We start from the raw sequence: 57,671 nt of genomic DNA, 5'->3' as shown, positions 1-57,671 counted from the left end.
AGGCAGACTCGCACGGGGGCGAAGTGAGCGAAAAGGAAAATATTCTTTTCGAGGAAGACGAGTACGTGGTGAACATCGGACCGCAGCATCCCGCCACACACGGGGTTCTCCGTTTCCGCGTATCGCTGGAAGGCGAGATCGTGAAAAAAGTGGACGTGAACTGCGGTTATATCCACCGGGGCATCGAGAAGTTGTGCGAGAGCCTGACTTACCCGCAAACGCTGGCGTTGACCGACCGGCTGGATTACCTCGCGGCACACCAGAACCGCCACGCGCTATGCATGTGTATCGAGGAAGCCATGGGACTGGAGATACCCGAGCGGGTGAAATATATCCGCACGATCATGGACGAGTTGAACCGTCTTTCTTCCCACTTGTTGTTCTGGTCTACCCTCTGTATGGACATGGGTGCGTTGACCGCTTTCTTCTACGGTTTCCGTGACCGCGAAAAGGTTCTCGACATCATGGAGGAAACCACCGGGGGACGCTTGATACAGAATTACAACGTGATCGGCGGAGTGATGGCGGATATTCACCCGAACTTGATACGTCGCGTGAAAGAATTTATCAAGTACCTTCCCCCGATGATCAAGGAATACCACGAGGTATTCACGGGCAACGTGATCGCCCAACAACGTCTGAAAGGCGTGGGTATCCTTACCCGGGAAAACGCCATCGCTTACGGGGCTACCGGACCGACCGGACGTGCCGCCGGGTGGTCATGCGATGTCCGCAAGCACACGCCTTACGGGGTATACGACAAGGTAGATTTCAAGGAGATCATCCACCACGAGGGAGATTCATTCTCCCGTTATATCGTGCGCATCGAGGAAATCATGGAATCCCTGCATATCCTTGAGCAACTCGTGGATAACATCCCGGAGGGCGACTACGCCGTGAAGACCAAACCGCTGATCAAACTGCCGGAAGGTCGCTATTTCAAGAGCGTCGAAGCAAGCCGGGGCGAATTCGGAGTATACATCGAGAGTCGGGGTGACAAATATCCCTACCGGATGAAATTCCGCTCCCCCTGTCTGCCCCTCGTGTCCATCGTCGATCAATTGACAAAAGGCAACAAGATTGCCGACTTGATCGCCATCGGCGGAACTCTGGACTACGTGGTACCGGACTTGGACAGATAGCAAACAATTGAAAATTGAGAATTGAAAATTGAAAATGAAAAAAGATTTTAGGATTAGAAAGAACGTGGGCTGTGCGGTGGGAATCTAAAATCTAAAATCATTAAATCTAAAATTAGTACATGTTTGACTTTGCAACAATAACACACTGGGTAGATGAACTTCTGAGAAGTTACCTTCCTCAAGCGGCGGCGACACTGGTAGAGTGTATACTCATCGGGTTGTGCCTGTTGCTGGGGTATGCCCTTATCGCATTGGTACTGATTTACGTGGAACGTAAAGTTTGTGCCTTTTTTCAATGCCGTATCGGACCGAACCGCGTAGGACCTTACGGGACGATACAGAGTGTCGCCGATATGATCAAGATGCTGACCAAGGAATTGATAGAAATCAACCATATCGACCGCTTCCTTTTCAACCTCGCTCCTTTCGTGGTGATCGTCGCGTCGGTACTTGCTTTCGGGTGTATCCCGTTTGCCAAGGGACTGCACGTGATAGACTTCAACGTGGGAATATTCTTCCTGATCGCCGTTTCATCCATCGGTATCGTGGGAATCCTGCTTGCCGGATGGGCCAGTAACAACAAATACTCGTTGATCGGAGCCATGCGAAGCGGCGCGCAGATGATCAGCTACGAATTGTCAATCGGGTTGTCGATCCTCACGGTAGTTGTCTTTACCGGAAGTATGCAACTCTCCACCATAGTGGAAGGACAGGCTGACGGCTGGCTGCTCTTCAAGGGACATATCCCGGCATGTATCGCGTTTATCGTTTACCTGATTGCCGGAACAGCCGAAACGAACCGGGGTCCCTTCGACTTACCGGAAGCTGATTCCGAATTGACGGCAGGGTATCATACCGAATATTCGGGTATGCACTTCGGCTTCTTTTACCTTGCCGAGTACTTGAATATGTTCGTGGTAGCTTCCGTGGCAACCACGTTGTTTCTGGGTGGTTGGATGCCGTTGCACGTGCCCGGTTGGGAAAGTTTCAACCGAATCATGGACTACATTCCGTCCATCGTTTGGTTCTTCGGTAAAACAGGTGTAATTATATTCATTATCATGTGGTTCAAATGGACATTCCCGCGATTGCGCATCGACCAGTTGCTCCGGTTGGAATGGCGCTATCTGCTGCCGCTCAACCTGCTCAACCTGTTCCTTATGGTCATCGTGGTGGTATTCAAACTACATTTTTAAAGAAAAGACATGAATAGTATAGCAAGATATTTTAGCACGTTCTTCAAGGGTTTGTTCTCGTTACTGACGGGAATGAAAGCAACGCTCCGAGAGTTTTTCACCAAGAAGACGACCGAACAGTACCCGGAGAACCGGGCGACATTGAAGATGTTCGACCGTTTCCGCGGTGAACTGGTGATGCCACATGACGAACACGGTAACCACAAGTGCATCGCTTGCGGTATTTGCGAGATGAATTGCCCGAACGGCACGATCAAGATTACTTCCGAATCCGTCACGGACGAGGCTGGGAAAAAGAAAAAAGTATTGGTAAAATATCGCTACGATCTGGGTAGCTGTATGTTCTGCCAACTCTGTGTGAAAATGTGCCCGCAAGGCGCCATTCACTTCGTACCCACGTTCGAACACGCGGTATTCACAAGAGATAAGCTGGTAAAAATGCTTCACGACAATTCAATTGAAAATGGAGAATTGAAAATTGAAAATGAAAAAAGTGATAGCAAGCGGGAGGAAATCATAAATCTAAAATCATAAATCTAAAATTAATACATGAGTACAGCAGAATTACAAGAAACGGTCTTTTTCATCTTGGCATCGATTATCGTTGTCTTTTCAATCTTGACCGTGACGACCAACCGGATCCTGAGATCGGCGACATACCTGCTTTTTGTGCTTTTCGCCACTGCCGGTATATATTTCCAGCTGGAATACTCCTTTCTCGGTGCGGTCCAACTAACGATCTACGCCGGGGGTATCATTATTTTGTACGTCTTCTCGATATTGCTGACAACAGTCGATAAGACGAAGGTCACTAAACTGAAAAACAGCAAGATGTTTGCCGGGCTGCTCACGGCTCTGGCAGGTGCTGTTATATGCGTCTACATCACGTTGACCCACTCGTTCGGTCCGTCCCGTTTCACGGGAGGCGAGATCAACATGAAGGTCATAGGAAACGCCCTCATGGGTACGGAGAAATACCAATACCTCCTCCCCTTCGAGGCCATCAGTATCCTTTTGCTGACATGTATCATCGGTGGAATCATGATAGCACGAAAACGATAAACAAATTTATGATTTACGATATACGATTTACGAATTATAATCAAGAATCTAAAATCATAAATCAAGAAATCTAAAATTAGAATATGGAACTACACATGGAATATTACTTGGTGATCAGCACGATCATGCTTTTCGCGGGAATCTACGGTTTTATCACCCGGAGAAACCTACTGGCAGTATTGATCTCCATCGAGCTGATACTAAACTCGGTAGATATTAACTTCGCCGTGTTCAACCGCTATCTCTTTCCCGATCAGATGGAAGGCTTTTTCTTCACGCTGTTCGCCATCGGGGTATCCGCCTGCGAAACGGCAGTGGCAATAGCTATCATTATCAATATATACCGGAACATCCGGAATATACAGGTAAAGAATTTGAGTGAGATGAAACACTAATATTAATTTATGAATTACGATTTACGAATAACAATCTAAAATCATAAATCAAGAAATCTAAAATTAAAACATGGAATATACAGCACTCATATTAATACTACCGTTACTAACGTTTCTAGCGTTAGGGCTACTGGGGACGAGGTTAAAGTCCGCGGTTGCCGGATACATCGGGACGTTATCGATAGCCGTGGCTGCCCTGCTGGCTTATACCACGGCGTGGCAATACTTCACGATGCCGCGGGTAGACGGGATACATGCTCCCGTCATTCCGTTTAATTTCGAATGGCTGCGTTTCACGCAATACCTGCACATAGACCTCGGTATTCTGCTCGATCCGATCTCGGTCATGATGCTTGTTGTCATCACCACCGTGTCGCTCATGGTACATATATACAGCTTGGGCTACATGCACGGGGAAAGAGGTTTCCAACGTTACTACGCGTTCCTCTCTCTTTTCAGTTTCTCCATGCTGGGATTGGTCGTTGCCACGAATATTTTCCAGATGTATATCTTCTGGGAACTGGTGGGAGTATCTTCCTACCTGCTGATCGGGTTCTACTACACGAAACCCGAGGCAGTGGCGGCTTCCAAAAAAGCCTTTATCGTCACCCGGTTCGCCGACCTCGGCTTTCTTATCGGGATACTGTTATTATCCTTCTACACGAAAACATTCTCGTTCGAGATACTCACCTCCGGCGATACCTCCATCTTCGCCGGGGCTGCCGGAACCACCTTCATGGGTTGCTCCGTCATGAGTTGGGCGATGGTACTGATATTCATGGGTGGTGCCGGAAAATCCGCCATGTTCCCGTTACATATCTGGCTGCCGGACGCCATGGAAGGTCCGACGCCCGTGTCCGCGTTGATACACGCCGCCACCATGGTGGTTGCCGGGGTATTCCTCGTGGCGCGTCTATTCCCGGTCTATTTCTTTGAAGCACCGGATGTACTCGTGCTCATAGCCGTGGTCGGGGCTGTCACCTCGCTCTATGCCGCCGTCGTTGCCTGCGTGCAGACAGACATCAAGCGGGTACTCGCCTTCTCCACGATATCACAAATCGGTTTCATGATGGTTGCCCTCGGGGTTTCCGGCATGGACGGCCACGCCGGGTTGGGATACATGGCTTCCATGTTCCACCTGTTCACGCACGCCATGTTCAAGGCGCTCCTGTTCCTCGGCGCGGGTGCTATCATCCATGCCGTGCACAGCAACGAGATGAGCCACATGGGCGGTCTGCGCAAGTACTTGCCCGTGACGCACATCACGTTCCTCGTGGCATGTCTTGCCATATCGGGTATTCCGCCGTTCTCGGGCTTTTTCAGTAAAGACGAGATACTCGCTGCCGCGTTCATGTTCAGTCCGGTCATGGGAGTCGTGATGAGCTTCATCGCCGCCCTCACCGCTTTCTACATGTTCCGGTTGTATTACAATATATTCTGGGGCAAAGAAAGCACGCACGAACATACCCCGCACGAGGCTCCGAAGTCCATGACACTACCGCTCGTGTTCCTTGCCGCGGTTACCCTTTTTGTCGGATTTATACCTTTCGGTAAGTTCATCAGCAGCAACGGTCAGGAATACATCATCCACCTCGACTGGACGGTAGCAATCACCAGTATCGTCGTGGCATGCCTCTCCATCGCACTGGCAACGTTCTTCTACCGGAAACCCAACCCGATACCCGCTCGTCTGGCGACGACGTTTGGCGGACTGCACCGCGCGGCATACCGACGGTTCTACATGGATGAATTGTACCTCTTCATCACGAAGCGCGTCATCTTCAACTGTATTTCCCGTCCCCTCGCTTGGTTCGACCGCCATGTCATAGACGGCGCCCTCAACGGGCTCGCCGCCATGTCACAATGGGTATCTTACAATATCCGCGGCTTACAATCCGGTCAGGTACAGCAATACGCTTACGTGATCCTGCTCGGTACGGTATTCATATTAATACTGGTATTGATTTAATTGAAAATGGAGAATTGAAAATTGAAAATGAAAGAAGCGTTAGCAAGTGGGGAGAAATCTAAAATCTAAAATCAAGAAATCTAAAATTAATAAATATGAACTTCTTATCCTTATTCGTTCTAATACCAATCCTCACGATGTGCGGGCTTTTCTTCTCGAAGAACCTGCAACAGATTCGTGTAGCGGTTGCCACGGGAGCCTCGCTGTTGTTGGTTCTCGCCGTGGGATTGGTGTTCGCTTATCTGGGAGAACGAGGAGCCGGCAACACGGCCGAGATGTTATTCACCGCCGACACGGTGTGGTATGCCCCGTTAAATATTCATTATTCTGTCGGGGTGGACGGCATATCGGTAGCCATGTTGCTACTCTCTGCCATTATCGTGTTCACCGGAACATTCGCCTCGTGGAAAATGGAATTTCTGCAAAAGGAATACTTCCTCTGGTTTTATCTCCTGTCCGTCGGGGTATTCGGGTTCTTTATCTCGATAGACCTCTTTACCATGTTCATGTTCTACGAGGTAGCGTTGATTCCCATGTACCTGTTGATCGGGGTATGGGGCAGCGGTAAAAAAGAATACGCCGCGATGAAATTAACCCTCATGCTTATGGGTGGTTCCGCCCTGTTGCTCGTGGGAATACTGGGAATATACTTCCACTCCGCCGCATCGGGCATGCCGTCCATGAACCTGCTCGAGATAGCACAAAACCACGCCATGCCGGTAGCGTTGCAACGCTGGTTCTTCCCGCTTGTATTCGTGGGATTCGGCGTACTGGGAGCCTTGTTCCCGTTCCACACGTGGTCACCCGACGGTCACGCCTCCGCTCCCACTGCCGTTTCCATGCTCCACGCCGGAGTATTGATGAAACTCGGTGGATACGGGTGTTTCCGGGTTGCTATCTACTTGATGCCGGAAGCCGCCAAAGAACTCTCGTGGATATTTATCATCCTCACGGGTATCAGCGTGGTCTACGGGGCTTATTCCGCCATCGTGCAAACCGACTTGAAATATATCAACGCCTACTCCTCGGTGAGCCACTGCGGACTGGTGTTGTTCGCCATACTGATGCTGAACCGGACTGCCATGACGGGAGCCGTCCTGCAAATGCTCTCTCACGGTTTGATGACAGCCCTCTTCTTCGCGCTTATCGGTATGATCTACGGACGTACCCATACGCGTGACATCCGGGAGATGGGCGGATTGATGCGTATCATGCCGTTCCTCGGTGTCTGTTACGTGATCGCCGGTCTGGCTTCCCTCGGGTTACCGGGATTAAGCGGATTCGTGGCGGAAATGACCGTATTCGTCGGCGCGTTCCAGAACACGGACACGTTCCACCGGGTATTCACGATCATCGCCTGCACGTCCATCGTCATCACGGCGGTGTACATCCTGCGGGTTGTCGGCAAACTGCTTTACGGGAAAGTAGTCAACGACCACCACCTCGCCCTCACCGATGCCGTCTGGTACGAGCGCTTTTCCACCATCGTGCTCATCATCGCCATCGCGGGTATCGGTCTGGCTCCCCTGTGGTTGTCCGACATGATCAGCGAATCATTACAATCGGTAATCACGATGTTATATTAAAATTTAATATGGTTTATAAGGTTCATAAAGTTACCGAAAATATAATACTTCATGAACCTCACGAACTTTATAAACCTTATGAACCTTATGAACTTTATAAACTCAATTCAACATGGTTTACGCTAATTTCTTACTAATGAAAGAGGAAGTATCACTCATCGCGGTAATCGTTATACTCCTCGTTTACGATATATTCGGTTCCCCGAAAAGCCTGAAATACTTTCAGCCTATCGCTTGCATACTCGTGGGAATCCATACCCTGCTGAACCTCTCGCCCAACGTCGAAATCAGTGCTTTCGGGGGGATGTATCACAACCTGCCCATGGGTAGCGTCATGAAGACCATCCTCAACATCGGAACGTTGATTGTCTTCATGCAGGCGAACAACTGGCTCGCCAACGAACGCACCATCATCCGCCGGGGTGAATTTTACATGATTACCCTCGCGACCTTACTGGGTATGTATTTCATGATCTCCGCCGGCAACTTCCTGATGTTCTTCATCGGACTGGAAACGGCATCCATCCCCATGGCTTGCCTCGCCGCGTTCGACAAGTACAAGCAAAAATCCGCCGAGGCAGGCGCAAAATACATTCTTACCGCCGTGTTCGCTTCCGGACTGTCGCTCTACGGTATATCCCTGATATACGGAACCACGGGAACCCTCTATTTCGAGGACATCCCCGCCGGACTCAACGGTAGCCTCATCCAGCTCATGGCGTTCGTGTTCTTCTTCGTGGGACTCGGTTTCAAACTCTCGCTTGTACCCTTCCACCAGTGGACGCCCGACGTTTACGAGGGAGCCCCGACGAGCGTCACCGCCTATCTCTCCGTGATATCCAAAGGTTCGTCAGCCTTCGTGCTTATGGCAATCCTGTACAAGGTATTCGCCCCGCTCGTGCATGAATGGCAAAGCATCCTCTACTGGATTATCATCGCTTCCATCACGTTGGCAAACTTCTTCGCGCTACGGCAGCAGAATCTGAAACGTTTCTTCGCCTACTCCTCCATATCGCAAGCCGGATACATCATGCTGGGCATCATCAGCGGCACGGCAATGGGTATGACGGGATTGGTGTACTACGTGCTGGTATACATGCTTTCCAACCTCGCCGCGTTCGGCGTAATCGCTATCGTGGAACATCGCTCCGGCAAACTCACCATAGACGACTACAACGGGCTTTATTCCACCAATCCCCGCCTCAGTTTCGTGATGATGCTTGCCCTCTTCTCGCTGGCAGGTATCCCCCCGTTCGCCGGGTTCTTCAGCAAATTCTTCATCTTCGCTGCCGCCGCCGAACAGGGATATTACGTGTTGGTATTTGTCGCGTTGATAAACACGGTCATCTCGCTTTATTACTATCTCCGCGTGATAAAAGCCATGTTCATCAACAAAAGCGAGATGCCCATCGAATCATTCCGCTCCGACGGATACACCCGCGTCAGCCTACTCGCTTGTAGCGCCGGTATCCTTTGCATGGGTATCCTCAGCATCGTGTACGAAAGCATCGGGACATTCAGCTTCGGGAGTTACTAATTTATGATTCATGATTTACGATTTATGATTAATTGACTTTATAAACTGGAGGTGTGTTAAAACACACCTCCACTTGTGATAAGAATATTCCCCACCCCGTGGCAAAATTCCACGATATCCCCATTTACGTTTTCGGGGCATGATAAGGGAAAAAAGAAAAATACTTATTGTCTATCAGCAAAATAACCTATTTTCACATTTTAACGTACAAACTAGCACACAATTTTCAATAGAAAAAGCTAAAATGAAAAACATAAGGAACATGAAGGTAAGACATGCAGTAACAATTCTCGCGATAACAGTCGCGTTCGGGGCGTGCAAAGACAAGCAGGAACCCGTGCGGCAAATAGTGACGGTAGAGAAAGCGGGAACAGACAATGTAGAAATTTACGGTGAATACGTGGGGCAAATCCGCGCCAAAAGCGCGGTGGAAATCCGGGCGCGCGTGGAAGGTTACCTCGAAGCGATGCTTTTCGAGGAAGGGAAACGCGTGAAGCGGGGACAACCCCTGTTCAAGATAAACAGCGACTTGTACCGGGCACGCGTCGACAAGGCAAAGGCGCAACTGGCAAAAGACCGGGCGCAGGCGGCAAAGTCGGAACGTGACGAGGAACGGTTACGCCCGTTGTACGAACAGAAAGCCGCCAGCCAGTTGGATTTGGACAACGCCGTCGCCGCCCTCGAGAGTGCCAAGGCAAACGTCGCCATGAGCGAGGCCGACCTCAAACAGGCGGAATTGGAACTGGACTACACCACCGTCCGCTCCCCCATCGACGGGTATATCAGCGAGCGTTACGCCGACATCGGTTCACTTGTCGGTCCCGGGGGAAAATCCCAACTGGCAACTGTCGTGGAGAGCGACGAGGTGCTCGTGGACTTCAGCCTTCCGGCTCTCGACTACCTGAAAGGGCAAAAACGCAACGTCACCCTCGGGGAGAAAGACGTCAACCGATCATGGCAACCCAGCGTGACCATCACCCTTGCCGACAACTCGGTCTACCCGCTGACGGGTATCGTCGACTTCGCCGACCCGCAGGTAAACCCGAAAACGGGAACTTTCGGCGTGCGTGCCGCATTACCCAACCCCGAACGCAGGCTATTGCCGGGGCAATTCACGAAAGTGAAACTATTGCTCGACGTGCGGGAGAACGCCATCGTCGTACCCACCAAAGCGGTCATCATAGAGAAAGGCGGCGCCTACATCTACGTCGTGCGCAAGGATAGCACGGCAGAAAAGCGCTTTATCGAGATAGGTCCCGAGGTGAACAACACCACCGTCGTGGAACGCGGACTGGGACCCGACGAACTGGTCGTGGTGGAAGGATACCACAAGCTCACCCCGGGAGCACTCGTGAACCCGGTCAACGCCGCTATTAAAGAAGAAGAGGAGGTACAACCATGAAACCGGGCTTCTTTATCGACCGCCCCATCTTCTCGGCGGTACTTTCCATACTGATTGTCATCGTCGGCGTTATCGGCTTGTTTCAGCTGCCCGTCGACCAATACCCGCAAATCACCCCGCCCGTGGTTAAAATCTCGGCATCTTACCCCGGGGCAAGCGCCGTCACCGTGTCACAAGCCGTGGCGACACCCATCGAGCAGGAATTAAACGGCACGCCGGGCATGCTATACATGGAATCGAGCAGTTCCAACTCGGGAGGCTTGTCCATCACCATCACTTTCGACATCTCCACCGACGCCGAACTGGCGGCAGTGGACGTGCAAAACCGGGTAAAACTGGCAGAATCGCGCCTCCCCGCCGAAGTCGTGCAGAACGGCATCAAGGTGGAAAAACAATCCGCCAGCCAGTTAATGACACTTGCGCTCACCTCCGAAGACCCCCGCTTCGACGAGATATACCTCAGTAACTTCGCCACCATGAACGTGCTCGACGTGCTGAAACGTATCCCCGGTGTGGGAAGGGTATCCAACATCGGCAGCCGTTACTACGCCATGCAGATATGGATACTCCCCGACCGCATGGCGAACTTCGGGCTCACCATCAAAGACCTGCAAAACGTGCTCAAAGACCAGAACCGCGAGTCGGCTGCGGGCGTGCTGGGACAACAACCCATGACGGGCGTCGATATCACCATCCCGATTACCGCCCCGGGGCGTCTGTCCTCCGTCGAAGAATTCGAAGACATCGTCGTGCGGGCAAACCCCGACGGCTCCATCATCCGCCTGCGGGACATCGCCCGGGTATCGCTGGAAGCGAGTTCCTACAACACGGAGAGCGGGCTCAACGGCGAGAACGCCGCCATCCTCGGCATCTTCATGCTCCCCGGAGCCAACGCCATGGAAGTCGCCGACAACGTCAAAAAAGCCATGGAAGAAATCAGCCGCGACTTCCCCGAGGGCTTGGAATACAACATACCGTTCGACGTCACCACCTACATCGCCGAATCCATCCACGAGGTGTACAAAACCCTGTTCGAGGCACTATTCCTCGTCATCCTCGTCGTCTTCCTCTCGCTGCAAAGCTGGCGGGCATCCCTTATCCCGCTCGTGGCGGTTCCCGTGTCGCTGGTCGGCACCTTCGGGTTCATGCTCGCGTTCGGGTTCTCCATCAACATGCTCACGCTACTCGGGCTGGTACTCGCCATCGGTATCGTCGTCGATGACGCCATCGTCGTCGTCGAGGGAGTCGAGCGTATCATGGAAGAAGAAGGACTCTCCCCCCGCGAGGCAACGGGCAAAGCCATGAAAGAACTGACGGGAGCGCTCGTTGCCACCTCGCTCGTGCTGGGTGCCGTGTTCGTGCCCGTGAGCTTCCTGCCCGGCATCACGGGGATGCTCTACCGCCAGTTTGCCATCACCATTGTCGTGTCCGTGCTCATATCACTGGTCGTGGCATTGACGCTCAGCCCCGCCATGTGCGCCCTGCTGTTGCGCCCCTCCACGGGCAAAAAAGGCTACGTGTTCCGCAAAATCAACGATTGGCTGGCACGCGGTAACCACAAATACATCCATATCCTGCAACGGGCACTCGCCCACCCCCGCCGCATCGTCGCCGGGTTCGGCATCGCCATCGTCTTCATCTTCGTCCTCAACCGGGTCATTCCCGGCAGCTTCCTGCCCGAGGAAGACCAAGGGTACTTCAAAGTGGAACTGGCACTACCGGAAGGCGCCACGCTCGAACGCACGCGTAAGGTGACCGACCGGGCCATAGAATATATCAAGCAGCATCCCGCCGTCGCCCACGTGCAGAACGTGACGGGAAGTAGCCCCCGCGTCGGTACGGCACAATCGCGCACAGAACTGACCGTCATCCTCAAGCCGTGGGAAGAACGCAAGAAAGGCGATATGTCCCTCAAAGAGGTCATGGACGACATCCGCGCCGAATTCTTCAAATACCCGGAAGCACAGGTATTCCTTTCCACGCCGCCCATCATTCCCGGCTTGGGAGCGTCCGGCGGATTCGAGTTGCAAGTGGAAGCCCGCAACGGCGCCACCTTCGAGAACCTCGTTGACGCCGTCGATACCTTGCTCAAATACGCCGCACAGGACAAGGCTCTCGCCGGGGTATCCTCCTCCCTGCAAGCGGAAATCCCGCAATTATACTTCGACGTCGACCGCGACAAAGCCCAACTGCTAGGCATCCCGCTGGCGGATATATTCTCGACCATGAAAGCGTACACGGGTTCGGTATACGTCAACGACTTCAACATGTTCAACCGGGTATACAAAGTGTACCTACAAGCCGAGGCGCCCTACCGGATGCACAAGGAAAACCTGAACATGTTCTTCGTCAAGACCTCCGCGGGCGACATGGTTCCCCTCACCGCGCTCGGCGCCCCGCAATACACCACGGGTCCCGGCTCCATCCGCCGTTTCAACATGTTCACGAACGCCATCGTGAACGGCGAGGCAGCCCCCGGGTACAGCTCCGGTGACGCCATGCGGGCGATAGAACGGATTGCCCGCCGGCACCTCCCCGACAACATCGGGCTCGAATGGAGCGGTCTCTCCTTCCAAGAGAAAAAAGCAGAAGGACAAACCGGAATGGTCATGGCACTCGTGTTCATCTTCGTGTTCCTCTTCCTTGCCGCCCTCTACGAGAGTTGGCTGGTGCCTGTCGCCGTGCTGCTCTCCCTGCCGATAGCCGCCTTGGGCGCATACCTCGGCGTGTGGGTATTCGGGTTGGAAAACGACGTCTACTTCCAAATCGGGTTGGTTACCCTAATCGGTCTTGCCGCCAAAAACGCCATCCTAATCGTCGAATTTGCCAAAGTAGAGGTAGACAAAGGAGTCGGTGCCGTCACCGCCGCGCTCACCGCCGCGCGTGCCCGCTTCCGTCCCATATTGATGACATCCCTCGCGTTCGTGCTGGGCATGCTCCCCATGGTGCTCGCCAGCGGCCCCGGCTCAGCCAGCCGCCACTCCATCGGTACCGGAATCTTCTTCGGTATGCTCGTCGCCATTACCGTGGGTATCGTCCTCGTGCCGTTCTTCTTCGTGCAAATAGAAAAAGTTGTTCATAAAATGAAAAAACGATGAGAGTTTATAAAGTTCATAAAGTTCATAAGGTTCATAAAGTTCTATGGACCCCTGCGGGGCGCTTTGTCCACGGCAGCAAAAGCTGCCGTTAAACACTGTCCGAAGGACACCCGTCACTTTATAAACTTTATGAACTTTATAAACCTTATAAACTAAAAAAACACCACCATGAAACGAAATACAACCATAACCCTCTTCTTCCTTGCCGGAGCCACCTTTTTCTCCTCCTGCAAGCTGGGCAAAGAATACACCCGACCGGAACTCAACCTGCCGGAACAGATTGCCGACACGCCCGCCACCGGTACGCGGACCGTCGCCGACATCCAATGGCCGGAAATATACACGGATACCGTGCTGCAAGGCCTGATACGCACCACGCTCTCGTACAACAAGGATTTACTGGCAGCGGCGGCACGGGTAAAAGAGAGCAGCTTCGCCCACCGCGTGGAAAAATCCAAACTATTCCCGCAACTCAGTGCCGACGGACTGGCGGAACGGGAATACGACCGTTCCCCCGGCAACGCTTTCAACGCGGAAGCCACCATATCGTGGGAACTCGACCTTTGGGGCAAACTCCGCTGGGGTTCACAAGCCAGCCTCGCCGCCTACCTCCAGACCGTGGAAGGACAACGAGCCATGCAAATGACACTCGTGGCGCGAGTGGCACAAGCCTATTTCGAGTTACAGGCACTGGACATGGAACTGAGCATCGTGCGGCAGACCTACGACGCCCGCGTCGAAAGCGTGCGCCTCGCCAAATTGCGCTTCGAGGGCGGACTGACTTCCGAAACGGCTTACCGCCAAGCGGAAGTGGAGCTTGCCAAGACCCGCACCCTCATACCCGACCTCGAGCGAAAAATACGCCTGAAAGAAAACGACATCTCCCTGCTCACGGGACACTACCCCGGTCGCATCCCCCGCGGCAAAAACATTGACGAACAAACCCTGACCCGCGAATTGCCCGTGGGATTGCCCTCCACCCTGCTCGAACGCCGCCCCGACCTGCGGCAGGCGGAATACAAGCTGAAAGCGGCAAACGCGAAGGTCGGTATCGCCTACACCAGCATGTTCCCGCAACTGACGCTCACCGCCCGCTACGGACGCGAGGCAGGTGAATTAAGCGACTTTCTTTCCGCCCCTTACTTTTACGTCGGCGGCAAACTCCTCGCGCCCCTGCTCAACGCCGGGAACAACCGGGCAAAACTCAAGGCATCCCGTGCCGCGCTGGAAGCTGAAACGTACAACTACCAGCAAACCGTCCTCACGGCATTCAAGGAAGTCGACAACGCCCTCACCACCTTCTACAAGATACGCGAAATCCGCGAATCGCGCTCCCGGCTCGAACAAGCCGCCCGCTCGTACATGGAGCTCGCCACCCTGCAATACATCAACGGGGTCATCAGCTACCTCGACGTCCTCGACGCCCAGCGCGGATACTTCGACGCCCAAATCAGCCTCAACAACGCCGTCCGCGACGAACTCCTCTCCGTGGTCAGCCTGTACTCGGCACTCGGTGGAGGATGGGAAACAATTGAAAATTGAAAGTTGAAAATTGAAAATGACTTGCTTTCGGCGAGTTGCAGGTTTCATTTCTAGCGTTCAAGACTGTAACACCTCCTCTATAAACAGAGGAGGTGGACGCGAAGCGGACGGAGGAGTTTAATTTAAAATCTTAAATCTCTAAATCTACAATTAATAAACTCCCTCCCCCTTCGGGGTACTCCCTCTATAAACAGAGGGAGAGCTGGAATACAGTCCCTAACGCTAGAAAAGTAACCTGTAACTCGCCGTTTGCGGCGAACAAATCATTTTCAATTTTCAACTTTCAATTTTCAATTGTCTAGTTGCCGCCTCCAATCCCGCCAGTTTTATCTCGAAAGGTGACTTTTTCGCCTTCACCGCTTCCTTCTCGGCAGCGGCGGTCGCTTCCTTCACGCCCGCTTTCGCCCGCGTGATAGCCTCACGCTCCTCGGGCGTGGCGGTCACCTCGCGGACGGCAAGCCGTAACTGTGCCGCCTCGTACGCCTCCACCGCCTCGGCGAGCGTGAGTTCCTCCGCCGTGGGAGGCGGGTACAGCCGCGTGGATGGCGACGAGTACTTGCCATCGGCGGACACCGCAAAAGCGTAGATAAACAGTGCCGCCTTGTTCCAACCCGCCGGAATTAGTGCCGACGTAGAGCCCGCCTCGCCGCGGTCACGCAAATCCACTCGCAGGCTGCGCATCGACTTGTGGTCCTCCGCACCCGCCGTGAACATACAGGCGTACACCCGGTCGTTCGCCCGTGCCAACCCGCCGGGAATCACCTCGTCCACCTGCACGAAAGCCACCTTGCTCGTTTCCATGTCCACTGTCGCCGTCACGTTCACCGTGTCCAGAGAGCCGTCACTCACCTGCATCCCGCCGAAATCGTACTCCAGCACGATTTTCTTCGTCACCGCGTCGCGGGACGCCGTGCAGAGCGTCTTCACGTTCGCCTGCATGAAAGCGTTCATCGGTGACTCTTTCTTCTTGCGCTCACGAAAGCTCACCCGCAACGTTTCCAACAGCGGGCGGGTCAGTTTCCCGCAACCGCCGTAACCCGCTATACGCAAGTCCCGTGCCTCCTGCTTCTCCTTGCTGGAGTAAACAGGGTTCTTTTTACCTTTCATCGCCGAGATTATCTCGCCGTCCCAACCCGTGGTGAAACGGTGTTGACCGATACTCTGGCGCAATTCCCAAAACAGGGTTGATTTACCTTTTGCCATAATTCACGTTGTTTTATTTAGTAATTTTTTTTTCGCCTTCGGCGAGTTGCAATCTACCGGTCACACCCGTTCCCCGGGGTGCCTCGTTGGGGTCTTCCTTCTTTTTTCAAACGATACCGTGATGCAATATTATGACATTCAAAACTAAAAAACAAGAAAAAAACGACTTATTTTTAAACTATTTTTATTTTACTTCTAAAATTTTAATCCAACGTTGTATAAAATCAAATACAACCATAAATACCTGTAAATTTGCCCATTGCATCTTTTTTCCATTTTTACCCCCCGGAAAACCGCGCTACCAAAGGGCTAGGCTACCATTTAGCCTGCATAAAGCCTGCTACTTCCTTGCTAGTAGCCTGCAAACACAAGCTAAATATAAGGCATATAACAATAGAATAACAATCACATTATATTCACTACACGTTATTTAACATTCTCGACAAGTAATGCGATATTGGAAATTAACAGCAAATCAACATTGGAATAATAAAAAGCAAAAAAAAGTCCGTCTAATGATAGATTGAATTTGCCGAATCATGTCTATACACGAAAAATAACGCGACTATTCGTGCGTTAAAATAAAAAAATACAAACATTTATTTTCATTTCTCGCAAATAATTCATATTTTCGTGTTATCGCCAAGTGATAAAATAAAGAAATCATGGGAACAAAGAAAAACCAATCCTCTTTCCTTGACCTCCTGCCGGGAGTGAATAGAGTATATTTGCGCACGACAACCGCTTTCAAGCGAATGAATAAATGGATTATCCGGGTATCCAAAAACCGGACAAAAAAGAAAAGCCAGATCCATCCCAAGGTGGCGATAACGAACAACACTTTCACGGGAGTGAGAAAGCTATACGCCAAGTTTCGCATCTCCATGGAGGGCTACCCGGCGTGGCTTCACGCCGTGCTTATGTACGGCAAAGAGGGACAAACGGGTGACAATTTTTTCTATCATATCAACTATGACAAAGTGGTGGGAAAAGTGGTCGCGTGCTTCCACCTCTTCCGCTTCAGCATCGGTCCCCGCCTGCTACCGTGGGATCTCACCGCCACCACCGAGGGGAGGATTATCACCATCTCGTGGAATGACCACCGGCACACCCCGCACTGCGCCCCTAACGACCTTCTGCTCGTCGGCATCATCGGCGAGAAAAAACCCGGTCGCCCCATCCTCCTTGTCGCACCCGACGCCACCAGAAAATCTGGCTCCCTCGAACTCGAACTCGCCCCGAAACTCCGCCTCGGCTCTACCATACACCTGTACCCCTTCTTCTGCAATGCCGAGAGAACGGAATTTTCCGATAGCCAACACTTGGAAGTGACGGTTGATTTATGATTTACGATTTTAGATTTACGATTTACGATTAAAAATTCCCTAATCATAAATCGCAAATCATAAATCATAAATCATAAATCATAAATCGCAAATCATAAATCATAAATCATAAATAAAAAGGGGCCATCCCTCTCGGAACAGCCCCAACACATAACAATATTATAAAGTCTATCTGGCTTTGAACATCTCGTCAATATGTCGCGCAGCACGACGACCGTCACCCATGGCAAGAATCACGGTAGCACCACCCCGCACGATGTCACCCCCGGCGAAGAGGTCGGACAGGTTGGATTGCATCGTTTCGTCGTTGACCACGATTGTGCCCTTGCGGGAAACTTCCAGTCCGGCAACAGAATTCGGGATAATCGGGTTGGGCGACACGCCCACTGCCACCACCACCACGTCGGCATCAATCGTGTACTCGGAACCTTCCACCGGTACCGGGCTGCGACGTCCGCTGGCATCGGGTTCTCCCAATTCCATCTTCTGCACCCGTACTTGTTTCACGCGTCCCCGTTCGTCAGCGATATACTCCACGGGATTCGTCAACGTGATAAACTCGCATCCTTCTTCCTTGGCGTGTTTCACTTCTTCCAAACGGGCAGGCATTTCCTCCTCGCTCCGACGGTAGACAATCATCGCGCGTTCGGCACCCAGCCGTTTCGCCGTGCGCACGGAGTCCATCGCCGTGTTACCGCCACCCACGACCACCACGTTACGACCGTGATATACCGGGGTATCGGAATCCTCGCTGTCGGCACCCATCAGGTTTACCCGCGTCAGGTACTCGTTGGAGGAAAGGATACCGTTATAGTTCTCCCCGGGAATATTCATGAAACGGGGAAGCCCCGCTCCCGAAGCCACGTAGAACGCCTCGAACCCTTCCGCTTTCAAATCAGCCACGCTGTCGGTCATTCCCACGATAAAGTTCGTGACGAATTTCACGCCCATTTTCTTCAGGTTCTCTATCTCCACGTCCACCACGCTATTGGGCAAACGAAATTCCGGGATACCGTATTTCAACACGCCGCCAATCTCGTGCAACGCCTCGAACACGGTAACGTCATACCCTCTCTTTGCCAGATCCCCGGCACAAGACAGCCCGGAAGGACCGGAACCGATCACCGCTACTTTTATACCGTTAGCCGGGGCAACCTCGGGCACGGATATATGTCCGGATTCCCGCTCGTAATCCGAGGCGAAACGCTCCAGATAACCGATAGCCACCGACGGCTTTTTCAATTTCTGTAAATAGAAACACTTGGACTCGCATTGTTTCTCCTGCGGGCATACCCGTCCGCACACTGCCGGGAGGGCACTCGTGCGCTTCAACACGGCAGCCGCCTGCAAGAACTCACCCCGCTCGATGTTCTTGATGAAACCGGGGATGTCGATACTCACGGGACAACCTTCCATGCACGTCGGCGTCACGCAGTCCATACAACGCGTTGCCTCCCGCACGGCCATATCCGCCGTCAGCCCCAAGTTTACCTCGATGCGCTGGCTCTTGATACGCTCGGCGGCAGGTGTCTCGGGCATCACCACCCGCTCGATCGCGGTACGTTCTTTTCCCGCCACTCGCTGGCGAAGTTCCTGACGCCACGCCTCGTTACGGTCGCTCACGCCACTCTTCACCTCTATATTCTCGTGTTTTACTTCCGCTTCATGTTGTAATTTAACGGCTTCATCATCCTTGAAACCACCCAGACGGGCAAGAATCTCGTCAAAGTCTATCTGGTGCGCGTCGAACTCCGGACCGTCCACGCAGGTAAAACGGGTCTTCCCGCCCACCGTCACGCGGCAGGCACCGCACATCCCGGTACCGTCGACCATGATGGCGTTCAAACTCGCTACCGTCGGTATGTCGTGTTTCCGGGTTACTTTCTCGCAGAATTTCATCATGATAGCCGGACCGATGGTCACCGCGAAATCCACTTTCTCGCGGGCGATCACTTCCTCCATACCCTCGGTGATTAATCCCTTTTTCCCGTAACTGCCGTCATCCGTCATGACAATCACCTCGTCGGAAGAAGCCCGTATCTCGTCCTCCAGTATCACCAAGTCTTTCGTGCGCCCGGCAATCACGGAGATCACCCGGTTGCCCGCTTCCTTGAACGCTTTCACGATAGGCAACAGGGGAGCTCCCCCGACGCCACCGCCACAAGCCAACACGGTACCTACTTTTTCGATATGAGTCGGTTTGCCGAGAGGTCCCACCAAATCCGTCACGTATTCGCCAACCTCCAACGCGCATAATTTCCGGGAAGAAACTCCCATCACCTGTACCACCAGCGTGATCGTTCCTCGCGCCACGTCCGCATCGGCAATCGTCAACGGCATACGTTCCCCTTTTTCCCCGACACGCACGATCACGAAATTACCCGGCTTCCGGGATTTGGCAATCAAGGGAGCCTCCACTTCCAGCTTTACAACCTTCTCTGAAAAATAAGTTTTACTTACAATTTTGTTCATAATCCATCTGTTAGTCCATTGAATTTATTTCTGCCCCGCTATCGTTTTCGACTTCAAGCCGCAAAGATAACGAACACGGTTAAAAAAACAACCAATTCATTTTAGAATTATTTACCCGGAGTTGCCTTCGGCAAGTTGCAGGTTGATTTGATTTTTTCGGATATATTGGCTAACTTTGCCGTAAATAAAGTGTTTAACGATGAAACGTCCGCATATAATAAAGCGCATACGCGAAGCCTTGTCACAAGTTGTTCCCACGGCCAAAACCATTTTGTACGGCAGTGAAGCTCGCGGGGATGCCCGTCCGGATAGTGATATTGATCTGTTAATTCTCGTTGACGGTGATAAACTGACAATCCAAGAGGAAGAACGCATCATTTCTCCCTTGTACGACATAGAACTGGAAACCGGTGTGCAAATAAGTGCCCGCGTCTTATTAAAGAAGTTTTGGGAAAATCGTCCTTTCAAAACTCCTTTTTATATAAATGTCACAAACGAAGGTATCGTGTTATGAAAGAACAATTAAGCCAAGAAAATACAGAAGCACTAGTTGCTTATCGTCTTCAACGTGCCAAAGAAGCATTAGCGGAAATTCCTTATTTGAAAACCCAAGGTTATTATAATACAGCTGTTAACCGCCTTTATTATGCATGTTATTACGCAACAGTTGCCTTACTAATTAAATACGGTATAAACCCGGGAACACATGCCGGAGTCAAACAAATGCTCGGCATGCACTTCGTAGCGACCGGACGTTTACCAAGAGAGCTGGGGCGTTCGTTTTCTGTACTTTTTGAACGTAGGCACAGTAGTGACTATGATGACTTTGCTTATTCAGACGAAGAAGAAATAAATGAATTACTACCAAAAGCGATTGCCTTCATTAAAGCTATTGAAGATTTACTCCAAGAATAAGACATAATAACAAGAACATGAGCAACAAGAACGACAAGAAAGGACGCGTGAACGTGGTGTACTCCACGAACCCGGACTTCCGGTACGAGTATGACGAGGAGAACGAGACGGAAACGCTTGCCCCGGAGAAGCAGAACCTGCGGGTGACGCTCGACTCGAAGCAACGCAAGGGAAAGACGGTGACGCTCGTGCAGGGCTTCGTGGGGACAGAGGACGACTTGAAGGAACTTGCCAAATTGCTGAAGAATAAATGCGGCGTGGGCGGATCGGTGAAGGACGGGGAAATCATCATCCAAGGGGAGCTGAAAGAAAAGATACTCGCTATCCTGCGTGAGAACAAATACAGGGCGAAATAGCCCTGTATCATAACTCGTGAAAGGCAAAACCTCACTTGACACGAAAATACCTACATCTAGAAAAACCTTCCCCGTCCGCTCGCTCGAAAAACACGTACACGTGAGCACTTCGCCCCACACTCTCGTTCAAGCGGAATACCCCTTCCTTGTTCCCTCTCGCTCCACTCACCTCCAGCGCCACGCGAGGGGACAATGGTTTATCATCATATATCACGCCAACTCGTAATCGATCACTACCCGCCGCTTTATCCCAATCCCGCTCATCTTCCCACGTTACCCGAAACCACTCCCCGTCTCGGTCTATTTTTATATTTCGCGGCAACAACAACTTCCCCGTTGAGAAACGCAACCCTTCGAAATCCACCAACATCCCCATCGTGTCAAAACACGCGTAATTCTCCTTTAAAAACAGATTGTGCGGGAGCATCCCCTCCTCTCTCCCCGCTAACCTCCAAATAACCGGCGACACGGACAGACCGTACGCCTTGTAAAAAGCCTGCACCGCAGTAAACCTCGTGATCGCCCCCTGCTTCTTCATGCTATGCCCGTTCACCTCCCACGCCCTTTTCTTCCCGGGAATAGCCACCCGCCGTGCGCACCACGTTTCACCTCTTTTGTAGATAATCAAATTACCTCTCTTGCCACGCAAGATATTATTCATTAAATCTTCCATCTTCATAAACCTCAAAAATAAAGCGGGAGGAAACCTGCGGTGGGTTGCCTCCCCCTATTTCATTTAAATTCAATCCCCGCTCCCTAAATTCACGTGCAAGGTATTGGATGCCATCTTGCCATCCGCTCTCACCGCGAAAGCGTAGGCTTCAACACTCTCCACCTTCCACGTTCGCGGGATACTCGCCGACGTGGAGCCGCTCTCCCCTCTATCGCGAAGTGCAACCAAACGACACAACTTCTGCTCCTTCTCCAGCAACACGCCATACACCCGGTCATCCAGGTAACAATCCGAGTCCACCTCCATCTCCGTTTGCGAGAACATGACCTTACCGGTCTCCACATCCAACGTGGCAGTCACCTCGGGAAGCATCAACCTCCCTTTCGAGCACTTCAAACGCTCGTAATCCACCACGACCACCCCGTCTTCAACCGAACAAACATCCTTGTTACACGAGAAAAACGCGTTCGATGGCGTCCATTTTCTATCACGTTGCGGGAACCCCACTTCACTAACATGGCACATGGCAAGTGCCAAAAGACTCAATTCCGTAAACTTCATACGCTGCTCGACAACCTTTTCCGATTTTGATTTTTTACCGGGAATTCCTTTTTTACGGGCAATATTATCACCCTTCCAAAAATAATAAGTCGTTCCACCTATGGAACCTTTGTAACCTCCAGCGAGGTCTGGGTAAATCTTTCCCATAACAAAAAATATTTAAATAAATTATTATCTTTAGCCCCTCTTCCAACACCCACTTTCACTGGGAAATTTCACGACTCTTGCAAATTCAAAATTTATTACACCCTAAAATTAAACGTCTCAAACGACTATACAAAATTAAAAACAAACCGTAAATTTAAACAACTTAGTAAATTAACACCCCAAAAAATTTATCTTCTAGCCAATCCACTTTCCCGATACAATTAACTGACAACTTGTGCTCACCGCATCAAGTTTTTCTGGTGCAAATATACACGCTATTTTTTAATATTCCAACAAATAATAAGTAAAAATTAAATAATTTTATACACAACAATACTAGTTATATATAAAAAAACTCAACACCATCATATAATCAACTATAATTCAAACGATTCCCGTTTTTAAAGACAAAAAAATCCACACCAAATTTTTTACTATCATGAACCATTATGAACTTGATTGATATACCACCTTGCAAATATCTTTGCGGAAACTTAATTGTCAAACAAATATCATAACAGTATGAAAAAATTAATTTTACTTTCAATTATCGGTTTTGCGCTCTTCACGAGTAGCTGTTCAACACTTAGCAGAACCACCAACGTGGCGAGAAACGCAAACACGGACGTTTTAATCAACCCCATCAGCGCATCTTTGGACTTGAACAACGCACAAAAAATCACAGGAGAAGCACAAGCTTGGTATGTCCTTTGGTTCAGAGTATGGGGTGACAAAAAGTACACAGAAACATCACAAGAAGGAAGTGCCTCCGTGTTCAAAGGTAGAACTTTAAAAGTTCGCTCGGCAGCCTTGTACAAAGCTTTGGACGGGAAAGACTATGATGTTGTATTAAGCCCCCGATATGACACGAAAATGAAAAGTATCTTATTCGGTCTGATAAAACGTTATCAAGTGAAAGTTAACGCGTATGGAAGCAAAATCAATGAATTAAAGCATAGAAATCCAGGAGAAGAAGATTACGACATAATGCTATATAATCGTAAACGATAAATCGTTTAAAACTTTTCTTCACAACGCATGAACGAGGGAGTGTCGCGACACTCCCTCGTTTTCGATTCATCAAATCCAATTAAAAAAAACATCATAACCCCATCACCACTCCACGCCGAGGGTAATGATGGAGTAGTAATGAAGTAGTAAAGGGGTGGAATCCCCAGGTACCTTCCTCTAAACCCACTTCACCAAAGCAAAATCCTGCCTGTGCGGTAACAAGATATTCTTCGGGAATATCCGCAAGCCCAGCATGAACTGCCCGGGATCATCGGGAGTTACCTCGATCGAGTAAAGTCCCTTACCATTCTCGAAAGAAACGGGAACGAACTCCTGCGTGAAGCAAACCTCGAGCCGCTCGTCTTTCTTCATCATGGCAACCAACTCGATACCCACGTCGTCAAGAGATAATTCCCCGAGATCGAGAGTAACTTTTGCCTGATAGGATTTCCCGAGAGAAATAATCTGCTTGGATTTATCCGGTAATATCAAACCGTCTACCTGCACGGAATCCCATTCGCGGCTTACCTTTTTCTTCCACTCCGCGATCTGATTCGCCAAAGCATAGTTATTCTCGCTCAAACGGTGATAACGGCGGGACATCGGAAGATAGAATTTATCCTCGTAATCCGACAACATCCGGTTAGACGTGAAGTTTGCTGCCACCTTGGCGATCGTGTTCTTGATAAACCCTGCCCACGAAGCGGAGATCCCGTCAGCCGCCTTATCGTAGAAAGCGGGGGCGATCTCCGACTCGATAATATTGTATATCATCTCGGAATCCAGTTCATTCTGAAATTCCTGATTCTCGTATGCCCGTTCCATCGGCAAAGCCCAACCGGCATCTTTCTGGTAACCTTCCACCCACCATCCGTCGAGGACGCTGAAATGCATCACCCCGTTCATGGCGGCTTTCTCGCCACTCGTACCGGAAGCCTCCTGCGGCCGCGTGGGCGTGTTCATCCAAACATCCACCCCTTGCACCATCAGACGTGCCAAGTCCATATCGTAATTCGGCAGGAACAATATCTTACCCAAGAACTGCGGGTATTTCGACACTTCCACGATACGTTTAATCAAATCCTGTCCCGCTTGATCCGCCGGATGTGCTTTCCCCGCGAAAATAAACTGCACGGGACGATTCGGGTTATTCACGATCTCGTTCAAACGATCGAGGTTGCGGAACAACAGGTGTGCCCGCTTGTACGTCGCGAAACGACGGGCAAAACCAATCGTCAGTATATCATCCCGCAACGTGTCCTGAATATCCACGATCTGTTTCGGGGTAAAATATGCCGTGACCTGCTCGTCCGCCAAACGATGCTTGATATGACGGATCAACCGGGAACGCAAGATGTTGCGCGTTTCGCTGATGATTGAATCGGGCACTTGATAAATACCCTCGAAACAAGCCTTATCGTAATGATGCGTCTTGAACTTCTCACCAAACACGCCTCCCTGTATCTTTTTCCACTCGGGAGCCGCCCACGTCGGGTAGTGCACCCCGTTAGTCACGTAACTGATATGTAACTCTTCCGGCATGTAACCCGGCCACAAGTCCTTGAATATATCCCGGCTCACCTTGCCGTGCAGCCAGCTGACACCGTTCACCTCCTGCGACAGGTTCGCCGCGAGGAAGCTCATGGAGAACTTCTCGTTCGGGTCGTTCGCGTTTACCCGTCCCAAAGCCAACATCTGTTCCCACGTGATCTTCAACCGATCAGGCACGAACCAGAAATAAGTCTTCAACATACCTTCCGAGAACGAATCATGTCCGGCAGGAACCGGGGTATGAGTCGTGAACAACGAAGAAGCACGAACCACTTCCATCGCTTCCGCGAATGAAAGCTGACCGTCCGCCACGTATTCCCGCAAGCGTTCCAGACCGGTAAACGCGGCATGTCCCTCGTTACAATGATAAACATCCGCCTCGATGCCCAGCTTGCGCAAAGCACGGATTCCACCGATACCCAACAATATCTCCTGCTTCAAACGGTTTTCCCAATCCCCGCCATACAGGAAGTGCGTGATACTACGGTCTGCTTCTTGATTATCCTCGTAATCAGTATCCAACAAATAGAGTTCCACCCGTCCCACGTTCACTTTCCAGATACGGGCATACACATCCCGTCCGGGGAAGGTTAAACTGATAGTCAACCAATTACCATTAGCGTCACGCGCCGGGACTACCGGAATCTTCGTGAAATCCTGCGCCTCATACTCCGCTTCCTGATTACCGGCAGCCGAGAATTTCTGGGTAAAGTAACCGTAACGATACAACAAACCTACTCCCGTTATCTTGGTTTTCTTGTCACTTGCCTCTTTCATGTAGTCCCCGGCAAGGACACCCAAACCACCGGAATATATCTTCAATGACGAATGTAACCCGTACTCCATGCTGAAGTAAGCGATGGAAGGCTCACTCATCTGCTTTTTTTCCTCCATGTACTTCGAGAACTTATTGTACACGGCCTCTAAACGTGCCACGAACTCCTCGTCATTCTCCAACTCCTTGTAGCGATTCAAAGAAATCTTGTCCAACAAGGCGATGGGATTATGGCGGGTCAGCATCCATTGCAACGAGTCGATGCTCTTGAACAAATCAATAGCCTCCTCGTTCCAACACCACCAGAGATTATTCGTCAACTCCTCCAACGCCCTCAACCGTTCCGGGATGGAACGATGAATGATAACCGAAATCCAGTTCGGCGTGGCAGAAGCGCTCTTCTTCTCGATAAACGACCATTGCTCCTCCTCCACGACCGGAAGTTCGGCGATACGCTCGTTCACCTTGCCGACAGCCACGCGGTAGGCATCGTTGTAATAGGACACCAGATTCTCCCACAAGGCAATCTTGGACACTTCTTTCGCATTCTTGCATATAGCTTGGAAATCCCGCTTGTTCATGGCGGCAACCTCCTTTATCTTGTCGGCTATCTTCCGTACCACTTCCTCGTTATTCCGGTCATCCCGACGAATCACCTCGATACCGGGATGCGCTTTCTTGTAATGGGATTCCACCCACAACCCGAATCCCGCCAAAGTCGTCGTGATAGTCGGCACCTTGAACGCCAGACTTTCCAGCGGCGTGTATCCCCACGGTTCATAGTACGAGGGAAACACTGTCAAATCCATACCCACGAGCAGGTCATAATAAGGCATATTGAATACCCCGTCATTCCCGTTCAGGTAACTCGGACAGAAAAATACTTTCACTTTGTCCTCCGCCCGGTTCAACAACTGTTCCTCGCCCAGTTTCCGCAACACGGGATCGTTCTGCGGGTCGGACAATTCGTGTGTCATATAGGGCAACACGGTTTCCACCGCTTGATACGGACGTTCCAGATTATTTACCAATTCCCGGTTCACGCCCTTGAAGCCTGCCGGAACAAGAATGAAAGCAAGGATATCCCGTTTGTTTTCCGCGTTCCGGTTCAAACGTCCCAACGCCTCGACAAACACGTCCAGTCCTTTGTTCTTGAACTCGTAACGCCCGCTGATACCCACTATCAACGCGTCTTCCGCCACAGCTCTGCCTAACTGTGCCTGAGCAACTTTCAACAACCTATCACGCCCTTCCTGACGTTTCCTCGGGTAATTCGCCTCGTCCGGCGTAAAACTATTCTCGAACCCGTTCGGGGTAACCGTATCCACGTTCTTGCCCAAGAAATGCGCACACTCCAACGCCGTGATATCACTCACCGTCGTGAAGGCATCCGCCCATTCCGCCGACTTGCTTTCCAACGACTGTTTGGCAGTCACACCAAAACGCCTTGCCGTTTCCGCGGGGTCATAATCCTTCATCGGATCGTATAACGGCAACCCGTTCCCGGCGATACTACGTCCGAGTACCGTGGCATGAGTAGTGAACACGCACCCAATCTGTGGCATCACGTCCCGCAAGTAAAGCAACCCGCTTCCGGTCATCCACTCGTGGAATTGCGCTATCACCTGCTGACGCGCGGACACATGGTAACGCACGAAACTCTCTATCACTTTTCCCGCCGTGAACCCGAACAACACGGGTTCGATGTAGTCCCACTGTCCCGTGAGCGAATCCACTTGAAACTTATCCCAGAAAGAGGTCAGTATCTGATCTTTCTGCGGGATAAACGAGGTGAAATCCACGAGTATTACCGCCGGGTTACCCGCGATATTCCAACGTCCCACTTTTATACGCACCCCCTCCTGCGCGGCTTTCAAACGCCACGATTTAAACAAGTGGGGATCTTCCGTGAACTCGGGGTTCGGTACATCATACCGCCACACGTCGGGTCCGATCAATATATGGTTGTTCTTGAATTCCCCGGCCATACTCAACACCTTCGTTGAGATCACCGTGTGTATACCTCCAACCTTATTACACACTTCCCAGCTTACCTCGAACAAATAGGCGGGATTTTTCAATTCCAAATTGTTCATACTTTTTAATGTTTTGACTTAACTTTTTTCTCCTTGTCGTCCACCTTTTTTGATGTCTTCGCAGAACTTTCCGCACTCTTTTTTTGAGGCGTCCTCGTCGTTTTCTTTGATTTCACGGGGCTTTCCTCTTTATCGGTGTCCTTTTCATCTACAAGTATACGCTTTTTTTCCATATCCTCCACCCTCAAGATAACATCACTTAACACATTCATGTAATTAATAAATGCCTCGTAAGGAGTTTCGTAAGGAGAAACGTAACGGTGGAAATCATTATCCGAGAATAGTTTTGTCCTCATATAATAGAAATGGTCGCTCGATTGCAAACGCCAGTAATCCTTATCCAGAGCCTGATCGTTCAACGCCCTCACCCGAGGTTGTATCTTGAACAACTCCTCGAATGCCTCCGTTTGCAGTTCGTTCCCTAACCATCCTGTAATATCTTTTTCTTCATCCGACCATGAAATCGGGTATGGCACGTGCAAGGGTGCCACGGGTTGATGCTTCTTCACCACCTCTTTCGGCGTCAAAAACTCGAAATCCGTCATGGAGAATATATATTCCGGCAACGATCGCATAAACTCGAAAATACCCGTTTCTGCGGATTGGTTCTCGCCGAACGTTTCGTAATTCATAAACAGATTCACTATCTCGCTCTCCGCCGCACTCTCGTTCAACCAACGGGCGTATTTATCCGCCGTGATCGGCCACTCGTTCCAACCCCGCTCGCCAAAACGCATGGAAAGATCATCGCTCAACCGGGAATTCTTCAACAACAACTTCAGTTTCGGGTTCGCCGCGTTCGTGTACAGGAAATTCGGACTCTTCCATCCCAACACATGCTTCGCCCCGTCCGTCAGCATCGCTTCAAATCCCATCGCGGCCACCCGCTCCCCGATCAGATCGGAATATATCAACGAAGAATTGCGCAGCGTCACCGGTTTCTGACCGAACAACTCCTCCATTCTCTCCACGTGCCGCTTCACCTGCAACTCGAATTCATCGGTAGACGAGAGGGATGCCAGCGAATGGGGATAAGTTTCCGCCAGAAACTCCACGCACCCGGTCTTCGCCAACTCTTGGAAACTCTCGATCACCTCCGGGGTATGCAGGGCAAACTGTTCCAATGCCGACCCGGAAATGGAAAAACTCACCTTGAAATTCTCCCCGTAATGCTTAATTATATCCATGATTAACCTGTTCATCGGCAAATAGCATTTCTCCGCCACCCGCCGGATTGTCGAGCGATTCACGTACTCGTCAAAATAATCATGACGTTTGCCTATATCAAAAAAGCGATACCTTCTCAGTCTCACCGGTTGATGTATCTGAAAATAGAAACACAATGTCTTTCTCATAACCATACATTTTTAATTGAGAATTGAAAATTGAAAATTGAAAATGACTTCTCCCTTTTCTTCCTTTTCAACCGTCTATTTTTATTACTTAATTTAAATTCCTAACACGTTTTCGTACACCTCTTTTACTTTTAAAGCGGCATTTTCCCATTTCAACTGATTGACTTCCTCCAATCCTTGTTCACCCGCCATTTTACCCAGTGCAGGGTAAGACAGTAAAGCATACATGGCGTCCGCCAATGCGTCCACATCCCAATAATCAACTTTAATAGAATGCTTCAAAACCTCTGCCACCCCGGATTGTTTGGAAATGATAGTGGGTACACCCGCCCTCATTGCCTCCAGCGGAGAGATACCGAAAGGTTCGGAAACAGAAGGCATCACGTACACGTCGCTGTACGAGAACATCTTCTGCACGTCGTCCCCCCGCAAGAATCCGGTGAAATGGAACTTTGTCGCTATCTTCAACTGTGCCACCCGACGGATAGACCGGTTGAACAGGTCACCGCTTCCCGCCATAACGAAACGCACGTTAGGATAACGTTTCAAGACTTTGTACGCTGCTTCTATAAAATACTCGGGACCTTTCTGGAAAGTGATCCGTCCCAAAAACGTAACCACCTTCTCTTTCACGCCCCGTTCAACTTCCATGTCCTCGCGTGTTTGAAAATCCACGGCGTTATGAACGGTCACCACCTTGTCGGGATCAATACCGTAACGATTGATCACGATATTACGCGTCAAGTTACTCACGGTAATCACCCGGTCGGCGACCTCCATTCCCCGCCGTTCGATATCATACACCTGTTGGTTCACATGCTCCCCGCTCCGATCATACTCCGTGGCGTGCACGTGAATCACCAGCGGTTTGCCCGAAACCTTCTTTGCCACTATCCCGGCAGCATACGTCAGCCAGTCGTGCGCGTGTATAATATCAAAATCCTGCTGCGCCGCTATCGTCCCAGCCACCATGGCGTAGCGTGCAACCTCCTCCATCAGATTCGCCCCGTATTTACCGGAGAACTGAAACTTGTTACGGAAAGTGATATGTTCCCCGTGCTCCCCGGTCTTCACCGCTTCTGTCACCGTTCTCTCGAAAGTTTCCGGATCGAGATAAGGCACCAGATTGGAACCGATCTCCATAAAGTTCACGTTCTGCCAGTATTCGTCCAATGTAGAATACTCGCTCATCATTTCTACATCACTCGCATTAATGATCTTTGCAACACTTTGGTCTTCATCACCCCCGGCCTTAGGCATAACGAACATGATTTTGACTCCATGTTTAGCCAATCCCTTCGTCAAGCCGTAACTGGCCGTTCCCAAGCCCCCTGCAATATGTGGTGGAAACTCCCACCCAAACATCAATACTTTCATATTATATAATTTATATGTGTGGCAACATGAATGATTTATTCATATTTTCTAATTAATTCCATGCTTCTCAAGACTTCTCCCACACTCCAAGCCTGAGATATGCTTCCGTTCGGGTGATGTGGAGGATCACCGTCATACACTTCGGCAATCGAACATACCCCGTAAAGCGTCATATCATCCTCGAATCCATCCAACAACTCCTTCGCCTCGGGTAAAAACTGTTTCCCGTACAACTTCAGATTCGCTTCTATATACGCCCCAATCAGCCAAGGCCATACCGTACCTTGATGATACGCTTCGTCCCGGTGATTCTGGTCGCCCTCGTAATGCCCGTGATAATTCGGGTTCTCGGGTGATAAGGTACGGAGTCCCTTGGGGGTCAACAATTCTTTGGTAATCACCCTCAACACGCTTTCTTTCATATCGTCGGTAATCGGGGAATAAGCTAAAGAACAAGCGAATACCTGATTGGGTCTTACCCACAGGTTCTGTCCCCGCTCGTCCGCGTAATCCGCCAGATACCCCTTTTCCTCGTTCCAGAAAGTTTCCACGAACGACTTCCGTATCAACTCCGGCATATCTTTCCATTCTTCAACAAATTTCTTGTCTTTTGCCTCTTCTGCCAACTTTAACGAGTAGCAAACGGCATTGTACCATAACGCGTTGATCTCAACGGCATACCCGGCTCTGGCTGTCACGGGCACACCTTTTACCACGGCGTCCATCCACGTCAACGCTTTGCCGGGCTGCGACGCCCAAATCAGACCGTTACCGTCCATATGCAACCCGGGGTTAATACCGTCCCGGAACGCCGTCAGAATCGCTTTCATCTTGCTCCCGTAGGTCTTCCATATCACTCCCGGTTCGTTCAGAGCCTCGTCATACTGTTGCACCGCCCAGAAGTACCACATCGGGGCATCTATCGAGTTATATGCCGCTTTATCCCCCTTACCGATATTCGGGAACAAGCCGTTGTGTAACTGCCGCGACATCGTGTCGAGCACTTCTTTACACTCCTTCAAGTTGCCGCAGGCAGCCAACGTCAAACCGGGCAAGGCAATAAACGTGTCACGTCCCCATCGCCCGAACCACGGGTAACCCGCCACCACCTCCGTGTCTTTACCGTCATGCACGATAAACTGCGAAGCGGAATAGGTCAAACAACTCTCGCAATCGTCACGGTGTTTCCGTTTTTCTTCCAATTGTTGGAACTTACGTTTCAAACCGCCGGTTTTTACTTCCTCCGTCGAAGCGGAGAAAATGATACTCTCTCCTTTCTTGATCGGCACCTCCAAGTATCCCGGCACGAACAAATCTTCCTTGTAATCATACCCGCGTGCCTTCTCCTCCAAGTATTCTATATTATAATACCAGTCGGGTACCGCCACGAACTCGTTCGCCTTGCTCAACTGCATATTCAACGCCGGAAACCCGACGTAGAGCTTCGAACGGATACCGTTTTCAACCGTCTCGTACTTCGTGTTTGCCATCATATTCGCCCGGCTCAACGCGTGCGCGTTGCGATAGGCAAGAAACGGCTTCAAACGCAGAAACGTTTCCGAATGAGCGTCTTCCAGTGTATAACGTATCAATAACTGTGCCTCATTGTGCACCATCAAGATTTCTTTTTTTAATACGACGCCTCCTACCCGATACGTCAATGTAAACAGCGGATCATATTCCAGATCCACGATATATTTATGCCCGCGAGGCTCGTATATCCCGGGGTATTTGTGTATACCCAAGTTAAATTCCTTGCCGTGCTGAACTATCGTTTCGTCCAACGAGGACAACAACACGTGGTTCTCCCCGCCGAACTCCTTGATCGGCACAACCAGTAACCCGTGATACTTCCTCGTGTTATAACAGACTATGGTCGTCGAAAAATATCCCCCGGCCCTATTGGTCGAAAGCACCTCTCTTTTTAAGGAATATTCCAAGTTAACCAATTCTTCTTTGTTGAAATTCAAATAACTCATGTTTCAATTTTAGATTTAATGATTTTAGATTTATAATTGCAGATTTCATTAATCGTAAATCGTCAATCATAAATCATAAATTATTCTATGATCGTCGTAAGATCATCCCCGTTCTCGCGGGTATATATAAACTTAACTGTCCCCGACCGGGCGACACGTAACGGGTGAAATGTTCCGTCCCGTGGTTTATTCGTCCCGCCCCGTCAAATGCCTTGTCATCCGTGTCCAGAATATAGGTAAACTTACCGGAAGGTGCGTCAAACTTGTAATCCGGGAAAGACTTCTCCGGGTTGAAGTTAAACACGAACATCACGTCCCCCCGCGTAAAGATCAATATCTGCCGCTCGTTATCCCGAACCAGCGGTTCCGGACGCCAATCGAACACGCGGTTATCCGTTACAGCCTGCAACATGGCTTTATCGAAAACGTTGAGGAAACGGAAACGCAGGTTCTCGTCGTCAACCAGACTCCACAACCTCCGGGCGTGCTCGTAGCTCCAACCGTTGCCTTCCCGCGGGAAATCTATCCATTCCGGATGTCCCCACTCGTTACCCATGAAATTCAGATAACCGTCTGCCGCCGTGCCTATCGTCACCAATCGGATCATCTTGTGAAGCGCCATGCCCCGGTCTACAATGACATTCGAGTCAAACACACTCATCGAAGTGTAAACGGCCTTATCCACCAGCCGGAAAAAGATCGTCTTGTCACCCACCAACGCTTGATCGTGACTCTCGGCGTAACTAATCGTGTGTTCCTCATCCCGCTTGTTCGTCAACTCGTAGAACAGATCGCCCACGTGCCACTCCTCGTCCCGTTTCTCTTTCAGCAATTTAATCCAGTAATCCGGCGTACCCATGTTCATCCGGTAATCGAAGCCCATCCCCCCGTCCTCTATCGGGGAAGCCACGCCGGGCATACCACTCACGTCTTCGGCTATGGAAATTGCATCGGGCAATACTTGATGAATCACCCGGTTTGCCAAAGCCAGATAAGTAATCGCGTTCTCGTCCTCGTTCCCGTCGTAATACATCGAGTATTCCGTGAAACTCCGTTCGATACCGTGATCCCAGTAGAGCATACTCGTGATCCCGTCAAAACGAAAACCGTCAAAATGAAACTCCTCCAACCAGTATTTACAGTTCGACAACAGGAAATTCAACACTTCATGCTTCCCGTAATCAAAACAACGCGAATCCCACAACGGGTGGTGTCCCCGCGCACCGGGATAGAAATACTGGTCTGTCGTGCCGTCAAAACGACTTAACCCCTCCTCCTCGTTGTTCACCGCGTGAGAATGCACGATATCCATGATCACCCGAACCCCCATACCGTGTGCCGCGTCAATCAAGGCTCTCAACTCTTCCGGAGTCCCGAAACGGGAACTCACGGCGAAGAAATTAGCCACTTGATAACCGAACGAACCGTAATACGGGTGTTCCTGTATCGCCATCAATTGTATCGTGTTGTACCCCAAGTCCACGATCCGGGGCAACACGAACAAACGAAATTCCGTGAATGTCGCCACCCTCCGGTGCTCCGTCGCCATACCGATATGCGCCTCGTAAATCAAGGGATTCTCCGCGCGGGGCGGTCGCTCGTTATGCATCAAATAGGGATGCAGCGGCTCCCATACCTGCGCGCTGTACACTTTCGTGTATTCGTCCTGTACCACCCGTCTGACGTGCGAAGGCAGACGTTCGCCGCTCCCGCCGTCCCATTCCACCAACAGGCGATACAGCATCTCGTGAGCCAACACATCCGCCGGCAGACGAATTTCCCAATTCCCGCTGCCCGCTTTGGTTAGCGCGTAATCGGGATGCTTCCGCCAATCATTAAACTCCCCGAGGAAATAAATCGCCGTGGCGTTCGGTGCCCATTCCCGGAACACCCATTCGTTCGCCGTCCGGTGTAACCCGTAATATAAATAAGAGTTACACGAATCAGCCAACCGTGTAGTCCTGTACGTGAATTCCCGCTCCATATCCAGCACCTGACGGTGCCTCCGCTCGATAATCCCCTCGTACGGCCGTAATAATTTATCTTGTTCCACGAGTTTTAGCATCATATATCTTTTTTTAATCAATTACTTTTCAAATCAACCGCTTTAATGTTACAATCCGGTTAGAAAACGGTTACCATTAATTTACGTGGAATCATGGCTTTTGTTCTATTCACGGGTAAAAAATTATCCTCCTTTCTTGCCAACCCGTGAAGTCCCCCACCGAACCGGGACAATATTCTTTTCGCCTTACAATATACAACAATTGAACCACATTCCATACTTTTTAGGTATATATTTGTCAAAAAAGAGAAAATATTACAGATTTCCGTTCAAATGAAAAATTCTTATCTTTGCCACGCTAAAAAAGCCACAAAGCCGACACGTTTGATTTTTCAATCATAAATCAAGAAATCATAAATCGTAAATGAACAAAAATATATGAATATACTCGTCAACACCGCCTATTTTCCCCCGATTCAATACTTCTCGGAGATCAAGAACTGTTCGGAAATACTCGTCGAACAACACGAGAGTTACGGGAAACAAAGTTATCGTAACCGTTGCGACATCATGACCGCCAACGGCGTCATGACCCTCTCCGTTCCTGTCGTGAAAGGGGCTTCCCTCAAGATTCTCACGAAAGACGTACTCGTTGACTATTCCACCAACTGGCAGAAACTCCACTTCAAGGGCATCGAATCCGCCTACAAGAATTCGCCTTATTACGACTATTATATTGACAACCTTCTTCCCTTCTTCGAGCGAAAAGAAAAATACCTCCTCGACCTCAACACGAAAATATTACGCGAGCTCATGGAAAACATCGGTCTTAACCGCCCCCTCACGTTCACGGAAGATTATTACCCCATCACCGCGAACCACGACGACCTCCGTGACGTCATCCACCCAAAACCGTCCCGCCGCCGCGCAGAACGCCCTTTCACGCCCAAACCATACCACCAGACCTTTGCCGAGCGTTTCCCATTTACCCCCAATCTCAGTATCATAGACCTGCTTTTTAACATGGGGCCGGAAACGGGAGGTTATCTTTAATTCGCTTTCAGCGAATTAAAGGTTGCATTTGCCTTCAGCAAGTTGCTTCGGGAATCTTTTCAATCACTCAATCTAAAATCTAAAATCTAAAATTAGCAATCTCCTTTATCATCATCTCCGCGAACCGCTCCGACGCACCGGGTTCTCCCAACCGTCCGTTCACTTCACGATAACCGGACAACATCCGCTCGCGGTTTTCCCCGTCGGGCAGGATAGCGGAAAGCTCCCGCAGGATATTGCGTTCGTTCAGCTTTTGCATAAGCAACTCGGGCACCACCTCCCTCCCCGCGATCAGATTCACGAGAGAGATATATTTCACTTTCACGAAAGTCTTGAACAGGAAATAACTGAGAGCACCGCCTTCCCCGCTATAACAAACCACTTGCGGGGTTCCGAGGATAGCGGTTTCCAGCGTCGCCGTGCCGGACGTGACCAGCGCGGCACGGGCTTGCTTCACGAGGCGATAAGTCTGCCCGTAAACAATCCGCACGTTCTTCCCTTGAATATAAGGAGCGTAATCGGCATCCATCATCGAGGGCGCCCCCGCGATCACGAACTCGTGGTCGGGGAAATGAGGCATCATCAGCAACATCTTCGGCAGCACGTGCTTCAACTCCTGCGTGCGGCTACCCGCCACGAGAGCGATAATCGGCTTGCCCGACAACCCGTTCACGCGGGTAAACTCCTCGAATGATTCATGCTTGTGATCCCGATCGTGGATAGCATCCACCAGCGGGTTGCCCGCGTAATAAACCGGGTAACCGTACCGGGCGTAGAAATCCACCTCGAAAGGGAAAATCACGAACATCCGATCGACCAGTCGCTTGATCTTCTTCACCCGTCCCGTGTTCCACGCCCATATCTTCGGCGATATATAATAATAGACAGGGATACCCGCCTCCTTGATAAACTTCGCCACGCGCAAGTTAAAGCCACCGTAATCGACGAGAATCACAACATCCGGTCGCCACGCGAGAATATCCCGGCGGCACTCGTCGATATTCGCCTTAATCTTGTCGAGATTCTTCAACACGGTAAGAAACCCCATGATAGCGGTATCCTTGTAATGACGCACGATGTCACACCCGGCGGCACGCATCAAATCCCCACCCCACCCGCGCACCTCGGCGGCAGAGTCATGGTGTCTTAATCCCTTGATCAAATTCGAGGCGTGCAAATCACCCGATGCCTCCCCGGCTATAACGTAATATCTCATCTCTTCCAATATATTATTGACGCGGCAAGTTACAAAAAAAGTTCATAAGGTTTATAAGGTTTATAAAGTTTATAAAGTTGATTGACCCTCGCGGGCGCTTTATCCACGGCAGCATTGCTGCCGGTAAACACAGTCCGAAGGACACCCGTCACTTTATGAACCTTATAAACCTTATGAACCTTATAAACTTTTTTCTATCTTTGCCCCCCTAAGATGTAAAAAACAATCACGCATGAATATAGCAGGGAAGAGAGTGGCGTACGTCACTTTAGGATGCAAACTGAATTTCTCGGAAACCTCCACGATCAAGCACAGCCTCGAACAGGCGGGAGCGGTGACCGCGGGAGAAAAAGAGGGAGCGGACATCTTCGTCATCAACACGTGCAGCGTCACCGACATAGCGGAGAAAAAGGGACGGCAACTGATACGGAAAATCGTGCACCGGAACCCCGGCGCCTACATCGTCGTGGTAGGATGCTACGCGCAGTTGCGGGCACAGGAAATCATGGCTATCGAGGGAGTGAACCTCGTGCTCGGCGCGCGGGACAAATTCAACGTGGCACATTACCTCGCCCACCTCGAAGAACAGGAAAAACAAGAACCGCACTCGTGCGACATCTTTAAAGTGGGCAACTTCGACCTCGCTTACTCCTATGGCGACCGCACCCGCAGCTTCCTCAAGATACAAGACGGTTGCGACTATTTCTGCACCTATTGCACCATTCCTTTCGCTCGCGGGCGAAGCCGCAGCGCCACCATCCACGCCGTACTCGATGCCGCACGGGATGCCGCCGCGCGAGGCATACGGGAAATCATCCTCACGGGCGTGAACACGGGCGACTTCGGGCGGGGCACGGGCGAAACCTTCTTCCAGCTCCTGCAAGCCTTGGACGAGGTGGAAGAAGTCGAGCGTTTCCGGGTATCGTCCATCGAGCCGAACCTGTTGACGGACGAAATCATCCGCTTCGTGGCATCGTCGCACCGTTTTATGCCGCACTTCCACGTGCCGCTGCAATCGGGCAGCAACGAAGTGTTGCACCTCATGAAGCGCCGCTACGACCGGGAACTATTCGCCGCCAAGGTACGGGAAATCAAGACCCTTCGCCCCGACGCCTTCATCGGCGTGGACGTGATAGCGGGAGCGCGGGGAGAAACGCCCGAGGCATTCGAGGACGCGCGGGAATTTATCGCGGGACTCGACGTGTCGCAACTGCACGTGTTCCCTTACTCGGAACGCGCCGGAACCAAAGCACTCGAAATCCCGTATATCGTGTCGCAATCGGAAAAACACCGCCGGGTAAACGTCCTGCTCGACATATCCGAACAGAAACTGCGCTCGTTCTACACGGCACACGAGAACGAAACGCGCCCCGTGCTGTTCGAGGACAGCGAAACGGACGGGTCTATATGCGGATTCACGGATAACTATATCCGGGTGGAACTGCCTTACGACCGGACACTGGCCAACCGCATCGTGCCCGTCAAGTTAGGCACGATAAACGCGAACGACAACATGAACGGAACAATAAACTAAAACGACAAGCAACATGAATATCCTAGTAACGGGAACAGCGGGTTTCATCGGTTTCTACCTAGTGCGGAAACTACTGGCATCGGGACATACCGTGTACGGTATCGACTCTATCAACCATTATTACGACGTATCGCTCAAACTCGATCGCCTGCACGAGTGCGGGATAGACCATCCCGAACCGAAAAAAGAAATCGTGTCCGCGCGATACCCCGCTTACACCTTTTGCCAGATAGACCTCTGCGACGCGGAAGCCGTGAACCGGCTGATGGAAACCCGCCGCTTCGACGCCGTGGTGAACCTCGCGGCACAGGCAGGCGTGCGCTACAGCCTGACGAACCCGGAGAGTTACGTGCAGAGTAACGTGGTAGGCTTCCTCAACCTGCTGGAAGCGAGCAAAAAAGCGAACTGCAAGAAATTCATATACGCCTCGTCATCGTCCGTGTACGGGAACAACCCATCCGTGCCTTTCAAGGAAACGGACAACGTAGACCACCCTATCAGCATCTACGCCGCCACGAAGAAGGGCAACGAACTGATGGCGTTCACCTACGCCCATCTCTACAAGCTGCAAACCATCGGGCTACGCTTCTTCACGGTATACGGGCCGTTCGGTCGCCCGGACATGGCACCCATGCTCTTCGCCAACGCCATACGGAACGACGAAACCATACGCGTCTTTAACAACGGCGACCTGTCGCGCGACTTCACCTATATCGACGATATCGTCACGGGAATCGAGAAAATCGTCACCACTCCCGGCGTAATTCGGGAAGATGTACCCGGCGTACCCGCTACCATATATAACATAGGGCACGGCTCCCCCGTGCAACTCATGGATTTCGTCCACCTGCTGGAAAAACACATGGGACGCGTTGCCCGCAAAGAATTCGTGGGGATGCAGGCGGGTGACGTCTACCGGACATGGGCGGACACCACCCGGTTGCGAGAAGACTACGATTACACGCCCTACACCTCGCTGGAAACGGGTATCGCCCGCTTCGCGCGATGGTTCAAAGAATACTACAAGAAATGAGAACGATAAAACGAGTGCGGGCGGTCTACTTCAGCCCGACGGGAACCACGCGGAAAGTGGTCGCCACCGTGGCAAAGCACATCGCGCGGGCGTTGAACGCCACTCGCGGCGAGTATGATTTCACCTTGCCCGAGGCGAGAACCGCCCCGTTGGTCTTCGCCGACGACGAACTCGTCGTTTTCGGTACCCCCGTCTATGCCGGACGAGTACCCAACGTACTACTCCCCTACCTCGCCACCATCGCGGGCAACGGGGCTTTGGCGGTACCCGTCACCGTGTTCGGAAACCGGAATTACGACGATGCCCTCGTCGAACTTCGGGACATCCTCGCCCGCGGCGGACTCCACCCCGTCGCTGCCGCCACTTTCGTCGGGGAACACTCGTTCTCCCGCGTTCTCGCGAAAGACCGTCCCGACACGCGCGACCTCGACACCGCCGCCGCCTTCGCGCTTGACGTTGCCGCCGCGTGCAACACGCTCCCCGCGGAACCGCCCCTCGTGGAAGTACCCGGTACCCCTTACCCCTATCGCGGGTATTACACGCCCCGTGACCGTCACGGCAACCCCATAGACATACGCAAGGTGAAACCCCTTACCAACGACCGCTGCAATGACTGCGGACTATGCGCCAAAGTCTGCCCCATGGGCTCGATTAACCCCGACAACGTGAAAGAAATCACGGGTATCTGTATCAAATGCGGTGCCTGCATCAAGAAATGCCCCCGGGATGCCAAATACTACGATGACGCCGGATACCTCTATCACCAGCACGAACTGGAAGAAACGTACCCGAGAAGAGCCGCGGTTGGCCTTTTCTATTCGGGGACTTCTTGATTTTAGATTTATGATTTATGATTTTAGATTGAAGGATTTTAGATTGGTAATCCTTCAATCATAAATCAAGAAATCATAAATCATAAATCCCCTCCCTCCCTCCACGCTTACTTATCTGCAACTTACCTGTAACTTATCTGCAACTTATCTACAAATTCAGATAAATACTTGATAAAGTAAATATTTTTTACTAATTTTAAGTCGTCGAGGAACGTGGGAGGATATGTTACACCTTAAAATCGGCTACCATGAAAATAGAAGACGAATCAAACGAACGACCGCGCAAGTATCGGGTAAACGGAATCACGTTCTACTACCGCAACGGGAAACTATGCGCCATGCCAAGTACCCGGGAAAAAACGAAAAAACCGCCGACGGAAAAACAAATCGAATCGAGGGAAGCCCTCGAAGTCGCGACAGATTGCGCGATTAACTTTTTCAGAACCAACGGTATACTGTGCATAGCGTGGGACGCTTACGCGAAGCTATTCCGCAAAAACCGCCTCGATATCTTCAAGATGATTAACTACCCCGTGCTTGACGCGAAATTGCTAGGCGTGGACTACTTCCCCGATTTCTTTTTCTGCAAGGGCAAACTCGTGCCCCCGCGGGAAACATGGGTAAACCGCGAAGACCTGTTGCTCTTTCCCATGTGGGAACATCCCGACAGGGAATACGGCTTGTCAAACCCGGACGACCTGCTGATGATGGGGTATTTCTACGAATCGCACCCCGACATGCCGTTGCTCGTCGTGACGGATGTCACCCGCGGCGAACGTTTCGCCCAAATCCAACTGCCCGACCTCGGCTACCCGCCGACGGAGACGCTCCACCTCTACCTCTTTTTCCGCTCGCCGGACTGGACGACATTCTCGGACAGCAGGTACGTGAAAGCGTAATAATTCTAAATTCTAAATTTTATTTATTAAATTCGCGACGAGTTAAATTTCATAAACCGCATGTAAAATGGTCAAAGAAACTTTCAAGTTTTCCATTAGAAGACTGATACAAACCAAGATTAACGGGGGTATTATTCTTCTATTCGTGGCAGTGGCGGCAATGCTTATCGCCAACTCCCCCCTGCAAGAGCACTACACCTCTCTCTTGTCGAAAAACATTTCCCTCACTATCGGGAATTTCAACCTCTTTGACCGCCATGACGGCAACCCGATGACGTTACTCGACTTCATCAACGATGCTCTCATGGCTATTTTCTTTTTCTCCGTGGGACTGGAAATCAAACGGGAACTGCTCGTCGGCGAACTTTCCACCCCGCGCAAAGCCCTGCTCCCGGTGGTAGCGGCCTGCGGGGGTATGATTATGCCCGTCCTCCTGTTCTGCCTCATCGGGCAACCCGGTCTTGCCATGCGGGGAGCCGCCATACCTATGGCGACCGACATCGCGTTCTCGCTCGGGGTGCTTTCCCTGTTGGGTAAGAAAGTCCCCCTCAGCCTCAAGATATTCCTAACCGCTTTCGCCGTGGTGGACGATATCGGGGGCATCATCATCATTGCCCTGTTCTACAGCTCCCATCTCGTGATGAACTACATTATCGCCGCCGCCGCGGTGGTGGCACTCCTTTACATCGGGGGACGGCAAGGCATACACAACAAGTTGTTTTTTATCTTTTTCGGTATCGTCGTCTGGTGCCTGTTCATTAACGCGGGGATACACCCCACCATCGCGGGGGTTATCGTGGCGTTCACCGTGCCCGCCCGCCCGAAATTGCATATATACAAATACGTCAACAACATCCGGGAAAGCCTCAAACGCCTCCCCGAAGACTCGAACGAAATCATTCTCAGCAACTCGGAATTATCCATACTGAAAAGCATCGAGTCGGCGTCCGACAAAGTGGTCAGCCCGCTACAAGCCATGGATGACGACTTGCGCTTCCTCGTCAACTACATCGTGATGCCGCTTTTCGCTTTCGCCAATGCCAGCATCTCGTTCGAGGGCTTCACGCTCGCCTCGCTGCAAGGCGTGTCGATAACGATCTTCATATCGCTCGTCGTCGGCAAACTGGTCGGCATCTTCTCGTTCACCTACCTCAGCATCAAGGCGGGATGGCTCACGATGCCCGACAAAATGAACACACGCACGCTCTTCGGCATCTCCCTGCTCGGGGGTATCGGCTTCACGGTTTCACTGTTTATCGCCAACCTCTCGTATTCCGGCATGGGCGAGGAAGGAGCCATGTTGCTCAATCAAGCCAAAATCGGGATCATCGGTGCCTCTTTATTCGCGGGAGTATGCGGTTACTTTTACTTGAAATACGCGCTGAATAAAAAAACACGAAAATAATTTTGAAAGCCCGATAAAGTCTTTATATTTGCATCCGCATTTGGAGAGGTGGCAGAGTGGTCGATTGCGGCGGTCTTGAAAACCGTTGTACCGCGAGGTACCGGGGGTTCGAATCCCTCCCTCTCCGCGAAAGCAAGTCACTGAAAGAGAGTTAGTACACGAGAACTGACTCTCTTTTTGCATTTAAAGGGATTTGAACCCTTTCTAATTCATACATTATCTTTTCCGGCAAATGCAATCCGTCAGGTGGTCGTTGATAAACCCCGAAGCCTGCAAGTGGGCGTAACAAATCGTCGTTCCGAAGAATTTGAAGCCGCGCTTTTTCATATCCTTGCTCATCGCATCGGACACGGGAGAAGACGCCGGGATATCACTCAATGACCGAACGGTGTTGATAATCGGTTTTCTGTCGGGAAAGAAAGAGAGCGTATAGTCGTAGAAACTCCCGAACTCCTTTTGCAACGCAAGGAACAATCTCGCGTTGGTGATTGTCGATTTGATTTTCAGGCGGTTTTTCACGATGCCGTCAAACTGCATCAACCGCTCGACATCTTCATCAGTCATTCGTGCCACCCGCCCGGCATCGAAATCACAAAAAGCCTCACGGTATCCTTCCCGCTTCCGAAGAATGGTTATCCAACTCAATCCGGCTTGGGCACTCTCCAGTACAAGAAACTCGAATAGCTTCTTATCATCGGTTACCAACCTTCCCCATTCCTCGTCATGGTATTTCACGTACAACTCATCGGTTCCGCACCAACCACAGCGTTCGTTTACTATATCTTGCATAATCATATTACATGTTTTCGAGTTTAATTACCCGGTAAATATACGCTATATTTACCGGATAGTAAAGACAAAATTCGTCCATTCGTCGATAAAATCAGCCTGTTCGTTGATTATATTTTGAAGATCGGGTATTCGGTTATACTTTTATCACACAACTAAAAATAGAAACAAGAGAATAGTGTTTATCATTAAACTTAGAGAGCAATAAAGTTTGCAACCACCAGAGGCGGGCGGCACTCACAACACCTCCAATTGATATTCATCCCAACACAAAATTGGTACCTGTGCCACCGCCTCATTTCTTTTCAAAATAACACGGCAAAGTTGGGGAGGAAGTTTTTTGATCAGGTGATTTAATAAAACGTTGCTTGTGCGGCTGGAATCATTCAATCTAAAATCTCTAAATCTAAAATTAATAAACTCCTCCGTCTGCTTCGCAGCCACCTCCTCTATAAACAGAGGAGGAGCTGGAATACAGTCTTAAACGCCAGAGAAGCAACTTGTAACTTGCCGAAAGCGCCCCCCTAAATAGCGTCCTTCTTCGCGTATTCGGAAAATTCGCAACCGAAGGTGTCGGCGAGGTAATTATCCAATTCGTCGGCTTTGAAGGCCATATTTGTCAAGTTCTTCTGAACTTCCTCGCCGTATTCGGAGAACACATCCGAGATATGTACCCGATAGGAAATGTAAATCTGATTGCCGTCCAAACCGAATTGATAGGGACGCACGTCCGCGTTGAGCAAGTACGAAAGCACGGGTTCGAGATTCTTTTTCGGCAACACGTTGAGCGGTGAAGTGCAGAACAGGTATTGGCGATTGTAAACAAACATACGGATCTCGGAACTTCCTTTATGGAATACCCAACTCTCGTATCCCACGCGGGCAAGCACGGGATTGATGCCCATCGCCTCGATGGCTTCCTCGCAGAACACGGCAAGGTCGGTCAACGTTCTTTCCTTGAACACGTTTTCCGGCAATTTGTCACCGCAAGAGGGGCAATATTCTTCCTCCTCGGATATGAACTCGTCGCAACTGTTACACTGCACGTTAAATATCGAGGTATCGAGGTCGGCAATCTGCTCGAGCAACTCGCGCAAAGAGGCAACCGGGATACCGAATCCCATGTTATCGGCATTATTGAGTTTACTTACCGTGATAGCCACCAGCTCGTTGCTGTCGTTGAACATCGGTCCCCCGCTGTTACCGGGATTCACCGCCGCGTCGGTCTGGATATAGTAACTGTCGTTCATCAACTGACGGGGCGAAGATACAGTACCCTCGGTAACCGTGAAAGGCATACCGAAAGGATATCCAGCCACGTTGATTCTCTGCCCGATAGAAACTTCGTCGAGGGCGGATAACGCGATCTCGGGAAGCGCGGAGAAATCACCGTCCGCTTTCAGCAAAGCGATATCGCGCGCGGGATTGACCAATACCACACGGGCGTAAAATCTGTTTTTGTCGTTGTCTTGCAGAGCCACTTCACGGAACCCTTCCACGACATGATAATTTGTTACAAATAAATCATAGTTTTTCAGGTAGAAACAACTGCCTGATCCGCCGGCATGGTTTACTTTATAGACGGCTTTAAATATATTCTGTTCCATAATGTCAAAATTTCATCCTTGTTATTGATTGTTTCCCAACCCGGCAGCCAGTTCCTGTACTCTACGCGTGTATTCCTCCATGCTGATCTGCCCTTGCATCATCTGCATCTGCAAAGTCTGCACGTTGGCGAGATATTCCTGCATACCGCCCTGCATGGCTTGTTGCATTGCCTGTTGCATATTCTGGGCTACCTGATTCATATCCACGTTAGCGAAAGCGTTGTTCACCATCGTTCCGAAGTCCACGTCCTCGTCATCATCATCCGTGTCGAGTTCTCCTTCCATGATGTTATCCATTGCCTCGTGAAGAATCTGCGCCGCCTCATCCCACGGCATGGCCGAAGTCTTTGTCAACGCTCTCGTTACAACAGTATTCACGTCGTCCTGCACGTCATTGTAGAAATACATCTCGTAGAACTTGTACACGATCATCAAACAACACGTCTGGTAATCCCTCGCCTCGAACGCTTGGGTGGCGCGGTCGTATGTTCCCTCGAAATTCTCCTGTATATTCTTTAGATTGGAACGACGTTTCGGGGAGATAAAAGTTTCCACGAAATACAAGTCTTCCGCCAATTCTTCTTTCGTCATTGCTTGGACACGGGCAACCACGGACTTACCGTAATTCACCACTTCCGGCAGCGGGATGTCCTCCCGGTCCATTTCCCTAACCGCTTTATTCAAGTCATTGAGTAACTGTCCTTGCGGGTGAGCGTAGTAAAGGATTTTCAACAGGGTAGTGTCGAGCACGTTCCACGCGAAACCGTATTTACGGTCGGCCTCGAAGCCTTTCACCGCGTCCATACATTCCCGACAACTCAACTGAATGACCTCGTACACGTTATCAAGCGTTTCCGCGTCGAAAGGCGTTACCTTGGGTTCATAAATACGTACTGCCCCGAACTTCGTTTCGAACTCGTCGTCGTATTTATCTCCCGTGCGGCATATCTCTTCCAACACGTAATACATCTTGTAAGGCTGTGCCAACGCGAGCGGGCAACTGTATTTGAAGAACAGTTTTTCATCCCGCAACTCGATCTGTGCCAGATCCATGTCATTAAAATTCAAGCCTGCTACCTGACGCAATAGAGGTACCCTGCTTTTGTCCGGCAATGCAAGGAACGGCGCTGTAACGTGTACTTGCCCGTCCTCGATCTTTATCGATACCACGATCGAACCGTGCGGAACGTTAAACTCTGTTCCTGCCGAATTACCGTATTTCTCCCGCAAGTCCGGGTTCACGTAATCGAGCAAGGTATGGAAAGCTTTCAGGTAATCTCCGTTCTCGAAGGCTTCCAAGCTTTCGTCGAAGGCATCGACGTTGATTTTACTTTCCGTTGATGTTATCGTGGAAAGATTAAATGTCAAGGTTTGTTTCATGACTTATAAGGTATTAAATAATTAATAACAACTTCACGCACTCATCCACGCCATACACGCAGAAAGTGCGATAAAAGTAGGGAAAAATCTTTTCCCTTCACAGACTGGCGAAAGTTTTTTTGTTTTCTCTGTAAATATCATCATATTTGATTCGTCCGCGGGACAGGGCAAAACGCAGAAGATTAACAAAATCCTTTTCACAACTAAATAGTGGTATTTTGAGATTAATTATTTACTTTTGTCGGGAAATAGATTGGCAAAATAGAATAGATCCCATTTCCAAAAGACGTGATTATGTCAAAAACAGATAATACCACTATCTCGAATAGTGAATTAGAGAGTTTGCGAGAGAAGGAACTTATACTCCAAGAACTGCAAAAAACAGCCAAGCTCGGGTGGTGGAAAGTGAATTTCGAAACGCATGAAATCCAATGCTCGGATTACGTGGTGGATATACTGGGGCTTAAAGGGAATACGCTAACAACAAATCAAGTTCTGAACTTGATTAACGAGAAATACCGTCAACGGGTGAGCGCAAACCTCCCGCACTTGAGAAACCAGAATTTCTACGATGAAATATTCCCTATTATGACAAGATTCGGGGAAATGTGGATACATTCCAAAATCGGGAATAGAGTCATTGAAGAGGACGGAACGATCACGGCTATCGGTTATTCCAAGATTCTGGAGGAAGAAGAGAATATTCTCATATCAAAAGCAAGAGAGGAGAACCAGTTGAAAGAACTGATGTTACGCCAGTATTCCCTGTCACAATCCTTATCCAAATTTCTTAAAAACCCGGATTCCGACCAAGTGATTACCGACACGTTGAAAGAGGTTCTTAAACAATTTGATGGGGATAGAACCTATATTTTCAAGTACGATAAAAAAAAGGACACGCAAAGTTGTATATACGAGGCGACAAAACCCGGCGTTCAACCGGAAATAGATACATTGCAAGACATGGATTCCAATCATATCGGGTGGTGGAGCAAACAGATACTCAATAATATCCCGATTATCATCAATCATCTCGACGAGTTGCCCCCCGAGGCGGAAACGGACAGACAAGTACTGGCACGTCAGAATATTGCCTCCCTGTTGGTCATTCCCCTCGCCTCCAGCGACGGGATATGGGGATACATGGGCATCGACATCGTCAATCGTCCCCGCCTGTGGACTCACATCGATAAAGAATGGTTTTTCGCCATATCGAATATCATTAATATTTGTATAGAATTACGTACCTCGGAGAGAGAAGCACGGGAACAACAACAATATTTACAAAAACTGTACGATCACATACCTATCGGTTATCTCCATTTGCAACTGATTTATGACGAGAACGGACAACCGTGCGATTTTAAATACCTTGACTCCAATCCCGCTTTCAACAGAATATCGGGAACACCCCCGAATTATTTCGACGGTAAAAATGCCAAAGATTTCGGAATAGAAGATCCAGAGAGCTTGCTCCGTCTGCATAATATCGTTTTGCAAAAGCAAGCAACGGAAAGCACCCGATTCATGGAAAAAACAGGTTTACAATACCGCCTGACTCTTTATTCGCCGGGAGAAAACGAGGTTGTGGCCTTATTCACGGATATCACGGAGCAACAAAAAGCGATCAAAGCACTCCGGCACAGCGAGGAAGCCCTGCGCAATATATATAAAAACATCCCCGTGGGTATCGAAATATATGACAAGAACGGCGATCTGCTCGACTTGAACGACATTGAGTCCGAGATGTTCGGTTTCAACCGGAAAGAAGACGTGCTCGGGGTGAACTTGTTCAAAAACCCCAATCTTCCGGCAGATAAACTGGAAGAACTACGACAAGGGAAAGAGATCATGTTTCCGCTTATATACAAATTCTCGAAGATCGACAAGGTATATTACAGCACGAAATACACGGGAAGCAAGCACTTGAGCGTGAAAGGTACCTGCCTTTATGACACGAACCACAACGTCGAGAATTACTTGCTTATCGTGATTGACAACACGGAAGCGTTCGAGAACTACCGGAAGATCGAAGAATTTGAAACCTTATTCAACAATATCGCTGAATTTTCCAAAGTGGGTATATGCAGGTGGAACCCGTTACAAAAGACATTCTTCGGGTCGGATGTTTGGTTTTACAACCTCAATCAGCAACCCCGTCATGTTCAGGATATCGAGGATGTCCACGAGTTCGTGTGCCCCGAGGATATCGTGAAATTGCAGGGGTTTCATCAACAAGTACTGGAAGGGAAAAGCAGGGAATTTGCTGACGAGGTGAGAGTGCGGGTCGGGCAAGAATGGCGCTGGTTACGCATCCGTTTTAAAGTCAAGGAATACAACCCGCAAAACGAGATAATCGAAGTGATCGGGTTGAATATAGATATTACCGAATCGAAAGAAACGGAACAGAACCTTCTGAAAGCCAAGTTACGGGCGGAAGAATCCGACCGATTGAAGTCCGCATTTCTCGCTAACATGAGTCATGAAATACGTACCCCGTTGAATGCCATCGTGGGGTTCTCGGCTCTCGTCGCTGAAACGGAAAGTATAGAAGAACGGGAACAATATCTTTCCGTTATCCAGAAAAATAACGAACTGCTCCTGCAATTGATTTCCGATATATTGGATCTCTCGAAGATCGAAGCCGGGACATTTGATATTTCTCTCGCTGTTTTTGATGTCAATAACCTGTGCAAGGAAGTCGTTTGCCTGCACACGATGAAATTAACGACAGAGGACGTGACACTCTCGTTTGAGGAGCATATTCCCCGATGTTTTATTTATAGTGACAGAAACCGGATCGCTCAAATCTTATCCAACTTTATCAATAACGCACTCAAATTCACGGAAAAGGGAAGCATCCGCCTCGGATATCATGTCACGGGCGAACGCATCGAATTCCACGTGCAGGACACGGGAATCGGCATCCCGGAAGAAAATATCGGGCACGTGTTCGAACGTTTCGTGAAACTCAACTCGTTTATACGAGGCACGGGGTTGGGGCTGCCTATCTGCAAAAGCATTATCGAGAAGTTGGGCGGAGAAATCGGGGTGGAATCAACCGTGGGCAAGGGATCACGTTTCTGGTTCAGCTTACCCTATAATCCGACAGTGGAATCCAAAGAAATTGATGAACAAGCGTTGTTTTTACCGGATTAATTTCCCTATTTTTGCACGAGTAAAAAACAATGTCCGACACGATGCTATTGTCTTCCGAAATACTTGACTTTGTCAGGGAACATCTCGATGATGAGCCCGCTCGATTGCAATTTCAAAGAAAGAACTACCCGGATAATCGGGTGGATATAGCTGTCGAACAAATCCATGCCCGCGCAAGAATCAAAGACAAGCTTCCCTCGTGGTTCGCTCATCCCGGTATATTTTACCCCTCGGCATTAGCAACGGAACAATGTTCGTCGGAACTTACTGCCGGCTACAAGGCATGCTTGATATCGGGCAACACGCTCTGTGACCTCACGGGGGGAATGGGTGTCGATTCTTATTTCTTTTCCCGTTCGACGGGTAGAGTAATCTACGTGGAACAGAATCCCTCGTATTGTGAAGCTGCACGTTATAATTTCAGCATACTGGGAGCGAATAACATAGAAGTAATACACGGGAATGGCACACAAGTAGCGGGGACTCTCGCGGCGGACACGTATTACATAGACCCCTCCCGCCGGACTCATGATAACAAGCGTATCTTTGCTCTTGCCGATTACGAACCTAACGTACTGGAAATAAAAGAGAACATACTCTCCCGCGGTAGCCGCTTGATCGTGAAAATATCTCCCATGGCCGATATCACGGCTGTCCTGCGCCTCCTGCCGGAAACGACCGAGGTACACGTGTTGTCGGTGAAAAACGAGTGCAAGGAGCTTTTGTTTGTACTGGACACGACGCCGGGGCAACACGCGTTAACGATACACGCCGTCAACTTTCCCGCTTCACGAATCGTGCAGAGATTCACTTTCACGCCGGAAGACGAGAGAGAAGCGCAACCAGACATGACGGATACGGTGGGGCAATACCTTTATGAACCCAATAGTTCCATATTAAAAAGCGGTGCGTTCAAGATTCCGGCAAATCGTTACGGGCTAAAGAAATTACATCGGCACAGCCATTTATATACCGGGGATACGTTAATCGGTAATTTCCCCGGTAGAATATTTCAAGTGGAAGAGGTCTTCGACTTCTCCAGCAAATGGCTGAAACAGATAGCCAAAACAATCCCGAAAGCAAACATCACTACCCGGAATTTCAAAATATCGGCAAACGAAATCCGTTCCCGAAGCAAGATGAAAGAAGGTGGAGATATTTTCCTACTAGCCACGACATTGAATAATGAAAAGGCGGTCGTCATTCGATGCCGCAAACCCGAGAATTGACGATTTCTCGATTTATGATTAGCCCAAAGAAACGGGGTAAGCGGGGAGAAATCTAATATTTAAAATCTAAAATTAATAATCTTTTCCTTCTCTCTCCCGTATAGGGACTAGAACTAAACGATACCAAAATGAAGATACAAACAGGTCATGGTACGATCACGCTGACTGCGCTTCTTGCCATTTATTCTATTTCCATGGTTACTTCCCTGCCGGGATTAGCCATATCCCCTATCTTGGGCGATCTCGAACATATTTTCAAAGGAGCAAGCGATTTGGAATTACAAATGCTGGAATCCCTTCCCTCGTTTATTATTGTACCCTTTATCCTGCTGGCGGGACGACTTTCCCTGCACGTGAACAAGAAACGGATTCTCATTATCGGATTAGCTATCTTCTTCGGGTGTAGTGTCGTGTACCCTTTCAGCAATTCTCTCGCGCTATTACTTGTTATCAGCGCATTGTTGGGAATTGGTGCCGGAATGATCATTCCTTTTTCCACGGGACTTATCGCGGATAACTTTTCCAAACGCTATCGTACCCGGCAATTGGGTATTGCCTCATCAATCACGAACTTAACGCTCGTGTTGGCGACATTCCTCGCCGGAGTCCTTGCCGATATCAACTGGCATTACGCCTTTCTGGTATATTGCCTGTCGGGGATTTCTCTGTTATTCGCCTTTAAACTGGACTCCACACCACATACTGTTGCACCCAAAACGACGACCGCCTCCACTACCCCATCCGCGTCAAGCACGAAACACAATTGGCCTGTTTCTTTGATGCTTCTTTATTATTTCATCACCTTTTTGGTTTTAACCGTACCGTTCAATCTCTCCATTTACATGGAAACAATGAAACACTACAAGGATCCGGACATTGCCGGTACGCTTATTTCCGTGTTCTTCCTCGCCATGACAATACCGGGATTTTTTATCAACAACATTATTTCAGTTTTGAAAACATACACGAACTTTATCGCCCTTTGCGCTATTGCCGTCGGTTTTATTTTATTCATACTGAAAGCAGGTCCCGTTATACTGACGATAGGCATTATACTCATCGGGTTAGGTTACGGAGCCATGCAACCGATCATATACGACAAAACTTCCTCAAGCACGGTGGAATCACACGCGACATTTGCCCTTGCACTCGTTATGTCAATGAATTACGTCGCGATTATCACCTATCCGTTCATCACCCAATGGCTGCAAGACCTCTTCTCCACGGACGCCTCCTACTTCCCGTTCCTGCTAAGCATGATACTGGGTGGAGCCTTTACCGTGTACGCTTATTTCAGAAGAAACAGTGCCGCCCTCGGTATGCAAACTCAAAGTTAAATATTGTGAGTAGAACAACCTTCATTTCCCTACTCCCGTATTTATCCCATGCAAGAGAGCAAAATGAACTAACCATCATATTAAATATAACATTCTAAACTAAATTAATTTAAGATGACAACAAATTCAAACACGAAAAGTACCGCGATGAAACTCGGCGTAATGACCTTGGCGATCATGAACGTCGCGGCGGTAGTGAGTCTCCGTGGACTTCCGGCAGAAGCCGTCTACGGATTGAGTTCCGCGTTCTACTACTTGTTCGCGGCCATCGTATTCTTAGTTCCAACAGCACTGGTAGCGGCAGAACTTGCCGCCATGTTCTCCCAAAAAGAGGGTGGAGTTTTCCGTTGGGTCGGAGAAGCTTACGGGAAAAGAGTAGGATTCCTCGCCATATTCCTACAATGGATCGAGAGTACGATATGGTATCCTACCGTGCTGACTTTCGGTGCCGTGTCTATCGCTTACATCGGTCTGGACACGTCAGAGGATGCTCTGCTTGCTTCAAACAAGCTCTTCACGTTGATAACCGTGTTGGCTATCTACTGGATTGCCACGTTTATCTCCCTGAAAGGTTTGGGCTGGGTTGGTAAAGTTTCCAAAATCGGTGCCATGGTCGGAACCATTATCCCGGCAGGGTTACTGATTATCTTCGGAATCATCTACATCTCCACGGGCGGACACAACAACATGGACATGAGCCAAGGTTTCTTCCCTGACCTGACCAATTTCGACAACCTCGTACTGGCATCGGGAATCTTCCTGTTCTACGCAGGTATGGAGATGATGGGTATCCACGTCATGGACGTGAAAGCACCCGCCTCCAAGAATTACCCGAAAGCCATCTTCATCGGCGCGGGTATCACCGTTATTATCTTCGTGCTCGGTACTTTCGCCTTGGGTTTGATCATTCCGGCAAAAGACATCAATTTGACGCAGAGTTTGCTTGTCGGGTTTGACGGTTATCTGAAATACCTGCACATCAGTTGGGCTTCTCCCGTTATCGCCATCGCTTTGATGTTCGGTGTGCTGGCAGGAGTATTGACATGGGTTGCCGGTCCGTCCAAAGGTATCTTCACCGTGGGTAAAGCCGGGTATCTGCCACCGTTCTTCCAAAGAACCAATAAAATTGGCGTACAAAAGAACATTCTTTTCATACAGGGGGCTGTCGTTACTATTCTGGCTCTCTTGTTCGTGGTTATGCCTTCCGTGCAATCATTCTACCAAATTCTGTCACAGTTGACCGTACTATTGTACCTCATCATGTACCTGTTGATGTTCTCCGGGGCTATCGTACTTCGCTACAAGATGAAAAAAGCCGAGCGTCCCTTCGCTATCGGTAGAAAGAGCAACGTAGGCATTTGGATCATCGGCGGACTCGGTTTCTGCGGTGCTTTGCTGGCATTCGTGTTGAGCTTTATCCCGCCTTCCCAGATCAACGTGGGTAGTAACACGGTTTGGTTCTCCGTATTGATCATCGGTTGTATCGTGGTAGTAGCCACCCCGTTTATCATCTACAGTCTACGTAAACCATCATGGAAAGACCCGAACGCCCAGATCGCTCCTTTCCACTGGGAAGAACAACCGGTACAAGCCGCAACCACGGCTCAAACCACGACCGGAACCACAACTCAAACAACAAACACAACAAAATAGTCTATAAGGTCCATAAAGTAGTATTCCAGCTCCTCCTCTGTTTATAGAGGAAGAGATAGAATACTATCTTACCAACCACTTTACAAACCTTATAAACTATAATAAATTACAGGTATGAAAAAGACAATTACAATGAATGACCTCAAGAACTTAGTTCAAGAGGCACACGCGCAAGTGAAAGATTTGAAGGGAGGAAAAAATGCGAATTACATACCCTTTCTAGACAAGATTGATTCCAACCTATTCGGTATTTCCGTCTGTCTTCCCTCGGGAGAAGTAATCACGGTTGGCGACACGGACTACGTTTTCGGTATAGAATCCGTGTCCAAGGTCTACACGGCAATACTCGTGCTACGTCAATACGGGGCTCAAGCCGTTCTCGACCAGATCGGGGCTGACGCCACGGGATTACCTTTCAATTCCATCATGGCCATATTACTCGAAAACGATCACCCGAGTACCCCGTTGGTAAATGCCGGGGCTATCTCCGCCGACAGTATGGTGAAACCTATCGGTAATAGCGACGCCAAATGGAAAGCCATCACGGATAACATGAAAGAATTGAGCGGTAGTGACTTGCAACTACTGGACGAACTATACAAGTCCGAATCGGAAACCAATTTCAATAACCGTTCTATCGCGTGGTTGCTGAAGAATTTCAACCGGATATACGATGAGCCGAATATGGCTCTCGACTTGTACACCCGTCAATGTTCCATGGGAGTAACGGCAAAACAATTGTCTATCGCTGCCTGTACCATCGCTAACGGGGGACTGAACCCGGTAACAAAACAACAGGTATTCGATGCCTCTTTAGCCCCGAAAATCACCTCTCTAATCGCCACCGTCGGATTCTACGAGCACACGGGCGATTGGCTGTATACGAGTGGTGTCCCCGCTAAATCGGGTGTCGGCGGTGGAGTCCTTGGAGTCGTTCCGGGTACCTTCGGCATCGCCGCTTTCGCTCCTCCATTGGATGAAGCCGGTAACTCCGTGAAAGCACAAGCCGCTATCAAATATATCGCACAAAAGTTGAATATCAACGTATTCGGCGGTGACTATTTGGAAATAAAATAGAAATTGCCCGCGGCAATTTCTAAGTTTCAAGTTGAATTTGCCTACGGCAAGTTACAAGTTGCATTTGCTTTCAGCAAGTTTAAATGTTCAAGTGAAAAACAACTTATAATTTGCCGCGGGCAAACTTATAAATTCATTTATCATGGAAAGAAGTAAAGTTCTGGAAAAAATCCTCAATGCTCTTGTTTTAATAGGTAGTATGGCTATCATCGTGGTGGCATCTATTGAATTATTAAAAGGCAATAACGCGCTAAGTGAAACATTCATACTAAAATTCCACCTGTGGGTATGTTCCCTGTTCCTCGCCGATTTCTTCGTGAGGTGGCACACGAACGGTTGGACGGCTCGTTTCTTCCGGGATAATTTCCTTTTCTTGCTCGTGTCCATTCCTTATTTGAATATCGTGTACGGTTTATCGACGCATATATCCCACTCGGCATGGATCGCCTTGAGGCTTATCCCGCTTGCCCGGGGCATATACGGTGTATCCCTTATCGTCAGTTGGATGACCCGCAGCAAAATCACGAATCTGCTTATCACTTATCTGACCATTTTATTCACGACAATATACTTTTGCAGCATCATCTTCTACTACATGGAACATGACGTCAATCCACCCGTGAAGACCTACTGGGACGCATTCGATTGGGCACTCATGAACGTAACGACTGTGGGTTCCAACATCTTCGGCGTCACGAAACTAGGGCAAGTCCTCGCCGTCGTCCTCGCCGCCGCCGGAATGATCTTTTTCCCCATATTCACTGCCTACGTGACAACCAAGTTCCAGAACAAAAGACAAGGAAAAAACGGGAATCAATAAACCGGACAAAACACATCATGCACAACATGACAACGGATGCCGTGCCACGAAACAAGTTCCTTGTCCCAGATCGAAATTCAATTCGATATTGCCACCAAAGTACCTCATGATCGTCTGGCTGATAGATAACCCCAGTCCGACTCCGCCTTTGAACGAATCCGCTTTATAGAAACGTTCAAATATTTTATTACGGGATTCTTCCGGAATTCCCGGTCCCGTGTCTTGAACGTACAGGCAAACTTCTTTCCCGTTTTTCGCCACGCGATAACCGAAACTGATATAACCTTCGACAGTAAACTTGATTGCGTTATTAATTAAATTGTTTATCACTTGTTTCAATCTCATCGGGTCGGTTCTCAGATAGAAACTATTCTCCGGTACATCCATCCTAAGCTCCACGTTCGGGGGCATATTCAACACTTGTGCGTGATATATATCCGTGAACAAATCATTCAATGACTGTTCCGAGTAATGAAATTCCATCGTATTCGCCTCGATCTTCGACAGGTCGAGAATATCCGAAATCAGCAATAACAACTGCTCGCTATTGGTATTGATTAATTTGGCATACTCCTTCTTCTCCTCCGCATCAAGTTCTGCATCAGAATCGGTCAACAAATTGGAAAAACCGACGATAGCGTTCAACGGGGTACGTATCTCGTGACTCATGTTCGCGAGGAAAGCACTCTTCAACTTATCGCTCACCAATGCCTTATCCCGCGCATCCATCAGGTTATTCTCTATCATCTTGTGATCGTGTATACTTTGGCACACACCCACGATACGGTAAGGCATCCCGTTCACTTCTCCCAAGTAAACTGACTGTGCCTCGAACCATTCCCACGTGCCATCCGCACGATGCAATCGATAGGTATACGGCTTCTTGTTCAAGCTACCCGCTACTTGCCCCGCTAAAGCTCCAAGCAACGTTTCCCGATCATCGGGATGCACCATATCCGAAAACTCCGCCGAGGATAGATAATCGCTCGCGGGATACCCCAAGTGCACGAACCAACGGGGATCTATATTCATTTTATTCCGTTCCAAATCGAAGAACCAAGGAAATATCTTCGTTTTCGCCAAAGCAAGATTCAACAGGTATTCTTGCGTCAATTCACGCTCGTAATTCCGGAAAAGAAAAATAATCTTTGACAAATATCCATTCTCCCTTAACCCGAGAAATTGCCCATTTATATAGAACTTATCACACCCGTTTAAAACACGAATATAGGCATTAGGAACAAGTTCTATAAACTTCGTTCCTTGATTCAATTGATTAATTATCTCGGGCAAAACATTCCGCACCTCATAGAACACTCCCAGTATTTCAAAAAGATTCTTACCGATAAACTCTTCCCTCTTCCAATTTAAATCCTCCAAAGCACGGGTGTTCATCTGCCTGATGATACCGTCATGATTAAAAATAATACTGCCTACAGATAAGGCACTAAAAATAAAATCATTAGCGATCATCTGATCGCAAACTTGTGATAAAAACACATTTCCCTCTTTTTCGGAATAATGATCTTCCATTATAACAAACGCATTAAAAAACTTCACATGAACTGTTTATCAAAAGTATATAAAAAAAAGCATCCAACTATTGATTTATTTAAATTAACAGTGTTATTTTATATTACACGCTACATACTAAAAAAAGGGACTTGTAACAAGTCCCCTTTTTTAGTATCATCGAAATGCCCCGATTAACGAGAGTGGTTGAATACTCTTGGTTTCTGCGGTTCTTTCTTGCTCCACATGATAGCACTATTAGTCGGTTCTTTCAACGTATCGAGTTGTTTCACGCAACGTTTGATGTCTTCCATCAACAAATCGGCGAGGTCAATACCTGTACCTTGACGAACAACAACACGCATGATAATCACGTCTTCCATC

43 protein-coding genes and 1 tRNA gene (2 of these 44 cut by a window edge) are annotated in these 57,671 nt (G+C 49.6%); 29 read left to right on the top strand and 15 right to left on the bottom strand.

Going from position 1 to position 57,671, the window contains the following annotated elements:
• The 11 genes from CS948_RS12155 to CS948_RS12105 all read left to right on the top strand — a co-directional run.
• Positions 1–1,142, top strand: the 3' portion of a protein-coding gene (locus CS948_RS12155; RefSeq protein WP_255301995.1) for an NADH-quinone oxidoreductase subunit C. 481 nt of this gene lie to the left of the window's left edge; only the last 1,142 of its 1,623 coding nucleotides appear in the window; its start codon lies off the left edge, out of view; it ends in the stop codon at positions 1,140–1,142.
• A gap of 119 nt (positions 1,143–1,261) precedes the next feature.
• Positions 1,262–2,338: an NADH-quinone oxidoreductase subunit NuoH gene (nuoH, locus tag CS948_RS12150; protein ID WP_099292006.1), complete on the top strand. Its 1,077-nt coding sequence runs from the start codon at positions 1,262–1,264 to the stop codon at positions 2,336–2,338.
• A 9-nt stretch (positions 2,339–2,347) separates the two neighbouring features.
• On the top strand, positions 2,348–2,872 hold the full coding sequence (locus CS948_RS12145; protein WP_255301994.1) for a 4Fe-4S binding protein: 525 nt from the start codon (positions 2,348–2,350) through the stop codon (positions 2,870–2,872).
• Between the two features lie 15 nt (positions 2,873–2,887).
• On the top strand, positions 2,888–3,400 hold the full coding sequence (locus tag CS948_RS12140) for an NADH-quinone oxidoreductase subunit J (protein ID WP_099292005.1): 513 nt from the start codon (positions 2,888–2,890) through the stop codon (positions 3,398–3,400).
• A 95-nt stretch (positions 3,401–3,495) separates the two neighbouring features.
• On the top strand, positions 3,496–3,795 hold the full coding sequence (nuoK, locus tag CS948_RS12135) for an NADH-quinone oxidoreductase subunit NuoK (protein WP_099292004.1): 300 nt from the start codon (positions 3,496–3,498) through the stop codon (positions 3,793–3,795).
• Between the two features lie 70 nt (positions 3,796–3,865).
• A complete protein-coding gene (gene nuoL / locus CS948_RS12130; RefSeq protein ID WP_099292003.1) occupies positions 3,866–5,764 on the top strand; it encodes an NADH-quinone oxidoreductase subunit L in 1,899 nt (632 codons plus the stop codon).
• Positions 5,765–5,859: 95 nt separating this feature from the next.
• On the top strand, positions 5,860–7,350 hold the full coding sequence (locus CS948_RS12125; RefSeq protein WP_099292002.1) for a NuoM family protein: 1,491 nt from the start codon (positions 5,860–5,862) through the stop codon (positions 7,348–7,350).
• Between the two features lie 112 nt (positions 7,351–7,462).
• Positions 7,463–8,887 carry an NADH-quinone oxidoreductase subunit N gene (locus tag CS948_RS12120; protein ID WP_099292001.1) on the top strand — a complete coding sequence of 475 codons (1,425 nt, stop codon included), beginning with the start codon at positions 7,463–7,465 and terminating at the stop codon, positions 8,885–8,887.
• Between the two features lie 262 nt (positions 8,888–9,149).
• Entirely contained in the window at positions 9,150–10,289 is a 1,140-nt protein-coding gene (locus tag CS948_RS12115) for an efflux RND transporter periplasmic adaptor subunit (protein ID WP_099292000.1), read from the top strand.
• Positions 10,286–13,387 (top strand): efflux RND transporter permease subunit, encoded by a 3,102-nt coding sequence (locus tag CS948_RS12110; RefSeq protein ID WP_099291999.1) that lies wholly within the window; start codon positions 10,286–10,288, stop codon positions 13,385–13,387. Before CS948_RS12115 ends, CS948_RS12110 begins: the two co-directional genes overlap by 4 nt.
• A 168-nt stretch (positions 13,388–13,555) precedes the next feature.
• Positions 13,556–14,929, top strand: a complete 1,374-nt coding sequence (locus CS948_RS12105; protein WP_099291998.1) for an efflux transporter outer membrane subunit — start codon at positions 13,556–13,558, stop codon at positions 14,927–14,929.
• Between the two features lie 276 nt (positions 14,930–15,205).
• On the opposite strand, the gene CS948_RS12100 is transcribed toward CS948_RS12105, so the two are convergent.
• On the bottom strand, positions 15,206–16,132 hold the full coding sequence (locus CS948_RS12100) for a hypothetical protein (protein ID WP_099291997.1): 927 nt from the start codon (positions 16,130–16,132) through the stop codon (positions 15,206–15,208).
• Positions 16,133–16,797: 665 nt separating this feature from the next.
• Here CS948_RS12100 and CS948_RS12095 point away from each other — a divergent pair.
• The gene (locus tag CS948_RS12095) at positions 16,798–17,478 is read left to right on the top strand and encodes a hypothetical protein (RefSeq protein ID WP_099291996.1); all 681 of its coding nucleotides are present in this window, start codon (positions 16,798–16,800) and stop codon (positions 17,476–17,478) included.
• Between the two features lie 168 nt (positions 17,479–17,646).
• Here the strand turns inward: CS948_RS12095 and CS948_RS12090 are convergent, their stop codons facing one another.
• Positions 17,647–19,950 carry a bifunctional dihydroorotate dehydrogenase B NAD binding subunit/NADPH-dependent glutamate synthase gene (locus CS948_RS12090; protein ID WP_099291995.1) on the bottom strand — a complete coding sequence of 768 codons (2,304 nt, stop codon included), beginning with the start codon at positions 19,948–19,950 and terminating at the stop codon, positions 17,647–17,649.
• A gap of 199 nt (positions 19,951–20,149) precedes the next feature.
• Between CS948_RS12090 and CS948_RS12085 the strand changes: the two genes are divergently transcribed.
• The 3 genes from CS948_RS12085 to CS948_RS12075 are packed head-to-tail and all read left to right on the top strand — an operon-like array spanning position 20,150 to position 21,221.
• On the top strand, positions 20,150–20,464 hold the full coding sequence (locus CS948_RS12085) for a nucleotidyltransferase domain-containing protein (RefSeq protein WP_099291994.1): 315 nt from the start codon (positions 20,150–20,152) through the stop codon (positions 20,462–20,464).
• Positions 20,461–20,865 (top strand): HEPN domain-containing protein, encoded by a 405-nt coding sequence (locus tag CS948_RS12080; protein ID WP_099291993.1) that lies wholly within the window; start codon positions 20,461–20,463, stop codon positions 20,863–20,865. Before CS948_RS12085 ends, CS948_RS12080 begins: the two co-directional genes overlap by 4 nt.
• A gap of 17 nt (positions 20,866–20,882) precedes the next feature.
• The gene (locus CS948_RS12075; protein ID WP_099291992.1) at positions 20,883–21,221 is read left to right on the top strand and encodes a translation initiation factor; all 339 of its coding nucleotides are present in this window, start codon (positions 20,883–20,885) and stop codon (positions 21,219–21,221) included.
• Between the two features lie 31 nt (positions 21,222–21,252).
• Here CS948_RS12075 and CS948_RS12070 read toward each other — a convergent pair whose 3' ends face one another.
• Positions 21,253–21,900 carry a hypothetical protein gene (locus CS948_RS12070; protein WP_099291991.1) on the bottom strand — a complete coding sequence of 216 codons (648 nt, stop codon included), beginning with the start codon at positions 21,898–21,900 and terminating at the stop codon, positions 21,253–21,255.
• A 63-nt stretch (positions 21,901–21,963) separates the two neighbouring features.
• A complete protein-coding gene (locus CS948_RS12065) occupies positions 21,964–22,602 on the bottom strand; it encodes a DUF6266 family protein (RefSeq protein WP_099291990.1) in 639 nt (212 codons plus the stop codon).
• A gap of 522 nt (positions 22,603–23,124) precedes the next feature.
• Between CS948_RS12065 and CS948_RS12060 the strand changes: the two genes are divergently transcribed.
• Positions 23,125–23,613 (top strand): hypothetical protein, encoded by a 489-nt coding sequence (locus tag CS948_RS12060; RefSeq protein ID WP_099291989.1) that lies wholly within the window; start codon positions 23,125–23,127, stop codon positions 23,611–23,613.
• Between the two features lie 177 nt (positions 23,614–23,790).
• On the opposite strand, the gene glgP is transcribed toward CS948_RS12060, so the two are convergent.
• The 5 genes from glgP to CS948_RS12035 form a co-directional block, all read right to left on the bottom strand.
• Positions 23,791–28,035 carry an alpha-glucan family phosphorylase gene (glgP, locus tag CS948_RS12055; protein WP_099291988.1) on the bottom strand — a complete coding sequence of 1,415 codons (4,245 nt, stop codon included), beginning with the start codon at positions 28,033–28,035 and terminating at the stop codon, positions 23,791–23,793.
• Positions 28,036–28,040: 5 nt separating this feature from the next.
• On the bottom strand, positions 28,041–29,390 hold the full coding sequence (locus tag CS948_RS12050; protein WP_099291987.1) for a glycoside hydrolase family 57 protein: 1,350 nt from the start codon (positions 29,388–29,390) through the stop codon (positions 28,041–28,043).
• A 93-nt stretch (positions 29,391–29,483) separates the two neighbouring features.
• Entirely contained in the window at positions 29,484–30,767 is a 1,284-nt protein-coding gene (locus CS948_RS12045) for a glycosyltransferase family 4 protein (RefSeq protein ID WP_099291986.1), read from the bottom strand.
• A gap of 35 nt (positions 30,768–30,802) precedes the next feature.
• Positions 30,803–32,746 carry an amylo-alpha-1,6-glucosidase gene (locus tag CS948_RS12040; protein ID WP_099291985.1) on the bottom strand — a complete coding sequence of 648 codons (1,944 nt, stop codon included), beginning with the start codon at positions 32,744–32,746 and terminating at the stop codon, positions 30,803–30,805.
• Between the two features lie 85 nt (positions 32,747–32,831).
• The gene (locus CS948_RS12035) at positions 32,832–34,814 is read right to left on the bottom strand and encodes an alpha amylase C-terminal domain-containing protein (protein ID WP_099291984.1); all 1,983 of its coding nucleotides are present in this window, start codon (positions 34,812–34,814) and stop codon (positions 32,832–32,834) included.
• A 375-nt stretch (positions 34,815–35,189) separates the two neighbouring features.
• On the opposite strand from CS948_RS12035, the gene CS948_RS12030 reads away from it, so the two are divergent.
• Complete coding sequence (locus CS948_RS12030) at positions 35,190–35,804, top strand: WbqC family protein (protein WP_099291983.1); 615 nt, start codon at positions 35,190–35,192, stop codon at positions 35,802–35,804.
• A 79-nt stretch (positions 35,805–35,883) separates the two neighbouring features.
• On the opposite strand, the gene lpxB is transcribed toward CS948_RS12030, so the two are convergent.
• A complete protein-coding gene (gene lpxB / locus CS948_RS12025) occupies positions 35,884–37,020 on the bottom strand; it encodes a lipid-A-disaccharide synthase (protein WP_099294459.1) in 1,137 nt (378 codons plus the stop codon).
• Between the two features lie 232 nt (positions 37,021–37,252).
• Between lpxB and mtaB the strand changes: the two genes are divergently transcribed.
• The 6 genes from mtaB (at position 37,253) to CS948_RS11995 (ending at position 42,851) form a co-directional block, all read left to right on the top strand.
• Complete coding sequence (mtaB, locus tag CS948_RS12020) at positions 37,253–38,554, top strand: tRNA (N(6)-L-threonylcarbamoyladenosine(37)-C(2))-methylthiotransferase MtaB (protein WP_099291982.1); 1,302 nt, start codon at positions 37,253–37,255, stop codon at positions 38,552–38,554.
• Between the two features lie 13 nt (positions 38,555–38,567).
• Positions 38,568–39,587: an NAD-dependent epimerase/dehydratase family protein gene (locus CS948_RS12015; RefSeq protein WP_099291981.1), complete on the top strand. Its 1,020-nt coding sequence runs from the start codon at positions 38,568–38,570 to the stop codon at positions 39,585–39,587.
• A complete protein-coding gene (locus CS948_RS12010; protein ID WP_255301992.1) occupies positions 39,560–40,420 on the top strand; it encodes an EFR1 family ferrodoxin in 861 nt (286 codons plus the stop codon). Before CS948_RS12015 ends, CS948_RS12010 begins: the two co-directional genes overlap by 28 nt.
• Before the next feature lie 248 nt (positions 40,421–40,668).
• Positions 40,669–41,319: a hypothetical protein gene (locus tag CS948_RS12005; RefSeq protein ID WP_099291979.1), complete on the top strand. Its 651-nt coding sequence runs from the start codon at positions 40,669–40,671 to the stop codon at positions 41,317–41,319.
• Between the two features lie 67 nt (positions 41,320–41,386).
• Entirely contained in the window at positions 41,387–42,724 is a 1,338-nt protein-coding gene (nhaA, locus tag CS948_RS12000) for a Na+/H+ antiporter NhaA (RefSeq protein WP_099291978.1), read from the top strand.
• A gap of 42 nt (positions 42,725–42,766) precedes the next feature.
• Positions 42,767–42,851 (top strand) — tRNA-Ser (locus tag CS948_RS11995).
• An 89-nt stretch (positions 42,852–42,940) separates the two neighbouring features.
• Here the strand turns inward: CS948_RS11995 and CS948_RS11990 are convergent.
• The 3 genes from CS948_RS11990 to CS948_RS11980 all read right to left on the bottom strand — a co-directional run bounded on the left by CS948_RS11990 (position 42,941) and on the right by CS948_RS11980 (position 46,500).
• Positions 42,941–43,513: a DNA-3-methyladenine glycosylase I gene (locus CS948_RS11990; RefSeq protein ID WP_099294457.1), complete on the bottom strand. Its 573-nt coding sequence runs from the start codon at positions 43,511–43,513 to the stop codon at positions 42,941–42,943.
• A gap of 524 nt (positions 43,514–44,037) precedes the next feature.
• Positions 44,038–45,120 (bottom strand): trypsin-like peptidase domain-containing protein, encoded by a 1,083-nt coding sequence (locus tag CS948_RS11985; protein WP_099291977.1) that lies wholly within the window; start codon positions 45,118–45,120, stop codon positions 44,038–44,040.
• A gap of 21 nt (positions 45,121–45,141) precedes the next feature.
• The gene (locus tag CS948_RS11980) at positions 45,142–46,500 is read right to left on the bottom strand and encodes a hypothetical protein (protein WP_099291976.1); all 1,359 of its coding nucleotides are present in this window, start codon (positions 46,498–46,500) and stop codon (positions 45,142–45,144) included.
• A gap of 294 nt (positions 46,501–46,794) precedes the next feature.
• Here CS948_RS11980 and CS948_RS11975 point away from each other — a divergent pair, with 294 nt between their 5' ends.
• The 6 genes from CS948_RS11975 to CS948_RS11950 all read left to right on the top strand — a co-directional run bounded on the left by CS948_RS11975 (position 46,795) and on the right by CS948_RS11950 (position 55,775).
• Entirely contained in the window at positions 46,795–49,659 is a 2,865-nt protein-coding gene (locus CS948_RS11975) for an ATP-binding protein (protein WP_099291975.1), read from the top strand.
• Between the two features lie 29 nt (positions 49,660–49,688).
• Positions 49,689–50,888, top strand: a complete 1,200-nt coding sequence (locus CS948_RS11970) for a class I SAM-dependent methyltransferase (protein ID WP_255301990.1) — start codon at positions 49,689–49,691, stop codon at positions 50,886–50,888.
• Positions 50,889–51,016: 128 nt separating this feature from the next.
• Positions 51,017–52,225, top strand: a complete 1,209-nt coding sequence (locus tag CS948_RS11965; protein ID WP_099291974.1) for an MFS transporter — start codon at positions 51,017–51,019, stop codon at positions 52,223–52,225.
• A 114-nt stretch (positions 52,226–52,339) separates the two neighbouring features.
• On the top strand, positions 52,340–53,878 hold the full coding sequence (gene gadC, locus CS948_RS11960) for a putative glutamine/gamma-aminobutyrate antiporter GadC (RefSeq protein WP_099291973.1): 1,539 nt from the start codon (positions 52,340–52,342) through the stop codon (positions 53,876–53,878).
• A 114-nt stretch (positions 53,879–53,992) separates the two neighbouring features.
• Positions 53,993–54,955 (top strand): glutaminase A, encoded by a 963-nt coding sequence (gene glsA, locus CS948_RS11955; protein WP_099291972.1) that lies wholly within the window; start codon positions 53,993–53,995, stop codon positions 54,953–54,955.
• Between the two features lie 142 nt (positions 54,956–55,097).
• Positions 55,098–55,775 (top strand): ion transporter, encoded by a 678-nt coding sequence (locus CS948_RS11950; RefSeq protein ID WP_099291971.1) that lies wholly within the window; start codon positions 55,098–55,100, stop codon positions 55,773–55,775.
• Between the two features lie 15 nt (positions 55,776–55,790).
• Here the strand turns inward: CS948_RS11950 and CS948_RS11945 are convergent, their stop codons facing one another.
• Positions 55,791–57,308, bottom strand: coding sequence for an ATP-binding protein (locus CS948_RS11945; protein WP_255301989.1), 1,518 nt, complete (start codon positions 57,306–57,308; stop codon positions 55,791–55,793).
• A gap of 173 nt (positions 57,309–57,481) precedes the next feature.
• Positions 57,482–57,671: the final stretch of a glutamate decarboxylase gene (locus tag CS948_RS11940; RefSeq protein WP_099291970.1), read on the bottom strand. Its footprint extends 1,208 nt past the window's final position; only the last 190 of its 1,398 coding nucleotides appear in the window; its start codon lies off the right edge, out of view; it ends in the stop codon at positions 57,482–57,484.

The sequence above is a fragment of the Butyricimonas sp. Marseille-P3923 genome (assembly GCF_900184685.1).
GTDB classification, from domain to species: domain Bacteria; phylum Bacteroidota; class Bacteroidia; order Bacteroidales; family Marinifilaceae; genus Butyricimonas; species Butyricimonas muris.
This window is presented reverse-complemented; position numbering and strand designations above follow the sequence as displayed.

Excerpts from the sequence above, each read along its gene's own strand:
- CS948_RS12060 (WP_099291989.1), top strand. The coding sequence starts at position 23,125 with ATGAAAAAATTAATTTTACTTTCAATTATCGGTTTTGCGCTCTTCACG.
- glsA (WP_099291972.1), top strand. The coding sequence starts at position 53,993 with ATGAAAAAGACAATTACAATGAATGACCTCAAGAACTTAGTTCAAGAG.
- glgP (WP_099291988.1), bottom strand. The coding sequence starts at position 28,035 with ATGAACAATTTGGAATTGAAAAATCCCGCCTATTTGTTCGAGGTAAGC.
- CS948_RS12110 (WP_099291999.1), top strand. The coding sequence starts at position 10,286 with ATGAAACCGGGCTTCTTTATCGACCGCCCCATCTTCTCGGCGGTACTT.
- nhaA (WP_099291978.1), top strand. The coding sequence starts at position 41,387 with ATGGTCAAAGAAACTTTCAAGTTTTCCATTAGAAGACTGATACAAACC.
- CS948_RS12040 (WP_099291985.1), bottom strand. The coding sequence starts at position 32,746 with ATGAGTTATTTGAATTTCAACAAAGAAGAATTGGTTAACTTGGAATAT.
- CS948_RS12065 (WP_099291990.1), bottom strand. The coding sequence starts at position 22,602 with ATGGGAAAGATTTACCCAGACCTCGCTGGAGGTTACAAAGGTTCCATA.
- CS948_RS11990 (WP_099294457.1), bottom strand. The coding sequence starts at position 43,513 with ATGCAAGATATAGTAAACGAACGCTGTGGTTGGTGCGGAACCGATGAG.
- CS948_RS12125 (WP_099292002.1), top strand. The coding sequence starts at position 5,860 with ATGAACTTCTTATCCTTATTCGTTCTAATACCAATCCTCACGATGTGC.
- nuoH (WP_099292006.1), top strand. The coding sequence starts at position 1,262 with ATGTTTGACTTTGCAACAATAACACACTGGGTAGATGAACTTCTGAGA.
- CS948_RS12075 (WP_099291992.1), top strand. The coding sequence starts at position 20,883 with ATGAGCAACAAGAACGACAAGAAAGGACGCGTGAACGTGGTGTACTCC.
- CS948_RS11980 (WP_099291976.1), bottom strand. The coding sequence starts at position 46,500 with ATGAAACAAACCTTGACATTTAATCTTTCCACGATAACATCAACGGAA.
- mtaB (WP_099291982.1), top strand. The coding sequence starts at position 37,253 with ATGAATATAGCAGGGAAGAGAGTGGCGTACGTCACTTTAGGATGCAAA.
- CS948_RS11975 (WP_099291975.1), top strand. The coding sequence starts at position 46,795 with ATGTCAAAAACAGATAATACCACTATCTCGAATAGTGAATTAGAGAGT.
- CS948_RS11950 (WP_099291971.1), top strand. The coding sequence starts at position 55,098 with ATGGAAAGAAGTAAAGTTCTGGAAAAAATCCTCAATGCTCTTGTTTTA.
- nuoL (WP_099292003.1), top strand. The coding sequence starts at position 3,866 with ATGGAATATACAGCACTCATATTAATACTACCGTTACTAACGTTTCTA.
- CS948_RS12145 (WP_255301994.1), top strand. The coding sequence starts at position 2,348 with ATGAATAGTATAGCAAGATATTTTAGCACGTTCTTCAAGGGTTTGTTC.
- CS948_RS11965 (WP_099291974.1), top strand. The coding sequence starts at position 51,017 with ATGAAGATACAAACAGGTCATGGTACGATCACGCTGACTGCGCTTCTT.
- CS948_RS12010 (WP_255301992.1), top strand. The coding sequence starts at position 39,560 with ATGGTTCAAAGAATACTACAAGAAATGAGAACGATAAAACGAGTGCGG.
- CS948_RS12035 (WP_099291984.1), bottom strand. The coding sequence starts at position 34,814 with ATGATGCTAAAACTCGTGGAACAAGATAAATTATTACGGCCGTACGAG.
- CS948_RS11970 (WP_255301990.1), top strand. The coding sequence starts at position 49,689 with ATGTCCGACACGATGCTATTGTCTTCCGAAATACTTGACTTTGTCAGG.
- CS948_RS12115 (WP_099292000.1), top strand. The coding sequence starts at position 9,150 with ATGAAGGTAAGACATGCAGTAACAATTCTCGCGATAACAGTCGCGTTC.
- CS948_RS12090 (WP_099291995.1), bottom strand. The coding sequence starts at position 19,950 with ATGAACAAAATTGTAAGTAAAACTTATTTTTCAGAGAAGGTTGTAAAG.
- gadC (WP_099291973.1), top strand. The coding sequence starts at position 52,340 with ATGACAACAAATTCAAACACGAAAAGTACCGCGATGAAACTCGGCGTA.
- CS948_RS12045 (WP_099291986.1), bottom strand. The coding sequence starts at position 30,767 with ATGAAAGTATTGATGTTTGGGTGGGAGTTTCCACCACATATTGCAGGG.
- CS948_RS12070 (WP_099291991.1), bottom strand. The coding sequence starts at position 21,900 with ATGAAGATGGAAGATTTAATGAATAATATCTTGCGTGGCAAGAGAGGT.
- CS948_RS12080 (WP_099291993.1), top strand. The coding sequence starts at position 20,461 with ATGAAAGAACAATTAAGCCAAGAAAATACAGAAGCACTAGTTGCTTAT.
- CS948_RS12015 (WP_099291981.1), top strand. The coding sequence starts at position 38,568 with ATGAATATCCTAGTAACGGGAACAGCGGGTTTCATCGGTTTCTACCTA.
- CS948_RS12085 (WP_099291994.1), top strand. The coding sequence starts at position 20,150 with ATGAAACGTCCGCATATAATAAAGCGCATACGCGAAGCCTTGTCACAA.
- CS948_RS12030 (WP_099291983.1), top strand. The coding sequence starts at position 35,190 with ATGAATATACTCGTCAACACCGCCTATTTTCCCCCGATTCAATACTTC.
- CS948_RS12105 (WP_099291998.1), top strand. The coding sequence starts at position 13,556 with ATGAAACGAAATACAACCATAACCCTCTTCTTCCTTGCCGGAGCCACC.
- CS948_RS12100 (WP_099291997.1), bottom strand. The coding sequence starts at position 16,132 with ATGGCAAAAGGTAAATCAACCCTGTTTTGGGAATTGCGCCAGAGTATC.
- lpxB (WP_099294459.1), bottom strand. The coding sequence starts at position 37,020 with ATGAGATATTACGTTATAGCCGGGGAGGCATCGGGTGATTTGCACGCC.
- CS948_RS12050 (WP_099291987.1), bottom strand. The coding sequence starts at position 29,390 with ATGAGAAAGACATTGTGTTTCTATTTTCAGATACATCAACCGGTGAGA.
- CS948_RS11945 (WP_255301989.1), bottom strand. The coding sequence starts at position 57,308 with ATGGAAGATCATTATTCCGAAAAAGAGGGAAATGTGTTTTTATCACAA.
- nuoK (WP_099292004.1), top strand. The coding sequence starts at position 3,496 with ATGGAATATTACTTGGTGATCAGCACGATCATGCTTTTCGCGGGAATC.
- CS948_RS12095 (WP_099291996.1), top strand. The coding sequence starts at position 16,798 with ATGGGAACAAAGAAAAACCAATCCTCTTTCCTTGACCTCCTGCCGGGA.
- CS948_RS12005 (WP_099291979.1), top strand. The coding sequence starts at position 40,669 with ATGAAAATAGAAGACGAATCAAACGAACGACCGCGCAAGTATCGGGTA.
- CS948_RS11985 (WP_099291977.1), bottom strand. The coding sequence starts at position 45,120 with ATGGAACAGAATATATTTAAAGCCGTCTATAAAGTAAACCATGCCGGC.
- CS948_RS12140 (WP_099292005.1), top strand. The coding sequence starts at position 2,888 with ATGAGTACAGCAGAATTACAAGAAACGGTCTTTTTCATCTTGGCATCG.
- CS948_RS12120 (WP_099292001.1), top strand. The coding sequence starts at position 7,463 with ATGGTTTACGCTAATTTCTTACTAATGAAAGAGGAAGTATCACTCATC.